Origin of the sequence: Marinobacter sp. MBR-99 (assembly GCF_040547575.1) — a bacterium.
Classification (GTDB): Bacteria; Pseudomonadota; Gammaproteobacteria; order Pseudomonadales; family Oleiphilaceae; genus Marinobacter.
In genome coordinates this window covers 57,672-99,943 of sequence record NZ_JBEPPY010000018.1, presented here as the reverse complement: position 1 = coordinate 99,943, position 42,272 = coordinate 57,672, and the positions used below count along the sequence as shown (strand labels likewise).

The window sequence follows — 42,272 nt, the reverse complement described above, 5'->3', positions numbered from 1 at the left end:
TTCCTGCATGCCAGCGCCCTGAAGGCAGGCTTCTTTCCAGCGCTGCACTTGCTCCGGATAAAGACCTTTCTCGCGGCAATAGGCGCTGAGTTCGGATTCAGACATCGAGGCCGTTTCCACTACAACGGCCAGCTTGGCTTCGGGGGACCAGTCTTCCCCGGTGTTACGATTACCTGGCACGGGCATTCCTTGTTGTCGACACTGTTTCAGCCAACTATACAGAGTCACATCGGATATGCCTTCCTCCGCTGCCACCGACGCGACACTTCGGTTTTGCGGCGGCAACAGCTTCTTCAACACGGCGGCTTTGCGTTCTTCGGAATAGCGTGGCATGAATGCTCCCATGCCGCCCCTGATTGGTTAAATTCAGGCGAAACCGCCTACTGGACAACTAGGCTGACAGAGGGGGTCACCCTGACGGTACTCGTGAATTAGTGCGATCTTTCTCATCAAACAAATGAGGCCAAAGGCCAATCCCCCGGCACCACAAACCACCGCTCCCTCTCAACCCAACACCCAAGCCCAGGCTGCCACGCCACCCGCGCAAACAACACCGGCACGCCCTGGGCTTCCACAAATGCCACCGCCTCCCAGGCCGCCTCAGTATCGGGCTGCTCGCCCTGTCTCCACGGCCCAATCCAATGTGGCTTTTTCAACGGCACCCAGCCCGTCAGGTCCGAGTTCACCAAATTCCGGGCATAGCACCATTGCCCCTGCCTATGGCCTACCGGCACATAGCCCGGAAGTTTCACCTCATCACCGGGATAAAAAAGATACCCCGGCAAAAACACTCTCGGAATAATCGGTTCTGAAATCCCCAGCTCCGCTAACAGCGCCTGTGCCTCTACCCGCTGGGCCATAGGGCTCTGGTGGCTGAGCATTCTGTCTACTTTAAGGTCCAGGCGGTCCTTGGCGTTTGGCCCGTACCACTTGGTAATGTCGGGGCCTTCGTTGACGCCCAGATAGTATTTGATGGCAATTTCATGGTGTTCCACGCACCGGGTGTGTGGATTCCGCACCAGAAAATCCAGCTCACCGATGGTTCGGTTGCCAGCCTTGATCTGCTGATTCTTCAGCAGCAGTTCCCAGCCTAGAAGTTCGACGAGGAGCACCTCGTACAAACGCTCAAAGTAATGGCCAAGGCGGCGCTCGGTGGTGGCCGCGAGTCTTGCTGGCATGGTGTCCGGGTGCTTGTCCCAGTGTTTGAGTTTGTCGAGGTAATCATCGGGCAGCCACTGCAGTGGCTCAAAGCTCACGGGGGCGGCCAGGAGTTGGGGTGCCGTGCACAGCCAGGCGAGATGCCGGATGGCTGGTATCTGCAGGTTGAGCAGGGTTTCGGTTTCTGCGTTTGTCGTCATGGCCTGAGAATAACGTAAACTGGGCGTGTTTGAGAGCCACGAAACCACAGGAGCCCTATATGCAATACCTGCACACGATGATTCGGGTCAGCAATCTGGACGACACCCTCCACTTTTTCTGCGACCTGCTGGGTATGGTGGAGATTTCTCGTAAGGACAGTGAGAAAGGCCGTTTTACCCTGGTGTTCCTGGCTGCACCGGAAGACGAAGCCCGCGCCCGGAAAGACAAGGCGCCGATGATTGAGCTGACTCATAACTGGGACCCTGAGGAGTACACCGGCGGCCGGAATTTCGGGCACCTGGCGTTTCGGGTGGATAATATTTATGCGCTGTGCGAAAAGCTTCAGGCCAACGGCGTTACTATCAATCGTCCGCCTCGGGATGGCCATATGGCCTTTATTCGAACGCCGGATAATATCTCGATTGAACTGCTGCAGAAGGGCGATGCACTGCCGGCTCAGGAGCCTTGGGCCAGTATGGAAAACACCGGCACCTGGTGAAGTCATGGAGTCTATTGGTCGAGTTAAAGTGAGACTCAGTTCACACTTTTGACGCGCGCCCTGGGCAATCTGACCAAGGTCCCGGAACATAATGCTCGCTTATCATTTGTTGCACTAAGTAACGTTCTGTTACCAAAACAACAACAAATGAGGTGGTCGTTATGTTCTCCAGAAACGCTCTGGTTGCAGCCGTTATGCTGGGTTTGGTGGGGTGCGGGGGTTCCGGTTCAGAGAATGCGCCCGAGAATACCAGTGCCCAGGGCCCGGGCCCGACGGTTCCGGGCAGTACGCCGCCCGGTCAGTCCGATGGCAACAGAGGTTTGCCGGTAGGTGAGGGCGATGTGCGGGTTCTGTCCAATCGCGCAGACCTGATCAGCGGTGGTGATGCCCTGATCGACATCGATGTTGCCAACCCCAATGCTGCCCGCGTATTGCTGAACGGCCAGGATGTCACCGGGCAGTTCACGTTGATGGAGGCTGGTCAGCTGCGTGGCCTTGTGACCGGCCTGGCGCTGGGTGAGAACACGCTGGAAGTGCTTCTGGATAACCGCAGTAGCCGTCTGCTGAAGACCATCACCAATCACCCGAAAGGTGGGCCGGTATTCTCTGGCCCGCAGGTTCAGCCCTGGACCTGCACCAACGCCGCCGCGATGGACGAGCAGTGTAATCAGCCGCCGGAATTCCGTTTCAAGTATGTGCCCGCCGAAAAACTAAGCCGGCTATTCACCGAATTTGATCCTCAGGATCCTGGCCTTCCGGAAGCGTTCCTACCCTATGACCCGGAGAACCCGCCCGCAGATGAAGACATCGCCACTGTAACCACGGATGAAGGTATCGAAATGCCCTTCATTGTTCGTGTGGAACTGGGCGTGTTGAACCGCGACCGTTACCAGATCATGTCGTTGTTCCAGCCCGGTAGTGACTGGACTGCCCTGAGCCCCCAGGAACAATGGAACAACAAGGTACTGATCCACCATGGTGGCAACGTTGGGGTCAGTTACGGTATGGGTAGCCCTCCCAACGGCGATATCTCCGGGCTAACCAACGGCAACGAACTGTTACTGGGTGACAGTATTTCGGTGGCCTTGGCTCGGGGCTTTGTGACGCTGTCTACCGCTCAGGCAAACCTCGGCCACAACGTGAATCTGGTGACGGCTGCTGAGTCTTTGATGATGGCCAAGGAACACATTATCGAGAACTACGGCCCGGTTCGTTACACCATCGGCACCGGCTGCTCCGGTGGTGCCATTGCCCAACAACACGTTGCCAATGCCTACCCTGGTATCTATCAGGGTTTGATTGTGCAGTGTTCCTATCCGGATGTTTGGACTACGGCTACCCAGTTTGCTGATTATAATCTGATCAGTAACTATCTCGGGTTGCAGGTGCCCGAGGAGCCTGAGGGATTCTTTTCCTTCCTTGGTGACTTGTTAACCAATACTCTGCTGCCCACCCAGTGGCCGTTCATTTACGGGCATTTGCCGATCAATCCGGTGGCATCTGACCTGGCCTTCTTCCCGGCGGCCTACCCGGACCAGGAAGATTGCCGGCGTCTAAAGGATGGTGTTGAAGTTTATCATCCGGAAGATCGACCGGGCGGCCTGCGCTGCGGGTTGATTGATTATATGGTCAGTCAGTTTGGCGAGCGGCCACCGGAGGTCTGGTCTGAGAATGAGCAACTGGTGGGGCGTGGTTTTGCCGGTATTCCGCTGGATAATGAAGGCGTTCAGTACGGACTGAGGGCCCTGCAGCAGGGCTTTATCAATGGCCAACAGTTCCTGGATCTGAACCGGGAGATTGGCGGCTTCAACGTGGATATCAAGTACCAGGCTGAGCGTACCCGGGGTGATATACAGGCCATCACCAATGCCTACCGCACTGGCGCGATCAATACCGCAGAGAATCTTGCGGGCGTGCCAATGATTGACCTGCGCGGGCCAGATCCAGGCCTTGCCCACGATGCCTTCCATTCCTGGCAAACCCGTGCCCGCATTGAGGAGGTTCAGGGCCATTCGCTGAACCATGTTATCTGGTATGGCGCTTTCCCGATTGCAGGGGATACCGTGTTTACCACCGAGGCCCTGTTGACGATGGACCAGTGGCTGGCCGGTATTGAGGCGGATGAGCGGGAGGATAGCCTGCCGGAGAAAGTGATTCGCAACCGACCCGGCTTCGCCCGTGATCGCTGCTTGTCGTTGTCCGGCGCCACCGCCGAGTGGGGTATGATTCTGCCGCTCACCGGTGGCCTGTTGTATCCGGATCCCTTGCTGCCGGGCCTGGAGCACTTGCCGACCAATCGATTGCCGGCAGAGATGGGCGAGATCCTGGATGTGGCGACCAATCAGGTGTGTGGCCTGGATCTTGGCGCCCTTGGCTTGCCCTCGCTGGTGACCGATCTGCTGGCACCGATCACAGACACGATTGTTGAAACCCAGGCACTGCTGGTGCAAACCCGGTTCGGCACGCCCAGAACCGTGGCCGGGGACGATATTCGCACCCTGAACAACAAGTGCCAGCTCAAGCAGGTGGATCCTCAGGACTATCCGGCCAATCTGCTGCTGGGCATTTACACGCCGGAGAACTTCGCCCAGAAAGTGGCGGAGATCTTTCCTGAGGGTGTCTGTGACTACAGCAAGCCACCGGTTGGCCAGGTGCCAACCGTGACCTGGATGCATTATGGCGATGCCGAGACCGTGGTGTATGGCGGTGAACCTCTGATCGGTAATGATCAGCCTGTTCCGGGGTGGGCTTCACCGGCGTTTGCGGTCACCCTGTCACCCAATCAGGCTGAGTGATCAGCAACACAGGGTCGGGCAGAGCCAGGCCCTGTGATTGGCATGCCTGGGCGTCGGCCCCAACCTGAACATAGTGCGGCCGAATCAGCAAAACGGGCGGCTAACCGTTGCTGTTGGTCGCTCTTCCCCCTAAAATCCCTCGCTATTCAAACCATGCATCAGGATGATGCTGCCCCAAACCCAAGGAAGGAGAATGCCGATGGATGATTGGCAGGGGTGCCTTGCGCCCCAGTGTCAGACTGCGCTGTTGCAGGCCCGCAACAATGTCGCTAGCCGTGGTGGTTCGGTGATTACCGTTGAAGACTACCTGTTGGCGTTGCTCGATGCCGTTCCTGAGGCAGTTTCGTTTCTGAAACGGCAGGGTGTGGATCTGGACGAACTGATTCGCACCATCCAGGGTGAACAACCCATCGTTACGGAAGTTCACGGCGATGGCGATTTGTCCTCTCAGCTTATCTACTGGATTTCCAGCACCCGTGAAGCCACGGATCAACCCTGGCTGGACTGGCCTGTTCTTTTGCACGGGCTGGTTCACCTTGCCGAGCGCCTGCAAGACAAAGCCTATGTGGCGGTGTTGGAGCTGGTCAGTCACTGGCCTAGTGCACCGGGTGAGTCCACCACGCCTCCGGCTTCCTCTGACCAACCATTCAGCCCCGTTACGGTGACAGATCCCGCCTGGTTGCAGCTGGCTGAGGACGTTGTGGTGGCTTTATCCGCCAACAGGAATGGGTTGATCTGGGTAAAGGGCTCCCGTGGCAGCGGGAAATCCGCCTGGCTGAGAATGTTGCTGGCAACTCCCGGATTCCCCTGGGTGCAGATGGACTTGCGACGTCAGGCCGAGGTGATGGCCTCCGACCAGTTGGTGGTACCTGTGTACGGGGACGGAGCAGCGCTGTGGCCAGCGATGATTCTGGACAATGTGGCACCTGTGGAATTGCTGGAACTGATGCGCATGCCCGATGGTGTGGTTCGGGAGCTGGTAACCGGGTGGCAAGGGCCAATCCTGCTGTTGGCATCGAGCGACAGGGGAAAAGGCGTTTATGATGACAGCCGGTTGGCTGCCGTACTCGGTCGAGAGCTGGAAACCATGGCGATGCCGGGTATCAGCGATGCGCAGAGAAGGGCGATTCTCACAGCGCACCAGCCAGCGATTGAAAAGCGCTGGAATGTTCAGATATCACAGGCGGCAATTGAGTTTGCGGCATCTCGGAAAACCCGGTTAATAGCGACGCCGGGCGGAATGCTGGAGTGGTTGCACCGGGCGGCGGCCAGGCTTGATCTGTTTGCCTGCCGGGGGCCACTGGCGGCGGTGGCGCTGGCGGCAGAACACGACACCCTGCGGCGCCAGTCCCTGGTGGCCCTCGCCCGGGGTGAGGCTGCTGAGCGGGCAGAGCTGCAGATGCAACAACTGGATCTGGAGCAGGCCGCTGCAGAGGTGGTTTGGCATGAACGCAAGCGCTCCGGCACCCTGCGCCGATTGTCGGTTGAGGATCTTCGCCAGGAACTGGAACGATGGGTTGCAGCCAGGCCCGGGCCGGTTCACTATGTGCTGAATTGTGAACAACAGCAGGGAGATACCTTGGGTGCAGGACCTGGAAATTTATATTCGTGATCTGGAGCCAGCTGCCATTTCCGGTTGGCTGGATAACCAGCTTGATGACGTTCAGCTGGACGATTCGGATGTGACTTCGGTAGTGAAGGGCAGTGCGTGGTTTAATGGTACCCGTTTGCGGATTACCCTTTATCCCGGCGCCTTTGGCAAGCGGTTTACCTCTGTATTGATGGAGGGCGAGGATTTACCCTGGAACAGTGATCTGGACTGCGCCCGCAGTGCCTGGCGGGCCATGGAAGGGGAGATACGGTGCAGCGCCAGTGACTGGAAAGAGGGTGATCCGGTGGAAGAAGAGAAGTGGTGGCGCCTGGACCACCGGGGCGAACAATTGGTGGTCTGGAACTGAACCGAGCGCCAGAAGGTAAAAAAGGCAGCTATTGTAGGCTGCCTTTTTCGTATCCTGAGTTACAGCATTACTCGCTCAGGATTGAAACGTTGTCTGCCTGAAGGCCCTTGTCGGCTTCTACAACGTTGAACCGGACCAGCTGGCCCTGGCGCAATACCCGTCGGCCACGGCCACGAATGGCGCGGAAGTGGACGAAGATCTCGTCGCCGCTGTCGCGGACGATGAAGCCAAAGCCTTTCTTGACGTTGAACCACTTGACGGTGCCTTCTTCGTCACCTTCCGGTGTGGTGTCGTCAAAATCGTCTTCTTCGTCATCATAAACGTTGTTCTGGCGACTGTTGCGTGCCGGGCGGCTCTGGCCTCTGGAAGCCGGCGCTGCGGAGGGCTGTTTGGTGGCAAGCGCGATGGCCAGAAAACCGGTGATGGCAAAAATGACAAAGGCAATCAGGTACGCTGCAAGGCCACCAACACTGCCCAGTGCCTCGGCGAGGTTGCCAGCGCTCAGGGCGGCCAGGAATTGCGGTGTGACAGACAGCAGCAGAAACAGTACCAGAGGTGCCGGAATGGCGATCATAAGGGAAAGACGGATCGCTTTGGCTGGATTACGCATTGGCTGAATATTCTCCATGGGTTAACACTAACGATAAAAAGCCGGACATCGGGTAACATGGCATGCCCGGCCAATGAACGCCGCCAATGTTCAATGTTGGCGGTAAAAGGCGGCATCATACCAGATTACCGAAAGGGCTGACCAAATCTCATGAGCAAAAAGACACTGGAAGACAGGCTTGCAGAGCTGGAAATGCGACTTGCGTTCCAGGACGATGTGATCAATACCCTGAGTGAGCAGGTGGCGAAGCAGGAGATGGATATTCGGGAGCTGTGGGATGCCAAGAAGGTGCTACACAAGCAATTGAAGGATATTTCGCCCTCGAACATCAAGGCGGAGGAGGATGAAACTCCGCCTCCGCATTATTGAGTTTGGTGTATGGCTTGAAGTCCGGGGTCAGACCCCAGCGCGGCCTTAGGGCCCACTGACGCGCTGGGGTCTGACCCCTCAGAGTATAGGGCCCACAGATGCAGGGTTTTGACCCTCGAGATTATCCCAGCAGTTCTTCCAGTATCTGTTCGTAGATTTCGGAGAGGGTATCCAGATCCTCGGCTTTCACGCATTCGTTCACTTTGTGGATGGTGGCGTTGATGGGGCCGAGTTCTACTACCTGTGCTCCAGTCGGTGCGATGAAGCGACCATCGGAGGTACCGCCGGAGGTGGACAACTCGGTCTCGCGGCCGGTGACGGAGCGGATGGCGTTCTGGCTGGCGGCAACCAGGGCGCCCTTGTCGGTCAGGAAGGGGCGGCCGCTGAGGTGCCACTGCAGATCGTACTTGAGCTGGTGCCGGTCAAGAATGGCCACTACCCGCTCTTCCAGGCTTTCTGCCGTATTCTCGGTGCAGTAGCGGAAGTTGAAATGCACCAGGCACTCGCCGGGAATGATATTGCTGCCGACGCCAGATTCAATCCGGGTGATCTGGAACGTTGTGGGTGGGAAAAAATCGTTGCCGTTGTCCCAGAATTCCCTGGCCAGAGCATCCAGCGCCGGCGCCACGGTGTGAACGGGGTTTTCTGCCAGGTGTGGGTAGGCCACATGGCCCTGCACGCCCCGAACGGTCAGGTAACCGTGCAGGGAGCCCCGGCGACCGTTCTTGATGACATCACCCACCTGATGGGTGCTGGAAGGCTCACCGATCAGGCACCAGTCCATTTTTTCGTTGCGGGCTTCCAGGGTTTCCACCACTTTCACGGTGCCGTCCTGGGCTGGCCCTTCTTCGTCGCTGGTGATCAGCAGGGCGATGGAGCCACGGTGCTCAGGATTCTTCGCCACGAACCGTTCGCAAGCAGTAATGAAGGCTGCCAGGCTGCCTTTCATATCGGCGGCGCCCCGGCCATACAGGTAGCCGTCTTTGATCACCGGGTCAAATGGCGGGTGAGCCCAGTTCTTTTCCGGGCCGGTCGGCACCACATCGGTGTGGCCGGCAAACGCCAGAACCGGGCCTTTGGTGCCTTTGCGGGCCCAGAGGTTATCAGTATCACCAAACCGCAGGTTCTCGCCTGCAAAGCCCAGCGGCGCCAGGCGGGACATCATCAGCTCCTGACAGCCGGCATCGTCCGGCGTAACCGAGCGGCGGCGAATGAGGTCCATGGCGAGTTCTAAAGTGGGTGATAATGACATGCGGGGAAACCTGTGTAAAAAAAGAAAATTTGCCACGGACAACACGGACAATCACGGACATCAAGGAGGGTTTTGTCCGTGATTGTCCGTGGCTAAATCATGCTTTTAGTTGTTAGCGTGCAGCTCTTCGTTCAGTTCAATGGCAGACTTGTTGGTTTTGCACTCGACGGCGCCGGTCAGGCTGTTGCGACGGAACAACAGGTCGTTCTTGCCTGCCAGATCACGGGCCTTGATCACCTCTACCTGTTCGTTGTTGTCGTCCAGCAGGTTCACTTTGGTGCCCGAGGTGATGTACAGGCCAGCTTCAACGGTGCAGCGATCGCCCAGGGGGATGCCGATGCCGGCGTTGGCGCCGAGCAGGCAGTTTTCGCCTACGGAGATGATGATGTTGCCACCACCAGACAGAGTGCCCATGGTGGAGCAGCCACCGCCCAGGTCAGAGCCTTTGCCGATCATCACGCCGGCAGAAATGCGGCCTTCGATCATGCTGGTGCCTTCAGTGCCTGCGTTGAAGTTGATAAAGCCTTCGTGCATCACGGTGGTGCCTTCGCCCACATAGGCGCCCAGACGAACGCGGGCGGTGTCGGCGATGCGCACACCTTTGGGTACCACGTAGTCGGTCATCTGCGGGAACTTGTCGACCGATTTCACTTCCAGGGTGCGGCCTTCAATGCGGGCCTGCAGCTGGCGCTCTGGCAGTTCGTTCAGATCGATGGCGCCTTCGTTGGTCCAGGCCAGGTTCGGCAGTAGGCCGAAAATACCGTCCAGCTTTACACTATGGGGCTTGGCCATGCGGTGGGAGATCAGGTGCAGCTTCAGATACACTTCCGGGGTGCTGGAAGCGGTGTCGTCGGTAGCGAGCACGGTAACAACCACGGGGCGCTTGCTCTCGGCTGCTTTCTCCGCCAGTTTTGCCTGGTCGGTCTGGCCCAGCTGGCGCAGGGCGTTGGCAAACCTGGCCAGTTGCTCTGCTTTAACATCAATAGCCTGGTTACCGCCTTTGTAGTCCAGCGCGGTTTCAACCACGTCGATCAGGTCTTTGCCTGGGGTCATGATCGGCTGCTGGTAATACACCTCCAGCCACTCGCCCTGGTTATTCTGGGTGCCGATGCCAATGCCGAATGCAAAACTCATCTGGTGGTTGCTCCTGTAATTATCGATTGGAAAATGGTTTTACCACGCAGCCCATTCGTCTGCGTTGAAGCCCACACTGACCTGGTCAGCCCGCTCAACAACCGGGCGTTTGATGATGGAGGTATTCTCCAGCATGAGCTGGTGGGCACTTTGGGCGCTAATGTTATCACGAACCTCGTCCGGAAGTTTTCGCCAGGTGGTACCCCGTTTATTGAGCAGGCTTTCCCAGCCTATGGCCTTTTCCCACTGGCTCAGCTTCTCGCTGGTGAGGCCGTCTTTCTTGAAATCGTGGAATTCATGGGCGATGCCATTGTCGTCCAGCCACTTTCGGGCTTTCTTCACTGTGTCGCAGTTTTTGATGCCGTATAACTTCATGCTTTGAAACCTTTTACAAAATCGACGATTCGCCGGGCTGCTTCCACACACTCCTCCAGTGGTGCTACCAGCGCCATGCGCACTCGGTTCTCACCTGGGTTGTGGCCATTTACCGTTCGGGACAGGTAACGGCCCGGCAGCACGTGCACGTTCTGTTGTGCGGAGAGCTCCTTGGCGAAGGTTTCGTCATCCATCGGCGTTTCCGGCCAGAGATAGAAGCCGGCATCCGGGAAGTCGACGTTCATCACTTCCCGCAGGATCGGCACCACCGCTTCGAACTTGGCCCTGTAAGCGGCGCGGTTTTCCCGCACGTGGTCTTCGTCGTTCCAGGCAGCAATGCTCGCGAGCTGGTTATGAACGGGCATGGCGCAGCCGTGGTAGGTGCGGTACTTCAGGTAACCGGCCAGCACGTCGGCATCACCGGCCACAAAGCCGGAGCGCAAGCCAGGCAGGTTGCTGCGCTTGGACAGGCTGTGGAACACAATGCAGCGCTTGAAGTCGTGGCGGCCGATAGCCGCGCAAGTTTGCAGCAGGCCTTCGGGCGGGTTGGTTTCATCCGGGTAGAGTTCGGAGTAGCACTCGTCAGACGCCACCAGGAAATCATGACGATCCGCCAGCTCAATAACCTTTGCCAGAGTTTCCCGGGGGATGACGGCCCCACTGGGGTTTCCCGGGGAGCACAGAAACAGGATCTGGCAGCTTTCCCAGACTGATTCCGGCACCGCGTCGAAATCCGGAATAAACCCGTTGCTGGCGTCGCAAGGCAGGTATACGGGGTCGGCGCCGGCCAGGAAAGCGGCACCCTCGTAGATCTGGTAGAACGGATTCGGGCTCACCACGGTGGCCGGTTTGCTGGCATCCACCACCGCCTGAACCAGGGCAAAAATGGCCTCTCGGGTGCCGTTGACCGGAACCACGTTGCGAGCTGGGTCGAGGGTGCCTTCAGCCAGTTGAAAACGCTTGCTGGCCCATGTGGAGATGGCTTCGCGCAGCTCGTCGATGCCTTTGGTGGTCGGGTAGTTGGCCAGTTTGTCCAGGTTGTCGGCGATCACCTGTTTCACGAATGCGGGTGATGGGTGCTTGGGCTCGCCAATTCCCAGAGAAATCGGTTTCAGGTGTTCAGGCACCGTTATGCCGGCTTTCAGTTTGGCCAGCTTTTCGAACGGGTAAGGGTGAAGTCTTTCGAGGTTCGGGTTCATTCAATATCGTCCAGCATTTGGCAGAGGTCCTGTTGCAGGGCCTGGCACACGACCGGGTCACGCAGGGGCTCGCCGTGTTCATCGGTGATGAAAAACACGTCTTCCACGCGCTCGCCCAGGGTGGCAATTTTGGCGTTGGTCAGTCGCACCCGGTGTTCCAGTAATACCTGGCCAATACGGGCCAGAAGGCCAGGACGGTCTGGGGTAATCACTTCCATTACCGTGCGCTGATTGATGGTGTCGTTGGAGAAAGTCACTTCGGTTGGGAAGGCGAAGTGCTTCAGCTGCCTGGGTGTGCGCCGGTGGATGATGTCCGGGTAGTCTTCCGGGTCATCGAGTTCTTCGATCAGGCGTTTGCGGACCCGCTCCTTGCGGGCCGGATCAACCCCGAGTGGCTGGCCCTGTTCGTCCAGTACCACGTAGGAGCTGATCGAATAGGGGCCTTCGCTGGAATTGATGCGGGCGTCCACGATGTTGAGGTTCAACTGCTCCAGTACCGCCGTGGTCGCCGCAAACAGGGCAACCCGATCTTTCATGTAGATGATGATCTGGGAGTAGCCATCAGTAGGACCACCCCTTGTGTCTCGAATCAGCACCAGTGGGTCCGGGTTGTCGCCGTGGCGGATGATGGCTGCGGTCTGCCAGGCAATATCCACGGTGGAATCCTGCAGGAAGTAGTCTTCGTCTACGGTTTCCCAGATGGGGTCGATCTGCTCATCCGTCATGTTCTGGGCATGCAGGATCTCCCGGGCTTCTTCCCGGGTGGCGCGTATCCAGGCCTGGCGGTCGACTGGCGTGTCGGTGCCACGGCGCAGGGCGCGCTTGGCTTCAATGTAAAGCTGGCGCAGCAATGATGCGCGCCAGGTGTTCCAGAGTTTTGGATTGGTGGCGCTGATATCGCACACCGTCAGAATGTACAGGTAATCCAGATGGGCCTGGCTGGGCATGGCGCGGGCAAAGGCCTGGATGATGTCCGGGTCTGAAATGTCCTTGCGCTGGGCGGTCATGGACATCAGCAGGTGGTTTTCGACCAGCCATGACACCAGCTGGGTGTCCCGCTCACTCAAGTGGTGGCGTTCACAGAAGGCTTCTGCGTCAATGGCGCCCAGTTCTGAGTGGTCACCGCCACGGCCCTTGGCCACATCGTGATACAGGCCGGCAATAAACAGTGTTTCCAGTTTGGGCAACCGGTGAATCAGCCGGGAGGCCAGGGGGTATTCGTTGCGCACGTCGGTACTGATCAGTCGCGCCATATTGCGGATCACGCGCATGGTGTGGGCATCGACCGTGTATATATGGAAGAGGTCGTGCTGCATCTGGCCGATAATCTGGCCAAACTCCGGCAAGTAGCGGCCCAGCACGTTGTACTTTTTCATCGCCGACAGCGTCTGGTCCAGTGCATGGGGCGTGCGTAGCAGTTCCATGAACAGGGTGGTGACCGCCAGGTCAGATCGGAAGGCGTCGTCGATCAGGTGTCGGTGGGCTCTTAGTGAGCGGATGGTGGTCGCCCGTATACCCTTGATTTCAGGGTGCTGGGCCATCAGCACGAAGATTTCCATGATGGCATAGGGGGCGTAGGCGAACACCTGGTTGTTGATGGCTTCTATATACAGGTTGCGAATCTGGAAGCGTTTGTTCAGTGGGCGGATTTCGTCTTCACTGCCCTCGCCGATAATGGCTTCGTCGTAGTACTGCAGGATAACGTCAGCCAGCTCCGCCAGGGCCAGTACGGTACGGTAGTAGGACTGCATCATCAGCTCGACGCCCAGCCGTTTGCCTTCATCTTTGTAGCCGAGCATTTCCGCGAGCGCACGTTGGTGGTCGAACAGCAGCCGGTTTTCATTGCGGTCGGCAATCAGTTGCAGGCCATAGCGCAATTGCCACAGGAAGGTTTCGCCCTGGTGCAGGATCTGATGTTCTTCTTCGGTCAGAATGCTGAACCGCGTCAGGTCAGCTATGTTCTGCAGGCCGAAATGGCGCTTGGTGATCCAGCCTATGGTCTGGATGTCCCGGAGTGCGCCGGGGGAACCTTTAACATTTGGCTCCAGATTGTATTCGGTATCGCCGTACTTTTTGTGGCGCTGTTGCTGCTCTTCCCGCTTTGCCAGGAAGTAGTCACGATCCGAGCTGACCTCATCGGAATAGACCAGCTCACTGAGCTCTGCCCGAAGTCCATCGGGGCCGGCGATGGTTCGGGTCTCCAGCAGATTGGTCAGAATGGTAATGTCTTCACGGGCTGAGGCGACGCACTCTTCCATACTGCGCACGCTGTGGCCGATATCCAGCTTGAGGTCCCAGAGCAGGGTGACAAATGCGCCCAGGTCATCCTGCCAGGCCTCTTCTATACCGTGGCGGGTCAGAATCAGCAGGTCTATATCAGAGTGGGGGTGCAGCTCTCCTCGGCCATAGCCGCCTACGGCGACCAGGGCAATGTCTGAGGAGCGGGAAAACGGGTACCGGTTCCAGATCAGCCGGAGCACTTTGTCTATAGTATTGGCTCTGGCATGAACCAGAGCTCTTACATCGGCACCCTGGCGGAAAGCTTCGGCGTCAGCATTGTAGCTTTCCCGTAACAGTTCCCTGGCGGCAAATACCGGTGAGGTGTCATTGCTGATACGGGATTCCAGCTCGCTTCGGTCCACTTAGAAAGACTCTTCCGATCGCTTGGTCAATACTTCATAGCCGTTGGCTGTCACCAGGATGGTGTGCTCCCACTGGGCAGACAACTTGTGGTCCTTGGTAACCACAGTCCAGCCGTCGGCCATCAGCTTTGTCTGGTATTTGCCCTGGTTGATCATCGGTTCGATGGTAAAGGTCATGCCTTCCTGTAATTCCATGCCGGTACCGGGTTTGCCGTAATGCATAACCTGCGGCTCCTCGTGGAATACCTTGCCGATACCATGACCGCAATAATCTCTCACTACTGAATAGCGGTGTTTCTCGGCATGTTGCTGGATAACGTGGCCGATGTCGCCCAGTCGGGTGCCGGGTTTGACCAGCTCAATACCTTTGTATAGGCATTCCTGGGTGATCTGGATCAGGCGTTCGGTGCCGGGCTTGGGCTTGCCAACGATCCACATCTTGCTGGTGTCACCATGGTACTCATCTTTAATGACAGTAACGTCAATGTTGATGATGTCGCCATCTTTCAGGATTTTCTTTTCGGTCGGGATGCCGTGGCAAATAACATGGTTGACCGACGTACAGATGGATTTCGGGAAACCCTTGTAGTTGAGCGGCGCCGGAATAGCCTGCTGTTTGTTCACAATATAATCGTGGGCGATGCTGTTGAGCTCCTCGGTGGAGATGCCAGGCTTTACATGTTCGTCCAGCATTTCCAGAACTTCGGCCGCCAGCCGGCCAGCCACGCGCATTTTTTCAATTTCTTCGGGAGTCTTGATGGATACCTGCATCGCTATACCTGTTGATTTGCATCAAACCGGCATTTTAAGGGCCTGAAGGGCTGGGTACAAGGCGGGCTGCCTGCTATCGCGGTTATAGGGTTGCACTAAAAATAATGGCACCTGGGCGGCGCTTTATGGTATAAACGCGCCCGCTGGAAACGAATCCGGCAAATTCACACACGTGTCAGCACGTTGTCCCAGGGTGCCGGCTCCTGCTTTAAGGAGGCTGGTTGGGTCAATCGGACGCGTGGAGGACTAACCCGAAGCTAAAAGGTAAATATCATGGCTCAGGTAAATATGCGTGACCTGCTCAAAGCAGGTGCTCACTTTGGTCACCAGACCCGTTACTGGAACCCGAAAATGGGTAAGTACATTTTTGGTGCCCGTAACAAGATTCATATCATCAACCTTGAGCAGACTGTTCCTGCCATGAACGAAGCGCTGAACGTGGTTCAGCAGCTGGCTGAAAGCAAGAACAAGATCCTGTTCGTTGGCACCAAGCGTGCTGCTTCCAAGATCATCAAGGAAGAAGCACAGCGTTCCGGCCAGCCGTATGTCAACCATCGCTGGTTGGGTGGCATGCTGACCAACTACAAAACCATCCGTCAGTCCATCCGTCGCTACCGTGATCTGGAAGCCCAGAGCAAAGACGGTACTTTCGACAAGCTGACCAAGAAAGAAGCCCTTGAGCGTACCCGTGAAATGGACAAGCTTGAGCGCTCCATCGGTGGTATCAAGGATATGGGCGGCCTGCCTGACGCACTGTTCGTTATCGACGTTGATCACGAGCGTATCGCTATCAAGGAAGCCAACAAGCTGGGTATTCCTGTCATCGGTGTTGTTGATACCAACAGCGATCCGGACGGCGTTGATTACGTAATCCCGGGTAACGATGACGCCATCCGCGCCATCCAGATCTACGTGAAGGCTGTTGCCGATACCTGCCTGGAAGCTTCCCAGTCTGCAGGCGCTGGCGCTGATGAGTTTGTTGAAGTCAGCGAAGACGCTGCAGGCGCTGCTCCGGCTGCCGAGTAACACTTAAACTTCACGTTTGAGTTGTAAGGTATGCCCGCTCGTTAAGCCGGGCATACCTCCCCACCGAATTCGGAAACGATTAAGAGGACTGAACATGGCTGCAATTACCGCTGCAATGGTCAAAGAGCTGCGTGAGCGTACCGGCCTTGGCATGATGGAATGCAAGAAGGCACTGGTTGAAGCCGGTGGCGACGTTGATGCTGCGATCGAAGAGCTGCGCAAGTCTTCCGGCCTGAAAGCCGCCAAGAAGGCTGGCCGTACCGCTGCTGAGGGCGTGTCTCTGGTCAAGGTGTCTGACGACAACACCGTTGCCTACATTCTGGAAGTGAACTCCGAGACTGACTTTGTTGCTCGTGACGACAACTTCATGAATTTTGCCAACGACGTTCTTAACGTTGCCTTCGAGAAAGGCGAAACTGACGTTGCCGCCCTGATGGCTGGCGATCTGGAAGCCAAGCGTGAGGCGCTGGTTCAGAAAATCGGTGAAAATATCACCGTTCGTCGCATCATCAAGGTTGAAGGTCCGGTTGTGGGCGGTTACGTTCACAGCAACAACAAGATTGCCTCTGTTGTAGCCCTGACCGCTGGTAACGAAGAGCTGGCTCGCGACATCGCGATGCATGTTGCTGCTGTTAACCCGCGCGTTGGCAAGCCGGACGACATGCCGGCCGAAGAGCTGGAAAAAGAGAAAGAAATCATCAAGGCTCAGCCCGATATGGAAGGCAAGCCTGCCGAGATCATCGAAAAGATGATGGGTGGCCGCATCAAGAAGTTCCTGGCTGAGAACAGCCTGATTGAGCAGCCGTTCGTCAAGAACCCCGACCAGAAAGTGGGCGACCTGATCAAAGCTGCCGGTGGCGAGCTGGTCGGTTTCGTTCGCCTGGAAGTGGGTGAAGGCATCGAGAAAGAAGAAGTGGATTTTGCTGCTGAAGTGGCTGCGGCCGCTGGTACAGGCAAGGCCTGATCCTCTTCTGAGCGCTGTCACGCAAAGTGGCAGCGCTTACCTGAGTCTGCCACGTCAGTCGGGTACGCCCGGCTTTCGTGGCGGGCTTGTATCTGAGATACCCCTTTTTCGAGGAGTATGTCAGATACAAGCCTGCAACGGGTTTGCGCCGGATAGCCAACAGACGATAAGGGGATCACCATGCCGACATCTTCAAAAAACCAGCCCAGATACAAGCGTGTTCTGCTCAAGCTCAGTGGCGAGGCCCTGATGGGTGATCACGATTTCGGTATTGATCCCAAAGTTCTTGATCGCATGGCGCTTGAAATTGGTGCCCTGGTCGGTATTGGCGTTCAGGTCGGGTTGGTGATTGGTGGTGGTAACCTGTTCCGGGGTGCAGCACTGAGTGCCGCAGGCCTGGATCGTGTGACAGGTGATCACATGGGGATGCTGGCTACCGTTATGAATGGTCTGGCGATGCGTGACGCACTTGAGCGTTCCAACATCCGGACCCGTGTCATGTCTGCCATTCCAATGAGCGGCATTGTTGAGCATTATGACCGCCGGCGTGCGGTTCGTGACCTGAAAGAGGGTGACGTGGTGATTTTCAGTGCTGGTACCGGCAATCCGTTCTTCACCACAGACTCCGCCGCTTGTCTGCGCGGTATCGAGATTGAGGCAGATGCCGTGCTGAAGGCCACCAAGGTTGACGGTGTTTACAATGCCGATCCCCATCTTGACCCCAGCGCTGTAAAATACGATTACCTGACCTACGATGAGGTTCTGGATAAAAAACTTGGGGTTATGGACCTTACAGCCATCTGCCTGGCCCGGGATCACGGTATGCCGCTGCGAGTATTTAATATGAGCCAGCCGGGCGTTCTGACCCGCATAGTGACTGGCGAGAAAGAAGGCACATTGATTGAATAATTGGTTGCCGGCTGCGGAAAGATGGCCGGATACTGCACTATAACCAGACGAACGTTTCGAGGATGCTGACGTGATTAACGATATCAAAGCAGATGCCGAGAAGAAGATGAAGAAGAGCCTGGAGGCTCTGCACTCGGCTTTCAACAAGATTCGCACCGGCCGTGCCCACCCTGCGATTCTGGACAGTGTGATGGTGAACTACTACGGTCAGGAAACGCCGTTGAAGCAGATTGCCAGCGTAAACGTTGAAGACAATCGCACCCTGATGATTGCCCCGTGGGAGAAAAATCTGGTTCCCACCATCGAAAAGGCCATCATGACGTCGGATCTTGGGCTGAATCCGTCCACCAGCGGTGATGTGATTCGGGTTCCCATGCCCATGCTGACCGAAGAAACCCGTAAGGAAATGGTCAAGCAGGCGAAAGCGGATGCAGAGCATGGCCGGGTATCCATCCGTAACGCTCGCCGCGATGCCAACAGCATGATCAAAGACTTGCTGAAGGAAAAAGAGATCAGTGAGGATGATCAGCGCCGGGGCGAAGAGGAAGTCCAGAAACTGACTGACAAGTACATCGCTGAAGTCGACAAGATGCTGAAGGCGAAGGAAGAGGATCTGATGGCGGTCTGATCGCCGGGTCCATTCAGTAGAAAGCACGCGGCGGGGTAGATGCTCCGCCGCACAGAGGGTTTCATGACGGCACAAATAACCGCAGAAATTCCGGTGATGGCAGACAACTGTCCCCGGCATGTGGCCATTATCATGGATGGCAATAACCGCTGGGCCAAAGCCCATCGGCTCAAGGGAGTGGCGGGTCACAAGGCTGGCGTGGATGCGGTAAAGGCTGTGGTTGAGACCTGCGCCAGAGAAGGGGTAGAGGTGCTTACCCTGTTTGCCTTCTCCAGCGAGAACTGGCGTCGCCCGAAAGACGAAGTGTCGGCTTTGATGAGGCTTTTCCTGATCGCCCTTGAGCGTGAGGTCCGGAAGCTCCATCGTAATAATATCCGCTTGCGAATCATCGGGGACCGCTCTGCGTTTAATCCGGTGCTCCAGGAACACATGGAGAAAGCCGAGGCCCTGACCCGTGACAACACAGCAATGACTCTGGTAATCGCGGCGAACTACGGTGGCCACTGGGATATAACCCAGGCAACCCGGAAGGTCGCAGAGCAGGTTCGGATTGGTCAACTTGAACCGTCAGACATTACTGACGACCTGATCCAGCAGCATCTCAGTATTGGCGACCTGCCCATGCCAGACCTTATGATCCGGACCGCCGGTGAGCAGCGCATCAGCAACTTCCTGTTGTGGCACCTGGCCTATACCGAGTTCTACTTTTCCAGCGTTTACTGGCCGGATTTCAAGGCTGAGGAAATGCGCAAGGCACTGGAAGCGTACAGCCGTCGCCAGCGTCGTTTCGGGCAAACCGACGACCAGATTGCGGCCCGAGCTTCACAACAATAACGATACAGCGACTTATACCGTGTTAAAAACCCGCATCATTACAGCTCTCATTCTTGCTCCCATTGCGATTGGCGGCATCTTTTTTACATCGCCCCTGGGCTTTGCCCTATTTACTGGCGCAATCATCACTTTGGGCGCCTGGGAATGGGCGAATATGTCCGGTATTGAGGCGCAGCCGGGCCGGGTTATCTACGCCGCAGTTGTCGCGGCGTTACTCTACGGGCTGCTGAACGTGCCTTCGGTGGCGGTGCTCTGGCTTGCTGTGGTCTGGTGGCTGGTGTGTTTCTGGCTGGTGCGCCGGTATCCGGCAGGGGCGGATTCCTGGGGCTCTGTGCCCGGGCGAGCAGTGATGGGGCTCCTGGTTCTGATTCCGGCCTGGGTGGGGTTGAACCACTTGCGAACCGGAGGTTTCCACTTTGGTGAGCTCTCAGACAACCGGTTAGCCATTCTCTACATATTCTTCGTGGTCTGGGTAGCGGATATTGGTGCCTACTTTGCAGGCAGGGCCTTTGGCAAGGCCAAGCTGGCGCCAAGGGTCAGCCCAGGTAAGTCCTGGGCTGGTGTCTGGGGTGGGCTGGCGGCCGTCGCTTTGCTTGCCATTGCGGCCAGCCTTCTGGCGGCAGCCGGTCCTGCTGAAATGATGTTGTTGATTGTTGCCACGCTGGTAACCGGTTTTGTATCCGTGCTGGGTGACCTTCTTGAAAGCATGCTCAAACGGTTCAGGGGTATCAAGGATAGCAGTCAATTGCTGCCCGGCCATGGGGGGATCATGGATCGCATCGATAGCCTGACCGCCGCTATTCCTGTGTTTGCTCTTATCATCACCCTCCTGGGTTGGTTGACCACCGGTCACTGGTAACTATGACGACGCGTTGCATTACCATATTGGGGGCAACGGGCTCCATCGGGCTCAGCACCCTGGACGTGATTCGCCGGCACCCTGACCGCTTCTCCATCTATGCGTTGACAGCGGGAACACGGGCGGAGGAGCTGGCCGCCCTTTGCCGGGAGTTTCGCCCGAAGGTCGCTGTCATGGCCTGCGAAACTGCCGCTGAGCAACTCAAAGAGCTGCTGGCTGATTGCCTTGATATTCAAGTGCTCGGTGGGGAGTCAGGCCTGTGTGCCGTGGCTGCCGCGAAAGACGCCGACACGGTGATGGCGGCCATTGTTGGAGCTGCTGGCCTGGCGCCAACATTATCGGCTGTTCGTGCCGGCAAACGGGTACTGCTTGCCAACAAAGAAGCGCTGGTGATGTCTGGCCAGCTGTTTATGGATGCTGTGGCGAATTCAGGCGCGCAGTTGCTGCCCATCGATTCAGAGCACAACGCCATCTTCCAGTGCATGCCGGCAGACAAGATTCGCGACCCTATGGCTGCAGGCGTTACCCGGATTCTGCTGACAGCATCCGGTGGACCGTTTCGCACAATGGCAGGGGAAGCGCTTCGCAGCGTGACCCCAGCGCAAGCCTGCGCGCACCCGAACTGGTCCATGGGGCAGAAGATTTCTGTGGATTCCGCCACTCTGATGAATAAAGGGCTGGAACTGATTGAGGCCTGCTGGCTGTTTAACACCAAGCCAGACCGGGTTGAGGTTCACGTTCACCCCGAGAGCATTATTCATTCCATGGTCGAGTACGCGGACGGTTCCGTGCTTGCCCAACTCGGAAGCCCGGACATGCGAACGCCGATTGCCAATGGGCTGGCCTGGCCGGAGCGTATTGAGGCAGGCGTCGCGCCGCTGGATTTGTTTGCCATCGGCAAGTTCCATTTTGAACGACCGGATCTCCAGCGTTTTCCCTGCCTGCGACTGGCCGCAGAGGCTTTCGCCAGTGGTGGAACGGCACCGGCGGTGCTGAATGCCGCCAATGAAGTTGCGGTGGAAGCGTTTCTGGACGGTAAGCTGTGCTTTGCCGATATCCCCGTTATCATAGAGCGAACCCTGGCGGCGACGCCGGTTGTGCCGGCGAGCGATTTCGACACCATATTTGCGAAGGATGCCGAGGCTCGCAGCCAAGCCAGGGAACAGATACACCTGCTGTCTGTCTGAATCCTGCGGGAATGTTCACGTTGGCTGATAGCCTCAAACCGGAAACTCTATGCAGATTATTCAAACCGTTCTGGCACTTGCGTTAACACTGGGAATCCTGGTGACCCTGCACGAGTATGGTCACTTCTGGGTGGCCCGGCGTTGTGGGGTCAAGGTGCTCAGATTCTCCGTGGGCTTTGGCAAACCGCTGTTTTCCTGGTATGACCGCCACGGCACCGAGTTTGCAGTGGCGGCCATCCCGCTGGGGGGCTACGTCAAGATGCTTGACGAGCGGGAAGGCCCGGTACCGGAAGAACTGAGAGACCAGGCGTTTACCGCCAAGCCCCCGTCTCAGAGAATTGCCATCGCTGCAGCCGGCCCACTGGCCAATTTCATGTTTGCTGTCTTTGCCTACTGGTTGCTCAGTGTGGTCGGAGTAACAACCGTTGCGCCGGTGGTGGGGGATGTGACACCCGACAGTGTGGCAGACAGGGCTGGGTTGCAACAGGGCATGGAAATCCACGCTGTGGATGGCCATCGGGTAACTTCCTGGCGTGATATTAATATGCGTCTGTTGGAACGAACCGGGGAACATGGGCTGGTGACACTTGAGGTGTCACGGAATGGGGCAAGAGGTACTGTTGACGGGGCTCTGAATGGCTGGCGCCTGAGCGATGACACGCCCAACCCGCTGGCAGAGTTCGGAATTACGCCCTGGCGTCCGTCCGTACCGGCGGTGTTAGGGCAGGTTGCCGGTGATGGCCGGGCCGCCGCCGCAGGGCTTGAGAGTGGCGATCGTATCGTTGCCGTGGATGGTGAGCCGGTGGCCGACTGGTTTGCCCTGGTTGACTACATCAGGAATGCGCCTGAAACCGACCTTGAGCTGTCCATAGAGCGTGACGGGGCGCCTCTGGAACTTACCGTTCGCCCGGCTGCCCGAACCCTCGACGATGGCCAGGAAATTGGCTTCGTGGGGGCAGGTGTGGAAGCGATCACCTGGCCAGACGAGCTGCTGCGTGAAGTCCGTTACGGCCCCCTTGCGGCCATTCCGAATGCGGTGCATGAAACCTGGGCGGATACCCGACTGACGCTGGTGGCCATCAAGAAAATGGTTACGGGCCTGTTGTCGCCTACCAATCTCAGTGGGCCGATTACCATCGCCCGTGTAGCCGAGGCCAGTGTCAGCTCCGGGTTTGAGGATTTTATCCGTTTTCTGGCCTACCTGAGTGTCAGCCTCGGGGTGCTGAATCTTCTGCCGATTCCGGTATTGGACGGTGGCCACATCGTGTATTACACCATCGAGGCGATACGCCGAAAGCCGGTGTCTGAACAGGTTCAGGCACTTGGATTACGAATTGGTATGGCTTTGATTCTGACTTTAATGGTGTTTGCTCTTTACAACGACCTGATGCGGTTGTGAGAATTGCGGGCTCCTTACCGCACATTAACCAGGCGATATAACTGAATGAGACGTTCCCTTCTAGCTGTAGCTGTTGGCCTAGCCATTACCGCAACCGGTATCAAGCCTGTGCTGGCGGATGAATTCACGGTAGCGGATATCGAGGTAGAAGGCCTTCAGCGGGTTTCAGCGGGCTCTGTATTTTCGGCTTTTCCTGTGAACATTGGAGAGCAGATTGACGAAACTCGCCTCGCTAACGCCATCAAGGAGTTGTTTCGCACCGGCCTGTTTACCGATATTGAAGCCAGTCGCGACAGTGGCGTACTGATCCTGTCGGTCAAGGAGCGTCCTTCCATTTCGTCCATCGAGATTGATGGCAACAAGAACATTGAAACCGATATGTTGATGGATGCGCTCGCGGGTGCCGGGCTGGAGGAAGGTCAGGTATTCCGCAGGGCCACCTTGGAGCGGCTTGAGCTGGAGATCCTGCGCTCCTATATCGCACAGGGTCGCTATAACGCTCGAGTGCGTGCCACGGCTGAAGAGCTTCCCAGGAACCGGGTGGCGGTTCGTCTTGATATCAACGAAGGCACCGTTGCTTCGATCAAACACATTAACATTGTTGGTAATCAGGATTTCAGTGATGACGAACTGATCAGCCTGTTTGAGTTGCGCACCAGCAGCTGGTGGAACTCGATCACCAATAAAGACAAGTACGCCCGGGAGCGTCTGAGCGGTGACCTCGAATCCTTGCGGTCATTCTACCTTGACCGCGGTTATCTTGATTTCACCGTGGAATCCAGTCAGGTCTCCATTTCGCCTGACAAACAGCAGGTTTTTATCGCGATCTCCCTGGATGAGGGCCCCCAATACACCATCTCGGACATTCGCCTTCGCGGCAACCTGATTGTTGAAGAGGAAGAATTGCGCAAGCTGATTCCTGTCAAGGAAGGCGATGTATTCTCCCGTGCCCAGATGACGGCTATCTCCGAAGCCCTGTCATTCCGTCTTGGGCGTGAGGGGTACGCCTTTGCCAACGTCAATGCCGTTCCGGAACCCGGGGAAAACAACACGGCGGCGGTGACCTTTTTCATTGAGCCGGGCAAGCGCGCGTACGTGAGGCGGGTGAACTTTGACGGCAACATCTCCACGAAGGATGAAGTGTTGCGACAGGAAATGACTCAGATGGAAGGGGGGGTTGCCTCGTCTGATCGCATTGAGTTCTCGAAGACGCGACTGGAACGATTGGGTTTTTTCCAGACAGTAGACGTCGAAACGGTTCCGGTGCCTGGCACCGATGATCTGGTGGATGTGAATTACAGTGTTCGCGAACAGCCGACGGGCAGCCTGTCTGCGTCTATTGGTTTCTCCCAAAACTCCGGTGTGATCCTGGGCGCGGCGGTGTCTGAGAACAACTTCTTTGGCACCGGTAAGCGGGTGTCGTTTGGTGTGAACGTCAGCAATTCGGTGAAAAGCGCCAATGTTTCCTATCTGGACCCATACTACACCGTTGATGGTGTTAGCCGCGGTTTCAGCCTGTTTGCCCGGGAGACCGACTTCGAAGAGCAGGACATCTCCTCCTATTTGCTGGATGAATATGGCGCGAGGTTAACCTTTGGATATCCGACCGATGCCATTACCAGGCTCAATTTCGGGGTTGGTTTAACGCAGTCCAACCTGAAACCCGGTATCTTCTCCTCGGTTGAGGTGCGTGACTTCATCGCCGATGAAGGTGATTCTTTCACCAACTATTTCCTGTTCGGCAGCTGGCGGCGCAGCACACTGAACCGTGGCGTCCTGCCTACACGCGGTTATAGCCATTCTCTGTCGCTGGACGTGGCGGTGCCCGGAAGTGACCTTACGTTCTATAAGGCCACCCACAGAACAGATTTTTACTTCCCGCTGGTAGATACACAGCGTTGGGTGGTCAGAGCTCGCACTGAGGTGGGTTACGGGGATGGCTATGGCGACCGTACCCAGATGCCGTTCTTTGAGCACTTCTTCTCGGGTGGCTACGGTTCTGTGCGAGGTTACCGCGCAAACTCACTTGGTAATCGTGCTGAGCCCGCAGAGTTCGATTTCTCCAGTCCGGACCCCTTTGGCGGTAACCTGCTGACCGAGGCCGGCCTTGAGCTGATTTTCCCGACGCCCTTCGCGGGCGACACCCGCTCCATGCGTACCTCGTTCTTCCTGGACGCGGGCCAGGTGTTTGATACCGATCGCGGATTCGATCCGGAACTGAAGGAGGTAAGGACTGCGGCTGGTGTGAGCTTCCAATGGATTACGGCAGTGGGTCCGCTTGCTTTCAGTCTGGCTAAGCCGCTTAATGACAAGCCCGGCGATGATACTCAGGTATTCCAGTTCTCGCTGGGGCAAACCTTCTGATTGCAGTGAACAGAAAAACAAAGGATGAAACACAGGAGATTTCCGATGAAACGTCTATCTGCCATTGTCGGCGCAACTCTGATGGCATTCTCGCTGCAAGTCGCAGCGGAAACCCGAATTGGCGTGGTTGATCTGCGCCAGGCGTTGTTTTCGTCCAACGACGCCCAGTCGTTCAGCGAAAAGCTTCAGCAGGATTTTGCCGGCGAAGAAGCCAAGGTTCGTGAGGCTCAGGAGCAGGCCCGCAAGCTGAAGGACCGTATTGAGAAAGACGGCGCCATGATGAACGAAAGCGAACGCAACAAGCTGGCAGGCGAGTTTCAGGAGAAAGTGCAGGAGTTCAATTTCCTCAAGCAGCGCCTCGACCAGACCGTGGCTCAGCGCAAACAGCAGTTTCTGGAGAATGCGCGGCCTGAAGTGGATGCGGCCGTCAAGGAATTGCTGGAAGAGCACAACCTGGATCTGATCCTGCCGAGCGAAGCGGTTGTCTATGTAAAGCCCGAGATGAACTTGACCTCTGAATTGCTCGAGAAGCTCAACCGATAAGCCTGGCCAGGCCCTGTTATTACCGTATCCGGAGAAGGTTCAATGGCGCACAAATCTTTTCGCTTGCAGGAGTTGGCCGAGGCGTTGGGGGCAGAGCTGAGAGGTGACCCAGACGTACTGATTTCCGGTTTGGCGACCCTTCAGGCTGCCGGTCCAGGGCAGATGAGCTTTCTTGCTAATCCCGCCTATGCCAAATATCTGGGCCAGACCCGTGCGTCTGCAGTGATTGTGTCTCCGGCCAATGCTGACGACGCTCCGACCAATGTCCTGTTACTGGACAATCCCTACCTGGGCTACGCTCGCATCAGCCACTGGTTCGACACTACGCCGCCACCGCAGGCGGGTATTCACCCGACTGCCGTGGTTGACCCTTCTGCCATCGTTGCCGACTCCGCCAGTGTCGGCGCCCACGTGGTGATTGAAGCGGATGCACACATCGGCGATCAGGTCGTGATAGGAGCTGGCTGTTTCATCGGAGCCCGTTCCCGGATAGGTGATCAGTCGGTGCTGCGCCCGCGGGCTACGCTGGCCCATGATGTGGTGCTAGGGCAGCGCTGCCACATACTGAGTGGGGCGGTCATCGGCTCCGATGGTTTCGGTTTTGCCAATGAGCGCGGTGTCTGGCATCGCATCGCCCAGGTTGGGGGAGTGGTGCTTGGTGATGACGTAGAGGTTGGCGCTAACACCACCATTGATCGTGGCGCGGTTGACGATACGGTCATTGGTAATGGCGTAAAAATCGACAACCTGGTTCAGATCGCTCACAACGTGCGCATCGGCGACCACAGTGCCATGGCCGCGAAAGTGGGTATAGCCGGTAGTACCAGGATTGGCCGGCACTGCGTGTTTGGCGGCGCTGCCGGTGTCGCCGGCCATCTTGAGATTACCGATCAGGTACAACTGACCGGTATGACCATGGTAACGGGTGACATTGCAGAGCCGGGGGTCTATTCATCTGGCACCAGCGCAGATACGAACCGGCAATGGCGAAAAAATGCGGTACGCTTTCGGCAGTTGGATGTTCTGGCGAGGCGGATCAAGGAACTGGAAAAGCAGCTAAAGGGCTGAGGCCAAGCAAGATGATGAAAATCGATGAAATTCTGGAGTATCTACCGCATCGTTATCCGTTTCTGCTGGTGGATAGGGTAACCGAAGTCGAAAAAGGAAAGTCGATCAAGGGGTACAAGAATATCTCCTTCAATGAGCCTTTCTTTACCGGGCACTTCCCGGATAACCCCATTATGCCGGGGGTGCTGATTATCGAGGCCATGGCACAGCTCTCCGGGATTCTCGGTTTTGTGACCGTGGAACGGAAACCTTCTGATGGCGTGATACAATATCTGGCTGGCTCCAGTAAAGTGCGCTTCAAGCGCCCCGTGCTGCCGGGAGACCGACTGGATATGGAATCCAGCTTTGTGTCCGGCAAGCGTGGTATCTGGAAATTTGAATGCCGCGCATTGGTTGACGGAGAAGTCGCATGCGTTGCAGAAATACTGACCGCTGAGAGAGAAGTTTGATGGCGACAAATGACTGGTCGGGTGTCCATCCTCAGGCGATTGTGGACCCGTCAGCCAAACTGGCGGATAACGTTACGGTAGGTCCCTGGAGTTATATTGGTCCGGGGGTCGAAATTGGTGAGGGTACCGAGGTTCTCTCCCATGTGGTGATCAAGGGCCCGACGGTTATCGGTCGCAATAACCGTATTTTCCAGTTCTCCAGTATCGGGGAAGAGTGCCAGGACAAGAAGTATGCCGGTGAGCCGACCACGCTGGTGATCGGCGATAACAACGTGATCCGGGAGAACTGCACCATCCACCGTGGAACCATCCAGGACCGGGGCGAAACACGCATTGGCAATGGCAACCTGCTGATGGCCTACGTGCATGTTGCCCATGACTGCTGCGTTGGCAATCACACCATTCTGGCGAACTGTGCCACCCTGGCAGGGCACGTTACCGTGGGTGATTACGCCATTCTCGGCGGCGGCACTATGGTACACCAGTTCTGCCATATCGGGCCTCACAGCATGGCCGCCGGTGGCAGTATTGTGCTCAAGGATATCCCCGCCTATGTCATGGCCAGCGGCCAGTCTGCCCAGCCCCATGGAATGAATGTTGAAGGCCTGAAGCGCCGTGGTTTCAGCAAGGAAGTTTTGTTGGCCTTACGCCGGGCCTACAAGGTGATCTACCGTCAGGGCCTGACCACAGAGCAGGCACTGGAAGAGCTTGAACGCAGCTTTGCTGACGTGCCAGAGGTTCGCCCGCTGATCGACTCGCTCCGGGGAGCGGATCGCGGCATCATCCGCTGATCCGGCAGGAGGCTGCCGGTGACGCACGCACAGGCTGACACAATCAGTTCCCGCAAGTTGACCATTGCCATTATCGCCGGTGAGGCATCGGGGGATATCCTCGGTGCCGGCCTGATACGGTCTCTCCATAAACGCTATCCGAATGCTCGCTTCGTTGGTATTGGCGGCGAAGAGATGATTGCCGAAGGCTTTAACTCACTGGTCCCCATGGAGCGGTTGTCCGTTATGGGGTTGGTGGAAGTGCTGGGGCGAATTCGGGAGTTGTTTAGTATCCGCGCACGATTGCTGGACTATTTCTTTACCACTCCGCCGGATGTCGTGATTGGCATTGATTCACCAGATTTCACCCTGGCTATCGAGCGGCGGTGTCGGGAGGCCGGCATTCCCTCGGTGCATTATGTCAGTCCTTCGGTCTGGGCCTGGCGACAGAAGCGGATTTTCAAGATTGCCAAGTCTGTCGACCTGATGCTCACGCTGTTTCCCTTTGAAGCCCGTTTCTACGAAGAGCACCAGGTGCCTGTTGCGTTTGTGGGGCACCCGCTGGCGGACCGTATTCCCATGGAGCCGGATACCCGTGCTGCACGTGAAAGCCTTGGGCTTGAGCTGGACAAGCCGGTACTGGCTGTCTTACCTGGTAGCCGGGGCGGGGAAGTGGAGCGCCTGGGAACGCTGTTCCTGGAGGCGTCCCGCTGGCTCCAGGCCCGCAGGCCAGACATCCAGTTGGTGATTCCCTGTGTGAATCGGGACAGGGAAAGACAGATTCAGGGGCTGGTGGAATCCCTGGAAGTCAAACTGCCGGTCACCCTGGTTCGCGGGCGCTCCCGGGAAGTGATGGCGGCCAGTGACGTGGTGCTTCTTGCCTCGGGTACTGCGACCCTCGAAGCAATGTTGCTTAAAAAGCCCATGGTAGTGGGCTACCGTTTGAGCAACTTCAGCTACAAATTATTGTCGCGCCTGGTGAAAGTACCCTGGGTGGCTTTGCCTAACCTGCTTGCCCAGAAGCCATTGGTGCCGGAACTGTTGCAGGACGATGCCACGCCTGAACGTTTGGGCGCTGCTGTACTCGAGCGGTTGGAACACGAGCAGGAGCGCGCCGACCTGAAGCAAGCCTTTACCGAGCTTCATAAGTCTCTTAAACAGGATGCCGATGAACGGGCAGCCATCGCGATTTCGCAGTTGCTAGAGCGCCAGTGCTGATGGCTGGCAAAGAACTCCCACCGTTTGAGTGCCGTTATCAAGGCTGGCGCCTTGCAGGTGTGGATGAGGTTGGCCGGGGGCCCTTGATCGGTGCTGTCGTTACCGCAGCGGTTATCCTGGACCCGGAGCGTCCTATTCAGGGCCTGGCGGATTCCAAGAAGCTCACTGAGAAGCGGCGCCTGGCGCTTTATGACGAGATCGTTGAGAAGGCCGCGGCTTGGTGTCTGGGGCGCTGTGAGCCTGGCGAGATCGATCAATTGAACATCTACCAGGCGACGATGCTGGCCATGAAGCGAGCGGTGGATGGCCTTTCCATAGCACCGGAATACGTGCTGGTAGACGGCAACCGCTGCCCGAACTGGCGCTGGCCATCAGAACCGGTGGTAAAAGGGGATAGTCGGCACCCGGCCATCAGCGCAGCGTCGATCATTGCCAAGGTGACCCGTGACCGGGAAATGGCGCTGTTGGAGCAAACTTACCCGGGTTACGGCCTGGCGCAACACAAGGGGTACCCCACGCCGGTGCACCTGGAAGCACTGATGCGCCTGGGGGCAACGCCGGAGCATCGCCGATCTTTTCGGCCGGTTCAGGAGGCAATCGATTCCGCAGGTTTTTTTCAGCCGGGTAGCGAGAGTTTAGCTCCCGAACTGAGTTATCCGAACGACCTGTTTGAAAATATGGATTGACAGCCTGTGTGGCGGGCTGTAATATTCGCGCCACGTTGATCGGGGCAACCCCGGTAAACAACCAGTTTTATGAAAAGTTTTGATGCGGGGTGGAGCAGTCTGGTAGCTCGTCGGGCTCATAACCCGAAGGTCGTTGGTTCGAATCCAGCCCCCGCTACCATATAAAAGAAAGGCAGATCAGTAATTTACTGGTCTGCCTTTTTTGTTTTCTGATTCTGAAATTTTCTCCGTGCCCTCGTCGTGCCCTATGCGTGCCAATTTACGATCCGGATATTGGGGCGGGCCAATCAACTGACGGACAAAGTAGTTTCAAGCTGCTATCCCTGAACCCACTATGGTAGCAGGCTGGTGTTGCCGGATCAGGGATGAACTGTCCTTGAGTAGGTTGCCTGGATAAGCGTAATCTACTCAAAGGCGAACACGGCAGATCTAACAAACTACCTTTTGTGCTTAGGGCCTGGTAAAAAAAACAATGAGTTCAGACGAACAAAAGCTCAAACGCCGGCGCTCAGCCCTTCGTGGCCGTCAACTGGAATCGGCTGCAATGTCAGAGCTGCGGGGCCTGCTCGGTGACGAAGGTGTTGATTCGTCGTTGCGACGCCGAGATCGCCTGCTCGAGCACCTTCATGCACTTCAGGATGCCTACGGGTATCTGTCCATGCCCCGTCTCCGGGCTCTTGCGACCTTCATGAATCTGCCCATGGCCGCCATTTACGAAACGGCCACGTTCTATGCCCATTTCGATGTCGTTCACGATGAACAAACGCCACCACCCGAGATAACTCTGAGGGTGTGTGACTCGCTTTCCTGTTGCCTGGCAGGAGCGGAGGCATTGCATCGGGCGTTAACTGATGGAGCTGATCCGGCCATGGTGAGGGTACGGCGAGCGCCCTGCATGGGGCGCTGCGACACTGCACCGGTTGTGGCTGTGGGGCATCACCATGTGCTGAATGCCAACGCCCAGAACGTTGAAGCTGCGGTAAAGCGGGGGCAGGTTCAGCCGGAGGAGTTCTCGTGGCAACGTCTGTCGGATTATCGTTCGGCCGGTGGTTATCAGTTGCTCACAGAGTGCCGTGAAGGCTGGGTGAGCATCGAATCGCTGGAGAAGGAACTCGAGCATGCTGGCCTTCGCGGCCTCGGCGGCGCCGGGTTCCCTACCTTCCGAAAATGGCAGGCCGTGCGGGCTGAACCGGGGCCGCGCTACGCGGTGATCAACGCCGACGAAGGTGAACCGGGCACGTTCAAAGATCGCTATTACCTGGAACGTGAACCCCACGGATTCCTCGAGGGCGCGCTGGTTAGCGCGTGGGCGGTAGAGGCGAAGACACTATATATTTATCTGCGGGACGAGTGTCCCGGACTGCACCGTGTGCTGAAAGATGCCATTGCCGAGCTGGAAGCAGCCGCCATCGTGGAGCAGGGCTTCGTAATCCTGCGCCGTGGTGCGGGCGCCTACATCTGCGGCGAGGAATCCGCCTTGATCGAGTCCCTGGAGGGCAAGCCAGGCAAGCCTCGCCATCGCCCGCCGTTCGTTGCCCAGAAAGGGCTATTTGGTCAGCCTACGCTGGTGAATAACGTCGAGACGGTTTACTGGATTCCTCGCATCCACGCCAGCGGGGCCGACTGCTTCGCTACCCAGGGGCGGCATGGTCGTAGCGGCATTCGGAGCTTTTCAGTTTCCGGGCGGGTCGTGAGGCCCGGGGTTCATCTTGCCCCTGCGGGTATCACTCTGAACGAGTTGATAGAGGAATACTGCGGCGGCATGGCAGAAGGGCACCGGCTCCTGGCCTATCTGCCTGGCGGGGCCTCCGGCGGAATACTGCCAGCCAGCAAAGCAGACATCCCGCTGGACTTCGACACACTGCAGGAGCATGGCTGTTTTATCGGCTCTGCGGCTGTGATCGTTCTGTCGGATCAGGACGACCTGGTCGCCGCCGCCTCCAACCTTGTGGGCTTCTTCGCCGATGAGTCCTGCGGGCAGTGCACGCCCTGCCGAGTGGGCACAGAGAAAATGCTCACGCTGCTTGAGCGCGATACCTGGGATGAGAAGATGCTCCAGCAGTTGGCCAGAGTGATGGCGGATGCCTCCATCTGCGGTCTGGGCCAGGCAGCACCCAATCCGGTACTGAGTCTGTTGCGAGACTTCCGCAGGGAACTCGCGAGCAGCAACCTGATCGCCAAAGGTTAGGGGAGGCGGCCATGAGCCAAGAGAAAACAGCCATGAGCAATGCGACCACAAGCTTTACCCTGACACTGGACGATGTTGAAGTTCAGGCCTACCCTGGCGAAACCCTGTGGCAGGTGGCCAAGCGCGCCGGCGAGACCATTCCGCACCTTTGCTTCAAAGACGCCCCGGGTTACCGCGCGGATGGCAATTGCCGCGCATGCATGGTGGAGGTGGAGGGCGAACGGGTACTCGCTGCAAGCTGTATCCGTGAGGCCGCGCCTGGCATGGTGGTGCGAAGCGCGGCTTCCGCCCGTGCCCAGGATGCCAGGACAGCGGTGCTGGAATTGCTGCTGGCCGACCAGCCTGAGCGAGCGCAAAGCCCGGACCAGTCCAGCCATCTGTGGCACACGGCGGATCAGCTGGCCATAGATGCCAGTGCCGTGCGCCAACGCCTGCCGGCCCGAGCAGAGCGCGCCGAGCCAACGGTTCACCATGTTGAGCCGCGTTCGGGCTCGCTGGCCCATGCCCGCGGGCATGATTTCACCCATTCTGCCATGAACGTCAATCTGGACGCCTGCATCACCTGCGGCTTGTGCGAGCGTGCCTGCCGCGAAGTTCAGGGCAACGATGTCATTGGCCTGGCGCATCGTGGCGCAGCGTCGAAAGTGGTGTTCGACTTCGATGACCCTATGGGCGACAGCACCTGCGTTGCCTGCGGCGAGTGTGTGCAGGCCTGTCCGACCGGCGCGCTGATGCCGGCTAGCCTGATTGATGCTCAGGGGTGCGGAGACTCTGCCACCGCTGACCGCACCGTGGATTCTGTTTGCCCCTATTGCGGTGTGGGCTGTCAGCTGACCTATCACGTGAAAGACTTGCCTTCGCCTGCTGGGACAGAGGCAGGCGAGCATCGGGGCCGCATCCTTTTTGTTGAAGGCCGAGATGGGCCGGCAAACCAGGGCCGGCTCTGTGTTAAGGGGCGTTTCGGCTTTGATTATCCGTCGCACCCGGCTCGGCTCATCCGGCCACTGATCCGTCGGGAGGGTGTGCCCAAAGGGCTCGACCCTGACTTTGATCCCGCCAATCCGTTAACCCATTTTCGAGAGGCAAACTGGGAAGAGGCACTGGATCTTGCGGCAAGCGGATTAACCCAACTTAAAGTACAACACGGACCGGATGCGCTCGCCGGTTTCGGAAGCGCCAAGTGCTCCAACGAAGAAGCCTGGCTGTTCCAGAAACTGGTGCGCACCGGGTTTGGCTCCAACCATGTTGATCACTGCACGCGGCTATGCCATGCCAGTTCCGTGGCGGCTTTAATGGAGTGTCTGGGGTCTGGTGCAGTCACCGCCTCCTTTATGCAGGCGCTCGAGGCCGAGGTAGTGATCCTCACCGGCTGCAACCCGGCGGTAAACCACCCGGTGGCTGCCACCTACTTTAAGCAGGCAGCACGCAACGGTACCAAACTGATCATCATCGATCCCCGGGGCCAGGCGCTGGATGCCTATGCCTGGCGCAGCCTGCGTTTTTCACCTGGAGGCGACGTGGCACTGTTCAGCGCTATGCTCCACGTGATCATCGACGAGGCACTCTTTGACCAGGCCTACATTGATACCCACACCGAGGGTTTCGAGGCACTGGCATCAAGTGTTGCCGATATGTCGCCGGAGGCAATGAGCCCGCTCTGTGGTGTTGAACCAGAGCTCATTCGCGAAGTCGCCCGGGCCTACGCCGGGGCCGACAGGGCGATGAGTTTCTGGGGTATGGGCATTTCCCAGCATGTGCACGGCACCGATAACGCCCGCTGCCTGATCTCAATGGCCCTGGCCTGCGGCCACACGGGCCGGCCGGGTACAGGCCTGCATCCGTTGCGTGGCCAGAACAATGTGCAGGGTGCCTCCGACGCCGGGCTGATCCCCATGGTTCTGCCCGACTACCAGCCTGTGGGGGACGCCCAGCTGCGGGCCGCTTTTGAAGAACTCTGGGGCACCGAGCTGGCCCCGGAGCCCGGGCTCACCGTAGTAGAGATTATGAATGCCATCACGGCGGGCACGATAAAGGGCATGTACATCCTCGGCGAGAACCCCGCAATGTCAGACCCGGATCTGACCCACGCCAGGGCAGCTTTGGCCACTCTGGAACACCTGGTGGTGCAGGACCTGTTTGTCACTGAAACCGCCCAGTTCGCCGACGTGATCCTGCCGGCGGCTGCCTGGTCGGAAAAATCAGGTACCGTCACCAACACCAACCGGCAGGTTCAAATGGGCCGTGCCGCGCTGTCGCCGCCGGGGGAGGCAAAACCTGACTGGTGGATTATTCAGGAAATTGCCCGGCGTTTCGGGCTGGGTTGGGACTATCATGGCCCCGAGCAAGTGTTCGCTGAGATGAAGCTGGGTATGCATTCACTGGATCATATCTCCTGGTCCCGACTGGAACGCGAAGGTTCCGTGACCTATCCATGTTCCGCCGATGATGCGCCAGGACAGGACGTTGTCTTCTCGGATGCCTTCCCGCGGGCCGGGGGCCGGGGCAGATTTTCGCCGGCCCGGCCACTGCCGCCGGACGAGCCTGTGGATGAAGCCTATCCTACCGTGTTGACCACTGGGCGACTGCTTGAACACTGGCACACCGGCGCCATGACCCGTCGCAGCCGGGTACTGGATGAACGGGAGCCCGAAGCGGCTGCTTTTCTGGCATTAGCGGAATTGGATCGTCTGGGCGTAACACCGGGTGATGCCATTAACATTGCCACCCGGCGGGGCAGCATCACCCTGACGGCGCGGGCAGATCAGGCTATGCCTGAGGGTATGGTGTTCGTGCCCTTCGCCTTTGTGGAGGCGGCCGCCAACGTGCTCACTAACCCTGCGCTGGACCCGGACGGGAAGATTCCGGAGTTCAAGTACGCAGCATGCCGGCTGAGCCCGGCGTAGTCCCTCACTTCATAACTCGCCAATGACGCCAGGCGGCGAGCCTCAAAATCAGAGACGCATGTTTCACTATCCCTGCTTATAGCGACAGCGGGTTGCCTTTCCTTTTGCTGTCAAGAAAATGACAATTTTATAACTTCAAAAATGACGTTATTCGCATCATCATCCGGCCTGATTTTATAGAATTTCACAAAGTCGACGGAATAATGGTGCAAATAGCCTATGAAACGCGTCATCAAATTGTCAAAGGCATGGACGGCCGCGTTTTTACTAGGGATTCTGCTCGCCGGCTGTGGCGGAGGCGGTTCCGATGCCGGGAGCGATGCAAATACCTCGGGCTCCAATACCTCCGGTAATGCAGCGTCAGGCCCTTCGGGTATGCAGCCTGATGAAGCCCGCGTGGCTATTCTGAGTTGGTCCGCACCCTCTACCCGGGTCAACGGCGACGGTATTGCCATGGGCGAGCTCGACAAGTATGTGATCCGGTACGGTCAGGACGTTGAAAATCTGTCTGGTGAGGTGATTATTGGTGAAGCCGACATCTACCCGGAGATGAGCTACACCGTGAATAATCTGGATTCCGGCACCTGGTACTTCACCATTCAGGTGCAGGACAAGCAGGGGTTGGTCAGTGAACCCTCAGCGCCTGTCAGCAAGACCATCCGCTCCTGAGGGGTGTGAACAAGACCGGTTACGGCATCGGGTCGGCAATGGGTAATTTCAGTATGAAAGTGGTGCCTTCGCCTACGGTGGATTCAACCGAGATGTCGCCCCGGTGTTTTTCAACTACGGTTTTTACGAAAGACAGCCCCAGCCCGGTGCCGTGAGTACCCGCAAGCTCACTGCGTTTCTGTCGATGGTAGCGATCGAACAGCATGGGTAGCTCTGCCCGGTCTATCCCGGCTCCTTCATCGGCAATGGCGAGGCACGCCAGGTGGCCGGCGCGGTATACCTGAACGGTGACTGCCGACCCTGTCGGGCTGTACTGAACGGCATTGGTCATCAGGTTGATGATGGCCCGCTCCAGCAATTCCGCATTCCCATTCAGCCAGAGGTCTTCGGTGCCAATCACCTGCAGGCTGATCTGTTTTTCCTGTGCCTGCTCACACACACTGTCTCGTGCGTTTTCTGCAATCGCCAGAAGCTCGCACTCATAGAACCGGGTCTCCGTAAGCTGTTCCGCTCGTGCCAGTTGCACGAACTCTTCGGCCAGGTGGTAGCTTCGCCGGGCCAGTTTGCCCAGTTGCTCGAGCTGGCTTTCGTCAATGTGGCTCGGGTCTCGTTTCAATTGTTCAATCAGTGCCAGTTGAGACACCAGTGGCGAGCGAACATCGTGTGAAATAAAGTCGATGGCTTCCCGGTGCTGCCGTTGTTGTTCCCTGAGCTCTGAGATATCCGAAATGTTGGCGATGATTCCAAATTGATTGCTGTCTGGCAATGCGAAGGGTGCCAGGTGAATCAGGAAGTCCTTGTTGTGAATTTTCAGGTCAACGGTTCGGCTTTGCCGAAGGGTCAATGTCTCCGACACGGTTTCATACCAGGGGGCCATTTCCCTCGGATCGTGGCCTTCGAGCAGGCGAGCCAGGGGCAAGCCGCTCAGGCTTGGCATGGGTTCCCGGAACCAGGCCTCAATGTGTTGGTTAGCAAACCGGATAACGCCCAGTTCATCGGTTACGATAATGCCGTCTGGCATGCGTTCGAAGCTGTGGCTGATGAATGCCTGCATCTGGCTGAGGCGCTCGGTCGCGGTTCGTACTTTTTCAATACGCCGGGACAAGTTCTCCTGGGTGCCCGGCTTCAGGGTAGGTGCACTTGGGTCCTCCAGTTTTAGGTTTTGCAAGTACAACTGGATAACTTCCCGGCTCAGATCATCCGGCAGAGTGAGCCCGAGCAGGTACCCGCTGCCGCCACGAATAAGCCGTATCCAACTCTGGTTGCCGTGATGACGCCATTGTCCGGTTCGAACATTGTCAGGTGCTTCGGCCAGTGTCATCCCCTTGACTGCCAGCAGGTCTTTGTCTTCGGCGAGCAGCCAGCCCTGAGGCTGGAGCAGTGCGCACAGGTGTTCAAGAAGCTGGTAGGGGTGCCGGCGAGCGGGTTCCGGCAATGACAATTGCGGCGTCCGGGCCATATCATCCAATTGGCGGTTCAGGAATTGATTGGCCATCGCAAGCCGAAGGCCGCTGGCAACGGGCAGAGCAATCAAGGGCAAAAGCAGGGCATTGGCTGCGGACAGGTGGTAATTCAAAGCGCGCAACCCAACAAAGTAGATGCACAATACCAGGCCAAAACTGACGCTGCAGGCGAGTAGGGTGGCGGCGGGTTTCAATCGTGGCAGGGTGTTGGCAAGGGCAAGCAGGACGGCGAGTGCCAGGGCAATAGCTGCCCAGTCCGGGGCGGCGGAAATCAGTGCGTTCTGGCGACTGGCGGAATAAACGTTGGCGTGGAACTCAACGCCACTCATGGGCCTGCTGAGGCCGGAAAAAGGTGTACTAAGAATATCGCCAAAACCGACCGCGGTGGCGCCAATGAAGACGGTCTTGCCAGCGAAGGTTTCCAGGGGCACCGTGCCGTCCAGGACATCGGCATAGGAATGGGCAGGGATTGTGTCCGCTCCGCCGGCCAGCGGCACAAAGCGGAATTCGCTGCGGACGTTGGTATAGGCAGGCGCATCCGGTGCTTGGCCACTGGGGTTGACCTGATCTTGTGCCGCCAGTGCCAGCGCGGGCCAGCGATGATTGCCCAGGCTGTTGTACAGGTACAGGCCGCGGGCAACACCATCCTCTTCCAGCTCAACATGCACGTGCCCGAGCGCCGACGCGGCCCTCTCCAAAAGTGGTGCAGGCAGTTGTTCCGCCATCCGTTGTCGGTTCGTTGCCGGCGAGTAGTGGACGGGCAGTATGACCCTCCCATGGCGCTCCATGGCGCCAGCAAGGGGCTGGTCGTCGGGGGAGGGCTCGGGAAACAGGATGTCCAGGACTATGGCTTCTGCGCCAGCATCGGCAAGCCGGTCAATCAGTCGGGCATGAAGACTGCGGTCCCATGGCCAACGCCCAAGCACGTCCAGGCTGTGTTCATCAATACTCACCAGGGCCAGGCTATCATCAATGGGTGCGGGCCAGGTGGTAATGGCTTTGTCGTAGAGCCAGAAATCGATGCGCTCTTCAAGGGTGGTTATCTGAAGTAACAGCAGGATGCCTGTGAGCAGGAAGCCCAGAGACCAGGGTGTTGTCTTTAGCGTTAACCAATCCCTTCTCATGGGCCGTGCGGTTCGTTCTTGGTGTGGAGGTGTTTAATCCAGGTAAAGTTCCCTCCCCGGGCCCCACCGGCTTGCCAGCGGACCATCAGAAAGAGCTTTGACGCGCACAAAATACCTTCTTCCGGGAATAAGACGCAAGGCCGCTGTGGTATCTGCCACGTTTGCTTCCTTGATAATGTTGTTGAATCCGGGCTCCTCCGCTAACTGGAGACGATAGTCCTTTGCGGTAGCAACCTTCTCCCAGAACACGCGCACCTGGTTATCGAGATAATTAATACTGATGATTCGCACCGGCGGCAAGGTGCCGTTCACAACCAGCGCCCGGGGTTGTGACGTCGCCACGGAATTGCCACCGGCCTCGCTGACCACTCGCCAATAGTATTGTCCCGGGCTCAGCGGTCTTGAGGGTAATGCGCGATTGTCTGGTGCCCATTCACTATGGGTAATCAGGCGCCGGAACTCTTCATCTTCGGCGATTTCAACTCGTGCCACTTCGTTGGTGCCGTTCAGGCGCCACTGAAATTCTGGCATGTCATCATTTACGCTCTCCCCGGGTTCCGGTGATAGCAGGTCGGGCGTTCGTGCCCGCAGGTCGACTTCGATCGAGGTAATAGCGGGCATTCCGGTGATGCCCTGGTGATCCAGTGCCGCCAGGTGAAGTTCGTAACGTCCGTTGTCCAACTGGCTGATGTCAAAGCGATGGCCGGGCATTTCCCGACTTTGCATCCAGGTGCCCCCCTCTTCCTCAAAGATATCTACCCGATAACGGTTGGCCCCGTCCTGCTGCCAACTGAGTTCTGCCGGTAGCTGTGTGAGAACCGGAGTGATTGGATTGAGTACTGGTGCCGGTGGCAGCCGGCGGATGTTCATGGGGGTGGCACTGGCTGTGGAAACACTGGCGCCGTAACCTGCCGGAATCCGGCGAACCTGGCCTGGCGGGCCGAAATCAACGACGCCTTCTGTCACCTGAACGCTACTGCCAGTGGTGGAGGCTTGAATAGAAAACACAGTGCCGCGAACGGCGGCGACTGCCGACGGCGTTTCGATTTCAAATCGGGCACCATCCTCCAGTATCGGTTTTACACGGGTATGCACCTCGCCACGCTGAAGGCGAACGCGGGTATCTGCCATTCCAGCCTTGCCGTACTGGGTGAGGCGATTGAAAATGAGTCTGGAATTGGGGGCCATGCGCAGTTCGGAGCCATCGGCCAGAACAATGGTGGCGGTGCCGGCAGCGGAGATCACTTCATCACCCACCCGGATGACGGCATTCCCGGTAAGCGACGTTTTCTGGCCGCTGGTACCGGAGACATGAAGAACGTTGCCGCTGACAGAGCTAACCCTGGCGGGCTCGGGCTGACGTTTCAGCCAGGCGAGGGGGATACGGACCTGATCCCCTGCAGACAACCTGACGTTTCCTGGCAGGTTGTTGTAGCGAAGTACCTGCCCAATGGTCACCCGGTCTGCCAGCAACGAATGACTGATCTCGGTGAGTGTTTCGCCAGATCGCAGTGTATACACCCATTCCGGTGAACTGTCAGATTGCTGAACCGATGTGGGCACAGAAGAGCCGCGGGCGACTGATAGTTCAGCGCTCGCCACGCCGGGAATCAGGCTGGCGACAACCAGCAGAAGCAGTCCTGTTAAGCTTTGGCGTTTGCGGTCAGGCATTGGTTGCACTGTCTTCCCGGGGCTCGTCAGCTTCAGTGGCTTTGATCGCTTCCAGGCGATAGCCGCGCTGGTAAATGGTCTTGATGCGGAATCCGTTCTCCGGGTTTACACCCAGCCGACGGCGTAACCGGCTCATGTGGGTATCAACGGTCCGGGTGTTGATATCCCGGGCAAGGCCCCACACGCGTTCCAGCAGCATCTCGCGGGTCAGGAGCCGGCCCTGGTTCTGAAACAGGAACAGGGTGAGGTCGAAGTCCTTGTCGGTCAGGGTAAGCGGTTCACCGTGCAGCAGGATGATTCGTTGCCGGGTGTTAACTTCAAACGGACCGTAAACCAGCACTTCTTTGTCGCTGTCGGGGTTGCTGCGGCGGGCCAGGGCATTGATCCTGGCGGTAAGCTCGGCCGCCCGGGCTGGTTTTGACAGGTAGTCGTCGGCGCCGGCATCCAGCGCCCGGACGATGTCGGCCTCGCTGTCCCGCTGGGTCAGGAAAATGGCCGGAATGGGCCAGTCCAGCTGGGCGCGCACGTTCTCCAGCACGTCGATACCGGTCATGTCTGGTATCTGCCAGTCCAGAATCATCAGATCATAGCTGCGATGCAACACGGCACTCAGAAAGGATTGGCCGGTAGGGAAGCTGTCACAGTGATGACCTTTCTCGGAGAGAACGCTTTGAATGTGTTGCGCTTGTTCGTGTTCGTCTTCCAGCAGAGCAATGCGCATTAAGCTTGGCCCTCGATGATGTTTCCGGTTTCGTGGTCTTGGCACAGCGCGGAGTGAAAATCCGGTGCATTACAGGCCAAGTATCCCAAAAAATGAGACTGCGTTCAGTAGTGATATGTAGATTTCCGTAACTACAGCGCAGGTTTGCCGTTGGCGTCATTGACTGTTTGTCGGCAGGCAGGGAAATTACTGCAGCCCCAGAACCAGCCTTTTTTGCTTTGGCGCCTCACCAGGGGCGAAAAACAGTGTGGGCAGGGAATGGGTTTCTGTCCGGTTCCGTCTGCCGGTGCACTATCTTCCAGGGGGCGCGTACCTTTGCATTTCGGGTAGCGGGTGCAGGCAAAAAAACGTCCGAATTTTCCTTCCCGCTCGATCATGGGCGCCCGGCACTTTGGGCAATGCACAGACGTTTCGCTTGCAGGAGTTCCGGTCGCATCGGGCGCCCGATGAATGAATTCGCGGATCTCCTGCTTTAGCGACTCCAGAAACGCCCTGGGGTCGTCTTCGCCGCGGCGGATGCTCTCCAGTGTTGCTTCCCAGACCGCTGTACGGTCCGGGGTACGGATAGTGTCCGGCAGCGCCGCAATCAGCGCCTTGCCTTTGTCGGTGGCGCGGATGAATCGCTTTTCCCGGTACAGGTAATCTCGCCGGAACAGTGTGTCGATAATGGCGGCTCGGGTGGCTTCCGTGCCCAGGCCATCGGTTTCCCTCAGGGTTTTACGCAGTTCCGGGGCCGCCACGAAGCGGGCGATGTTGGTCATCGCCGACAGCAAGGTGGCATCGGTAAAGTGCTGGGGTGGCTGGGTTTTGCGTTCGGTTACCGTGGTGTTGCTGCAGGTGACCGGCTCACGACTCTCCAGCCTTGGCAGCGGAGGTTTTTCCGGCTCGTTGTTGTTCTCCCGAAGTTTCAGCTCCAGGGCTTTCCAGCCGGGGGTGAGTATCGCCGTCTCGGTGGCCCGGAATCTGTGTTCCTGAACCTGCACCGTCAACTTTCCCTCGCGGTGAACTACATCCTGGGCGAACTGCATCAGGTAGTAACGGCTGATCAGGTTATAGACCTTTTCCTCGGCGGCCGTCAGCTTGCCATTCGGGGTAGGGCGGACGGTTGGAATGATCGCGTGGTGGGCGTCTACCTGTTTGTCGTTCCAGGCCGCGGAGCGCCGGTTGCTGTCCAGTTGCCCTGTGAGCGATTCCAGCTCGCCGGATACCCGGCTAATGGCGCGAATCACCTGCTCCCGTTGATGAAAATGTTCCTCGGGCAGGTAACGGTTGTCGGACCGGGGGTAGGTGATCAATTGGTGCCGTTCATACAGGTTCTGGGCGGTGTCCAGCACGTCTTTCGCACCCATCCGGAACAGCCGCCCGGCTTCTATCTGCAGTGCCGACAGGGACAGCGGCAGGGGCGGTGGCTCGGGCCGGTCTCTGAAGCGGGACTCTACGATGGTGCCAGGCCGACCGTTCACAGCATGGGCAATTTGCTCGGCCACGTCCCGGCTGAGCAGGCGTTTCTCTTCGTCCAAGTGGTCCTGGTAGGCCTCATCCGGCAGCCAGCGGGCGGTAAAAGGGCGTTGGTCTGCGTCTTCTTCCGATGCGTGGAATCGTCCTTCCACGCGGAACCAGGGTTTAGGCTCGAAGTTCTCGATGGTGTTATCCCGCTCAACAACCA

The 42,272-nt window shown here is 57.7% G+C and carries 36 protein-coding genes and 1 tRNA gene (1 of these 37 only partly in view); 24 read left to right on the top strand and 13 right to left on the bottom strand.

The window, feature by feature from the left end; all coding sequences use genetic code 11:
- On the bottom strand, nt 1-333 hold a 333-nt coding region (locus ABIE59_RS15330; protein WP_354448286.1), incomplete at its 3' end, for a transposase.
- Between the two features lie 116 nt (nt 334-449).
- Nucleotides 450-1,358: a DUF1853 family protein gene (locus ABIE59_RS15325; RefSeq protein ID WP_354448284.1), complete on the bottom strand. Its 909-nt coding sequence runs from the start codon at nt 1,356-1,358 to the stop codon at nt 450-452.
- Between the two features lie 59 nt (nt 1,359-1,417).
- Here ABIE59_RS15325 and ABIE59_RS15320 point away from each other — a divergent pair, with 59 nt between their 5' ends.
- From ABIE59_RS15320 to ABIE59_RS15305, 4 genes are all read left to right on the top strand, one after another.
- The gene (locus ABIE59_RS15320; protein ID WP_354448282.1) at nt 1,418-1,858 is read left to right on the top strand and encodes a VOC family protein; all 441 of its coding nucleotides are present in this window, start codon (nt 1,418-1,420) and stop codon (nt 1,856-1,858) included.
- A 161-nt stretch (nt 1,859-2,019) separates the two neighbouring features.
- Nucleotides 2,020-4,653, top strand: coding sequence for a DUF6351 family protein (locus ABIE59_RS15315; RefSeq protein WP_354448280.1), 2,634 nt, complete (start codon nt 2,020-2,022; stop codon nt 4,651-4,653).
- A gap of 199 nt (nt 4,654-4,852) precedes the next feature.
- On the top strand, nt 4,853-6,265 hold the full coding sequence (locus ABIE59_RS15310) for a hypothetical protein (RefSeq protein ID WP_354448278.1): 1,413 nt from the start codon (nt 4,853-4,855) through the stop codon (nt 6,263-6,265).
- Nucleotides 6,237-6,611 carry a hypothetical protein gene (locus ABIE59_RS15305; RefSeq protein WP_354448276.1) on the top strand — a complete coding sequence of 125 codons (375 nt, stop codon included), beginning with the start codon at nt 6,237-6,239 and terminating at the stop codon, nt 6,609-6,611. Before ABIE59_RS15310 ends, ABIE59_RS15305 begins: the two co-directional genes overlap by 29 nt.
- A 67-nt stretch (nt 6,612-6,678) precedes the next feature.
- Here ABIE59_RS15305 and ABIE59_RS15300 read toward each other — a convergent pair whose 3' ends face one another.
- Entirely contained in the window at nt 6,679-7,221 is a 543-nt protein-coding gene (locus ABIE59_RS15300; RefSeq protein WP_354448274.1) for a cold-shock protein, read from the bottom strand.
- A gap of 150 nt (nt 7,222-7,371) precedes the next feature.
- Here ABIE59_RS15300 and ABIE59_RS15295 point away from each other — a divergent pair, with 150 nt between their 5' ends.
- Nucleotides 7,372-7,590: a SlyX family protein gene (locus ABIE59_RS15295; protein ID WP_058090267.1), complete on the top strand. Its 219-nt coding sequence runs from the start codon at nt 7,372-7,374 to the stop codon at nt 7,588-7,590.
- Nucleotides 7,591-7,711: 121 nt separating this feature from the next.
- Here the strand turns inward: ABIE59_RS15295 and dapE are convergent, their stop codons facing one another.
- From dapE to map, 6 genes are all read right to left on the bottom strand, one after another.
- A complete protein-coding gene (dapE, locus tag ABIE59_RS15290) occupies nt 7,712-8,842 on the bottom strand; it encodes a succinyl-diaminopimelate desuccinylase (RefSeq protein WP_354448272.1) in 1,131 nt (376 codons plus the stop codon).
- A 105-nt stretch (nt 8,843-8,947) separates the two neighbouring features.
- Nucleotides 8,948-9,976 (bottom strand): 2,3,4,5-tetrahydropyridine-2,6-dicarboxylate N-succinyltransferase, encoded by a 1,029-nt coding sequence (gene dapD / locus ABIE59_RS15285; RefSeq protein WP_354448270.1) that lies wholly within the window; start codon nt 9,974-9,976, stop codon nt 8,948-8,950.
- A 39-nt stretch (nt 9,977-10,015) separates the two neighbouring features.
- Nucleotides 10,016-10,351 (bottom strand): ArsC family reductase, encoded by a 336-nt coding sequence (locus ABIE59_RS15280; RefSeq protein ID WP_354448268.1) that lies wholly within the window; start codon nt 10,349-10,351, stop codon nt 10,016-10,018.
- A complete protein-coding gene (gene dapC, locus ABIE59_RS15275; protein WP_354448267.1) occupies nt 10,348-11,550 on the bottom strand; it encodes a succinyldiaminopimelate transaminase in 1,203 nt (400 codons plus the stop codon). Before dapC ends, ABIE59_RS15280 begins: the two co-directional genes overlap by 4 nt.
- Nucleotides 11,547-14,192, bottom strand: coding sequence for a [protein-PII] uridylyltransferase (locus tag ABIE59_RS15270; protein WP_354448265.1), 2,646 nt, complete (start codon nt 14,190-14,192; stop codon nt 11,547-11,549). Before ABIE59_RS15270 ends, dapC begins: the two co-directional genes overlap by 4 nt.
- A complete protein-coding gene (gene map / locus ABIE59_RS15265) occupies nt 14,193-14,963 on the bottom strand; it encodes a type I methionyl aminopeptidase (protein WP_354448263.1) in 771 nt (256 codons plus the stop codon).
- A gap of 273 nt (nt 14,964-15,236) precedes the next feature.
- Between map and rpsB the strand changes: the two genes are divergently transcribed.
- From rpsB to ABIE59_RS15170, 19 genes are all read left to right on the top strand, one after another.
- The gene (gene rpsB, locus ABIE59_RS15260; protein WP_354448261.1) at nt 15,237-15,989 is read left to right on the top strand and encodes a 30S ribosomal protein S2; all 753 of its coding nucleotides are present in this window, start codon (nt 15,237-15,239) and stop codon (nt 15,987-15,989) included.
- Between the two features lie 94 nt (nt 15,990-16,083).
- Nucleotides 16,084-16,953, top strand: a complete 870-nt coding sequence (gene tsf, locus ABIE59_RS15255; RefSeq protein ID WP_061333438.1) for a translation elongation factor Ts — start codon at nt 16,084-16,086, stop codon at nt 16,951-16,953.
- A gap of 180 nt (nt 16,954-17,133) precedes the next feature.
- On the top strand, nt 17,134-17,862 hold the full coding sequence (gene pyrH, locus ABIE59_RS15250; RefSeq protein WP_058090258.1) for a UMP kinase: 729 nt from the start codon (nt 17,134-17,136) through the stop codon (nt 17,860-17,862).
- Between the two features lie 70 nt (nt 17,863-17,932).
- Nucleotides 17,933-18,490: a ribosome recycling factor gene (gene frr / locus ABIE59_RS15245; protein WP_354448258.1), complete on the top strand. Its 558-nt coding sequence runs from the start codon at nt 17,933-17,935 to the stop codon at nt 18,488-18,490.
- A 63-nt stretch (nt 18,491-18,553) separates the two neighbouring features.
- On the top strand, nt 18,554-19,324 hold the full coding sequence (uppS, locus tag ABIE59_RS15240; protein ID WP_354448256.1) for a polyprenyl diphosphate synthase: 771 nt from the start codon (nt 18,554-18,556) through the stop codon (nt 19,322-19,324).
- A 19-nt stretch (nt 19,325-19,343) separates the two neighbouring features.
- Nucleotides 19,344-20,183, top strand: a complete 840-nt coding sequence (locus ABIE59_RS15235; RefSeq protein WP_354448254.1) for a phosphatidate cytidylyltransferase — start codon at nt 19,344-19,346, stop codon at nt 20,181-20,183.
- 2 nt (nt 20,184-20,185) lie between these two features.
- Nucleotides 20,186-21,370 carry a 1-deoxy-D-xylulose-5-phosphate reductoisomerase gene (gene ispC, locus ABIE59_RS15230; RefSeq protein ID WP_354448252.1) on the top strand — a complete coding sequence of 395 codons (1,185 nt, stop codon included), beginning with the start codon at nt 20,186-20,188 and terminating at the stop codon, nt 21,368-21,370.
- 49 nt (nt 21,371-21,419) lie between these two features.
- Nucleotides 21,420-22,769, top strand: a complete 1,350-nt coding sequence (rseP, locus tag ABIE59_RS15225) for an RIP metalloprotease RseP (protein ID WP_354448250.1) — start codon at nt 21,420-21,422, stop codon at nt 22,767-22,769.
- Between the two features lie 45 nt (nt 22,770-22,814).
- Nucleotides 22,815-25,133 (top strand): outer membrane protein assembly factor BamA, encoded by a 2,319-nt coding sequence (gene bamA, locus ABIE59_RS15220; protein WP_354448248.1) that lies wholly within the window; start codon nt 22,815-22,817, stop codon nt 25,131-25,133.
- Nucleotides 25,134-25,178: 45 nt separating this feature from the next.
- Nucleotides 25,179-25,676, top strand: coding sequence for an OmpH/Skp family outer membrane protein (locus tag ABIE59_RS15215; protein ID WP_354448246.1), 498 nt, complete (start codon nt 25,179-25,181; stop codon nt 25,674-25,676).
- A gap of 42 nt (nt 25,677-25,718) precedes the next feature.
- Entirely contained in the window at nt 25,719-26,744 is a 1,026-nt protein-coding gene (lpxD, locus tag ABIE59_RS15210) for a UDP-3-O-(3-hydroxymyristoyl)glucosamine N-acyltransferase (protein ID WP_354448244.1), read from the top strand.
- A gap of 11 nt (nt 26,745-26,755) precedes the next feature.
- A complete protein-coding gene (fabZ, locus tag ABIE59_RS15205; protein ID WP_354448242.1) occupies nt 26,756-27,193 on the top strand; it encodes a 3-hydroxyacyl-ACP dehydratase FabZ in 438 nt (145 codons plus the stop codon).
- Entirely contained in the window at nt 27,193-27,984 is a 792-nt protein-coding gene (gene lpxA / locus ABIE59_RS15200) for an acyl-ACP--UDP-N-acetylglucosamine O-acyltransferase (protein ID WP_354448240.1), read from the top strand. The genes fabZ and lpxA overlap by 1 nt, the downstream gene beginning before the upstream one ends.
- Before the next feature lie 18 nt (nt 27,985-28,002).
- A complete protein-coding gene (lpxB, locus tag ABIE59_RS15195) occupies nt 28,003-29,181 on the top strand; it encodes a lipid-A-disaccharide synthase (protein ID WP_354448238.1) in 1,179 nt (392 codons plus the stop codon).
- Nucleotides 29,181-29,867, top strand: a complete 687-nt coding sequence (gene rnhB / locus ABIE59_RS15190) for a ribonuclease HII (protein WP_354448236.1) — start codon at nt 29,181-29,183, stop codon at nt 29,865-29,867. The genes lpxB and rnhB overlap by 1 nt, the downstream gene beginning before the upstream one ends.
- Nucleotides 29,868-29,950: 83 nt before the next feature.
- Nucleotides 29,951-30,027, top strand: a tRNA-Met gene (locus ABIE59_RS15185).
- 312 nt (nt 30,028-30,339) lie between these two features.
- Nucleotides 30,340-32,055, top strand: a complete 1,716-nt coding sequence (locus ABIE59_RS15180) for an NADH-ubiquinone oxidoreductase-F iron-sulfur binding region domain-containing protein (protein ID WP_354448234.1) — start codon at nt 30,340-30,342, stop codon at nt 32,053-32,055.
- A gap of 11 nt (nt 32,056-32,066) precedes the next feature.
- Nucleotides 32,067-34,958 carry a formate dehydrogenase subunit alpha gene (fdhF, locus tag ABIE59_RS15175; RefSeq protein WP_354448232.1) on the top strand — a complete coding sequence of 964 codons (2,892 nt, stop codon included), beginning with the start codon at nt 32,067-32,069 and terminating at the stop codon, nt 34,956-34,958.
- A 375-nt stretch (nt 34,959-35,333) separates the two neighbouring features.
- Nucleotides 35,334-35,627: a fibronectin type III domain-containing protein gene (locus tag ABIE59_RS15170; protein ID WP_354448230.1), complete on the top strand. Its 294-nt coding sequence runs from the start codon at nt 35,334-35,336 to the stop codon at nt 35,625-35,627.
- Between the two features lie 19 nt (nt 35,628-35,646).
- On the opposite strand, the gene ABIE59_RS15165 is transcribed toward ABIE59_RS15170, so the two are convergent.
- From ABIE59_RS15165 to ABIE59_RS15150, 4 genes are all read right to left on the bottom strand, one after another.
- Nucleotides 35,647-38,214 (bottom strand): CHASE2 domain-containing protein, encoded by a 2,568-nt coding sequence (locus ABIE59_RS15165; RefSeq protein ID WP_354448228.1) that lies wholly within the window; start codon nt 38,212-38,214, stop codon nt 35,647-35,649.
- Nucleotides 38,215-38,247: 33 nt separating this feature from the next.
- Nucleotides 38,248-39,885, bottom strand: coding sequence for a FecR domain-containing protein (locus tag ABIE59_RS15160; RefSeq protein WP_354448226.1), 1,638 nt, complete (start codon nt 39,883-39,885; stop codon nt 38,248-38,250).
- Complete coding sequence (locus ABIE59_RS15155) at nt 39,878-40,606, bottom strand: response regulator transcription factor (RefSeq protein WP_354448224.1); 729 nt, start codon at nt 40,604-40,606, stop codon at nt 39,878-39,880. Before ABIE59_RS15155 ends, ABIE59_RS15160 begins: the two co-directional genes overlap by 8 nt.
- Before the next feature lie 131 nt (nt 40,607-40,737).
- A protein-coding gene (locus ABIE59_RS15150) for a DNA topoisomerase III (protein WP_354448222.1) crosses the window boundary here: on the bottom strand, nt 40,738-42,272 show its 3' portion. Its footprint extends 610 nt past the window's final position; 1,535 of the gene's 2,145 nt are visible here — the last part of the coding sequence; its start codon lies beyond the right edge, outside the window — the gene reads right to left on this strand; it ends in the stop codon at nt 40,738-40,740.

Bases quoted from the DNA above. Each gene is read 5' to 3' on its own strand.
- ABIE59_RS15325 (WP_354448284.1), bottom strand. From the start codon at position 1,358: ATGACGACAAACGCAGAAACCGAAACCCTGCTCAACCTGCAGATACCA.
- ABIE59_RS15320 (WP_354448282.1), top strand. From the start codon at position 1,418: ATGCAATACCTGCACACGATGATTCGGGTCAGCAATCTGGACGACACC.
- ABIE59_RS15315 (WP_354448280.1), top strand. From the start codon at position 2,020: ATGTTCTCCAGAAACGCTCTGGTTGCAGCCGTTATGCTGGGTTTGGTG.
- ABIE59_RS15310 (WP_354448278.1), top strand. From the start codon at position 4,853: ATGGATGATTGGCAGGGGTGCCTTGCGCCCCAGTGTCAGACTGCGCTG.
- ABIE59_RS15300 (WP_354448274.1), bottom strand. From the start codon at position 7,221: ATGCGTAATCCAGCCAAAGCGATCCGTCTTTCCCTTATGATCGCCATT.
- ABIE59_RS15295 (WP_058090267.1), top strand. From the start codon at position 7,372: ATGAGCAAAAAGACACTGGAAGACAGGCTTGCAGAGCTGGAAATGCGA.
- dapE (WP_354448272.1), bottom strand. From the start codon at position 8,842: ATGTCATTATCACCCACTTTAGAACTCGCCATGGACCTCATTCGCCGC.
- dapD (WP_354448270.1), bottom strand. From the start codon at position 9,976: ATGAGTTTTGCATTCGGCATTGGCATCGGCACCCAGAATAACCAGGGC.
- ABIE59_RS15280 (WP_354448268.1), bottom strand. From the start codon at position 10,351: ATGAAGTTATACGGCATCAAAAACTGCGACACAGTGAAGAAAGCCCGA.
- dapC (WP_354448267.1), bottom strand. From the start codon at position 11,550: ATGAACCCGAACCTCGAAAGACTTCACCCTTACCCGTTCGAAAAGCTG.
- map (WP_354448263.1), bottom strand. From the start codon at position 14,963: ATGCAGGTATCCATCAAGACTCCCGAAGAAATTGAAAAAATGCGCGTG.
- rpsB (WP_354448261.1), top strand. From the start codon at position 15,237: ATGGCTCAGGTAAATATGCGTGACCTGCTCAAAGCAGGTGCTCACTTT.
- tsf (WP_061333438.1), top strand. From the start codon at position 16,084: ATGGCTGCAATTACCGCTGCAATGGTCAAAGAGCTGCGTGAGCGTACC.
- pyrH (WP_058090258.1), top strand. From the start codon at position 17,134: ATGCCGACATCTTCAAAAAACCAGCCCAGATACAAGCGTGTTCTGCTC.
- uppS (WP_354448256.1), top strand. From the start codon at position 18,554: ATGACGGCACAAATAACCGCAGAAATTCCGGTGATGGCAGACAACTGT.
- ispC (WP_354448252.1), top strand. From the start codon at position 20,186: ATGACGACGCGTTGCATTACCATATTGGGGGCAACGGGCTCCATCGGG.
- rseP (WP_354448250.1), top strand. From the start codon at position 21,420: ATGCAGATTATTCAAACCGTTCTGGCACTTGCGTTAACACTGGGAATC.
- bamA (WP_354448248.1), top strand. From the start codon at position 22,815: ATGAGACGTTCCCTTCTAGCTGTAGCTGTTGGCCTAGCCATTACCGCA.
- ABIE59_RS15215 (WP_354448246.1), top strand. From the start codon at position 25,179: ATGAAACGTCTATCTGCCATTGTCGGCGCAACTCTGATGGCATTCTCG.
- lpxD (WP_354448244.1), top strand. From the start codon at position 25,719: ATGGCGCACAAATCTTTTCGCTTGCAGGAGTTGGCCGAGGCGTTGGGG.
- fabZ (WP_354448242.1), top strand. From the start codon at position 26,756: ATGATGAAAATCGATGAAATTCTGGAGTATCTACCGCATCGTTATCCG.
- lpxA (WP_354448240.1), top strand. From the start codon at position 27,193: ATGGCGACAAATGACTGGTCGGGTGTCCATCCTCAGGCGATTGTGGAC.
- rnhB (WP_354448236.1), top strand. From the start codon at position 29,181: ATGGCTGGCAAAGAACTCCCACCGTTTGAGTGCCGTTATCAAGGCTGG.
- ABIE59_RS15180 (WP_354448234.1), top strand. From the start codon at position 30,340: ATGAGTTCAGACGAACAAAAGCTCAAACGCCGGCGCTCAGCCCTTCGT.
- fdhF (WP_354448232.1), top strand. From the start codon at position 32,067: ATGAGCCAAGAGAAAACAGCCATGAGCAATGCGACCACAAGCTTTACC.
- ABIE59_RS15170 (WP_354448230.1), top strand. From the start codon at position 35,334: ATGCAGCCTGATGAAGCCCGCGTGGCTATTCTGAGTTGGTCCGCACCC.
- ABIE59_RS15165 (WP_354448228.1), bottom strand. From the start codon at position 38,214: ATGAGAAGGGATTGGTTAACGCTAAAGACAACACCCTGGTCTCTGGGC.
- ABIE59_RS15160 (WP_354448226.1), bottom strand. From the start codon at position 39,885: ATGCCTGACCGCAAACGCCAAAGCTTAACAGGACTGCTTCTGCTGGTT.
- ABIE59_RS15155 (WP_354448224.1), bottom strand. From the start codon at position 40,606: ATGCGCATTGCTCTGCTGGAAGACGAACACGAACAAGCGCAACACATT.